The 57671-nt window shown below is 70.9% G+C and carries 45 protein-coding genes, 1 tRNA gene and 4 pseudogenes (1 of these 50 cut by a window edge); 23 read left to right on the top strand and 27 right to left on the bottom strand.

What is annotated here, in order from left to right; genetic code table 11:
• Positions 1–46: 46 nt before the first annotated feature.
• Genes ACW69E_RS03415 through nth form a run of 3 tightly spaced genes read right to left on the bottom strand, consistent with a single transcriptional unit; the run spans position 47 to position 2863 of the window.
• Positions 47–1246 (bottom strand): MarP family serine protease, encoded by a 1200-nt coding sequence (locus tag ACW69E_RS03415; RefSeq protein WP_457496740.1) that lies wholly within the window; start codon positions 1244–1246, stop codon positions 47–49.
• A gap of 13 nt (positions 1247–1259) precedes the next feature.
• A complete protein-coding gene (locus ACW69E_RS03410) occupies positions 1260–2003 on the bottom strand; it encodes an NUDIX hydrolase (protein ID WP_457496653.1) in 744 nt (247 codons plus the stop codon).
• A gap of 11 nt (positions 2004–2014) precedes the next feature.
• On the bottom strand, positions 2015–2863 hold the full coding sequence (gene nth / locus ACW69E_RS03405) for an endonuclease III (protein ID WP_457496652.1): 849 nt from the start codon (positions 2861–2863) through the stop codon (positions 2015–2017).
• Positions 2864–3124: 261 nt separating this feature from the next.
• Here nth and ACW69E_RS03400 point away from each other — a divergent pair, with 261 nt between their 5' ends.
• Positions 3125–3799 (top strand): Crp/Fnr family transcriptional regulator, encoded by a 675-nt coding sequence (locus ACW69E_RS03400; RefSeq protein ID WP_093657459.1) that lies wholly within the window; start codon positions 3125–3127, stop codon positions 3797–3799.
• A 46-nt stretch (positions 3800–3845) separates the two neighbouring features.
• On the opposite strand, the gene ACW69E_RS03395 is transcribed toward ACW69E_RS03400, so the two are convergent.
• The 4 genes from ACW69E_RS03395 to ACW69E_RS03380 all read right to left on the bottom strand — a co-directional run bounded on the left by ACW69E_RS03395 (position 3846) and on the right by ACW69E_RS03380 (position 6402).
• Entirely contained in the window at positions 3846–4676 is an 831-nt protein-coding gene (locus tag ACW69E_RS03395; protein ID WP_457496651.1) for an MBL fold metallo-hydrolase, read from the bottom strand.
• Positions 4673–5617, bottom strand: a complete 945-nt coding sequence (locus ACW69E_RS03390; RefSeq protein ID WP_457496650.1) for an NUDIX hydrolase — start codon at positions 5615–5617, stop codon at positions 4673–4675. The genes ACW69E_RS03395 and ACW69E_RS03390 overlap by 4 nt, the downstream gene beginning before the upstream one ends.
• 153 nt (positions 5618–5770) lie before the next feature.
• On the bottom strand, positions 5771–6247 hold the full coding sequence (locus tag ACW69E_RS03385) for a RidA family protein (RefSeq protein ID WP_457496649.1): 477 nt from the start codon (positions 6245–6247) through the stop codon (positions 5771–5773).
• The gene (locus ACW69E_RS03380) at positions 6244–6402 is read right to left on the bottom strand and encodes a DUF4177 domain-containing protein (RefSeq protein ID WP_010470378.1); all 159 of its coding nucleotides are present in this window, start codon (positions 6400–6402) and stop codon (positions 6244–6246) included. The genes ACW69E_RS03385 and ACW69E_RS03380 overlap by 4 nt, the downstream gene beginning before the upstream one ends.
• 150 nt (positions 6403–6552) lie before the next feature.
• Between ACW69E_RS03380 and ACW69E_RS03375 the strand changes: the two genes are divergently transcribed.
• Positions 6553–7542 (top strand): ArsA-related P-loop ATPase, encoded by a 990-nt coding sequence (locus tag ACW69E_RS03375; RefSeq protein WP_457496648.1) that lies wholly within the window; start codon positions 6553–6555, stop codon positions 7540–7542.
• A 59-nt stretch (positions 7543–7601) separates the two neighbouring features.
• Complete coding sequence (locus ACW69E_RS03370; protein WP_457496739.1) at positions 7602–8945, top strand: ArsA family ATPase; 1344 nt, start codon at positions 7602–7604, stop codon at positions 8943–8945.
• Between the two features lie 117 nt (positions 8946–9062).
• On the opposite strand, the gene ACW69E_RS03365 is transcribed toward ACW69E_RS03370, so the two are convergent.
• Positions 9063–9422 (bottom strand): WhiB family transcriptional regulator, encoded by a 360-nt coding sequence (locus tag ACW69E_RS03365; RefSeq protein ID WP_206351083.1) that lies wholly within the window; start codon positions 9420–9422, stop codon positions 9063–9065.
• A 396-nt stretch (positions 9423–9818) separates the two neighbouring features.
• Here ACW69E_RS03365 and ACW69E_RS03360 point away from each other — a divergent pair, with 396 nt between their 5' ends.
• Positions 9819–12245, top strand: a complete 2427-nt coding sequence (locus tag ACW69E_RS03360; RefSeq protein ID WP_457496647.1) for a transglycosylase domain-containing protein — start codon at positions 9819–9821, stop codon at positions 12243–12245.
• Between the two features lie 138 nt (positions 12246–12383).
• Here ACW69E_RS03360 and ACW69E_RS03355 read toward each other — a convergent pair whose 3' ends face one another.
• On the bottom strand, positions 12384–12848 hold the full coding sequence (locus tag ACW69E_RS03355; RefSeq protein ID WP_093851720.1) for a GatB/YqeY domain-containing protein: 465 nt from the start codon (positions 12846–12848) through the stop codon (positions 12384–12386).
• A gap of 189 nt (positions 12849–13037) precedes the next feature.
• Here ACW69E_RS03355 and ACW69E_RS03350 point away from each other — a divergent pair, with 189 nt between their 5' ends.
• The 6 genes and pseudogenes from ACW69E_RS03350 to ACW69E_RS03325 form a co-directional block, all read left to right on the top strand.
• Positions 13038–13979: a metallophosphoesterase gene (locus tag ACW69E_RS03350; RefSeq protein WP_457496646.1), complete on the top strand. Its 942-nt coding sequence runs from the start codon at positions 13038–13040 to the stop codon at positions 13977–13979.
• A gap of 84 nt (positions 13980–14063) precedes the next feature.
• Positions 14064–14137, top strand: a tRNA-Pro gene (locus tag ACW69E_RS03345).
• A gap of 634 nt (positions 14138–14771) precedes the next feature.
• Positions 14772–15284, top strand: coding sequence for an endonuclease domain-containing protein (locus ACW69E_RS03340; protein ID WP_457496645.1), 513 nt, complete (start codon positions 14772–14774; stop codon positions 15282–15284).
• A gap of 314 nt (positions 15285–15598) precedes the next feature.
• A pseudogene (locus tag ACW69E_RS03335) lies at positions 15599–16407 on the top strand (winged helix-turn-helix domain-containing protein); the annotation flags it as partial.
• 228 nt (positions 16408–16635) lie between these two features.
• Positions 16636–17712, top strand: a complete 1077-nt coding sequence (locus tag ACW69E_RS03330; protein ID WP_457496738.1) for an IS110 family RNA-guided transposase — start codon at positions 16636–16638, stop codon at positions 17710–17712.
• A 17-nt stretch (positions 17713–17729) separates the two neighbouring features.
• A pseudogene (locus tag ACW69E_RS03325) lies at positions 17730–17998 on the top strand (transposase); the annotation flags it as partial.
• A 41-nt stretch (positions 17999–18039) separates the two neighbouring features.
• Here the strand turns inward: ACW69E_RS03325 and ACW69E_RS03320 are convergent.
• The 3 genes and pseudogenes from ACW69E_RS03320 to ACW69E_RS03310 form a co-directional block, all read right to left on the bottom strand.
• Positions 18040–19557, bottom strand: coding sequence for a LacI family DNA-binding transcriptional regulator (locus ACW69E_RS03320; protein WP_457496644.1), 1518 nt, complete (start codon positions 19555–19557; stop codon positions 18040–18042).
• Positions 19558–19603: 46 nt separating this feature from the next.
• On the bottom strand, positions 19604–19930 hold the full coding sequence (locus ACW69E_RS03315) for a DNA-binding protein (protein WP_457496737.1): 327 nt from the start codon (positions 19928–19930) through the stop codon (positions 19604–19606).
• Positions 19931–20030: 100 nt separating this feature from the next.
• Positions 20031–20311: pseudogene (locus ACW69E_RS03310) on the bottom strand (helix-turn-helix domain-containing protein).
• Positions 20312–20823: 512 nt separating this feature from the next.
• Between ACW69E_RS03310 and ACW69E_RS03305 the strand changes: the two are divergent.
• From ACW69E_RS03305 to ACW69E_RS03290, 4 genes are all read left to right on the top strand, one after another.
• The gene (locus ACW69E_RS03305; protein WP_457496643.1) at positions 20824–21756 is read left to right on the top strand and encodes a hypothetical protein; all 933 of its coding nucleotides are present in this window, start codon (positions 20824–20826) and stop codon (positions 21754–21756) included.
• On the top strand, positions 21753–22508 hold the full coding sequence (locus ACW69E_RS03300; protein ID WP_457496642.1) for an ATP-binding protein: 756 nt from the start codon (positions 21753–21755) through the stop codon (positions 22506–22508). The genes ACW69E_RS03305 and ACW69E_RS03300 overlap by 4 nt, the downstream gene beginning before the upstream one ends.
• A gap of 762 nt (positions 22509–23270) precedes the next feature.
• Complete coding sequence (locus ACW69E_RS03295; protein WP_457496641.1) at positions 23271–23762, top strand: plasmid mobilization protein; 492 nt, start codon at positions 23271–23273, stop codon at positions 23760–23762.
• Positions 23759–25486: a relaxase/mobilization nuclease domain-containing protein gene (locus ACW69E_RS03290; protein ID WP_457496640.1), complete on the top strand. Its 1728-nt coding sequence runs from the start codon at positions 23759–23761 to the stop codon at positions 25484–25486. Before ACW69E_RS03295 ends, ACW69E_RS03290 begins: the two co-directional genes overlap by 4 nt.
• Before the next feature lie 83 nt (positions 25487–25569).
• Here ACW69E_RS03290 and ACW69E_RS03285 read toward each other — a convergent pair whose 3' ends face one another.
• Positions 25570–26796, bottom strand: coding sequence for a damage-control phosphatase ARMT1 family protein (locus ACW69E_RS03285; protein WP_457496639.1), 1227 nt, complete (start codon positions 26794–26796; stop codon positions 25570–25572).
• A gap of 128 nt (positions 26797–26924) precedes the next feature.
• Positions 26925–27407 (bottom strand): GNAT family N-acetyltransferase, encoded by a 483-nt coding sequence (locus ACW69E_RS03280; protein ID WP_457496638.1) that lies wholly within the window; start codon positions 27405–27407, stop codon positions 26925–26927.
• Between the two features lie 342 nt (positions 27408–27749).
• Here ACW69E_RS03280 and aspS point away from each other — a divergent pair, with 342 nt between their 5' ends.
• Positions 27750–29060 (top strand): aspartate--tRNA(Asn) ligase, encoded by a 1311-nt coding sequence (gene aspS / locus ACW69E_RS03275; RefSeq protein WP_457496637.1) that lies wholly within the window; start codon positions 27750–27752, stop codon positions 29058–29060.
• 58 nt (positions 29061–29118) lie between these two features.
• On the opposite strand, the gene ACW69E_RS03270 is transcribed toward aspS, so the two are convergent.
• From ACW69E_RS03270 to ACW69E_RS03255, 4 genes are read right to left on the bottom strand one after another with little or no spacing between them, the layout of a single operon-like run.
• A complete protein-coding gene (locus ACW69E_RS03270; RefSeq protein WP_457496636.1) occupies positions 29119–29889 on the bottom strand; it encodes a hypothetical protein in 771 nt (256 codons plus the stop codon).
• 37 nt (positions 29890–29926) lie between these two features.
• Positions 29927–30832 (bottom strand): radical SAM protein, encoded by a 906-nt coding sequence (locus ACW69E_RS03265; protein ID WP_457496635.1) that lies wholly within the window; start codon positions 30830–30832, stop codon positions 29927–29929.
• Positions 30829–32115, bottom strand: a complete 1287-nt coding sequence (locus ACW69E_RS03260) for a radical SAM protein (protein ID WP_457496634.1) — start codon at positions 32113–32115, stop codon at positions 30829–30831. Before ACW69E_RS03260 ends, ACW69E_RS03265 begins: the two co-directional genes overlap by 4 nt.
• Before the next feature lie 20 nt (positions 32116–32135).
• Positions 32136–32495, bottom strand: a complete 360-nt coding sequence (locus ACW69E_RS03255; RefSeq protein ID WP_457496633.1) for a hypothetical protein — start codon at positions 32493–32495, stop codon at positions 32136–32138.
• Positions 32496–32862: 367 nt separating this feature from the next.
• Between ACW69E_RS03255 and ACW69E_RS03250 the strand changes: the two genes are divergently transcribed.
• Positions 32863–34137, top strand: a complete 1275-nt coding sequence (locus tag ACW69E_RS03250) for a transcriptional regulator (protein WP_457496632.1) — start codon at positions 32863–32865, stop codon at positions 34135–34137.
• Here the strand turns inward: ACW69E_RS03250 and ACW69E_RS03245 are convergent.
• Together ACW69E_RS03245 and ACW69E_RS03240 are read right to left on the bottom strand one after the other, a co-directional pair.
• Complete coding sequence (locus tag ACW69E_RS03245; RefSeq protein WP_436731980.1) at positions 34118–34777, bottom strand: HAD-IA family hydrolase; 660 nt, start codon at positions 34775–34777, stop codon at positions 34118–34120. The two genes, ACW69E_RS03250 and ACW69E_RS03245, sit on opposite strands and share 20 nt — an antisense overlap.
• A gap of 585 nt (positions 34778–35362) precedes the next feature.
• Positions 35363–35647 carry a hypothetical protein gene (locus ACW69E_RS03240; RefSeq protein WP_457496631.1) on the bottom strand — a complete coding sequence of 95 codons (285 nt, stop codon included), beginning with the start codon at positions 35645–35647 and terminating at the stop codon, positions 35363–35365.
• A 406-nt stretch (positions 35648–36053) separates the two neighbouring features.
• Between ACW69E_RS03240 and ACW69E_RS03235 the strand changes: the two genes are divergently transcribed.
• From ACW69E_RS03235 to ACW69E_RS03220, 4 genes and pseudogenes are all read left to right on the top strand, one after another.
• On the top strand, positions 36054–37250 hold the full coding sequence (locus ACW69E_RS03235; RefSeq protein WP_457496630.1) for a hypothetical protein: 1197 nt from the start codon (positions 36054–36056) through the stop codon (positions 37248–37250).
• A 17-nt stretch (positions 37251–37267) separates the two neighbouring features.
• Positions 37268–37978, top strand: a complete 711-nt coding sequence (locus tag ACW69E_RS03230; RefSeq protein ID WP_457496629.1) for a creatininase family protein — start codon at positions 37268–37270, stop codon at positions 37976–37978.
• 31 nt (positions 37979–38009) lie between these two features.
• Positions 38010–38246: pseudogene (locus tag ACW69E_RS03225) on the top strand (XRE family transcriptional regulator); the annotation flags it as partial.
• On the top strand, positions 38233–38700 hold the full coding sequence (locus ACW69E_RS03220; protein WP_457496628.1) for an NUDIX hydrolase: 468 nt from the start codon (positions 38233–38235) through the stop codon (positions 38698–38700). The pseudogene ACW69E_RS03225 and the gene ACW69E_RS03220, both read left to right, overlap by 14 nt.
• Here the strand turns inward: ACW69E_RS03220 and ACW69E_RS03215 are convergent.
• The 7 genes from ACW69E_RS03215 to pglX form a co-directional block, all read right to left on the bottom strand.
• Entirely contained in the window at positions 38682–39251 is a 570-nt protein-coding gene (locus ACW69E_RS03215) for an HD domain-containing protein (protein WP_457496627.1), read from the bottom strand. The genes ACW69E_RS03220 and ACW69E_RS03215 overlap by 19 nt on opposite strands.
• Positions 39252–39496: 245 nt before the next feature.
• On the bottom strand, positions 39497–40633 hold the full coding sequence (locus ACW69E_RS03210; protein ID WP_457496626.1) for a hypothetical protein: 1137 nt from the start codon (positions 40631–40633) through the stop codon (positions 39497–39499).
• Between the two features lie 127 nt (positions 40634–40760).
• Positions 40761–42884, bottom strand: coding sequence for a DEAD/DEAH box helicase (locus ACW69E_RS03205; RefSeq protein ID WP_457496625.1), 2124 nt, complete (start codon positions 42882–42884; stop codon positions 40761–40763).
• Positions 42881–44212 (bottom strand): BREX system ATP-binding protein BrxD, encoded by a 1332-nt coding sequence (gene brxD, locus ACW69E_RS03200; RefSeq protein WP_457496624.1) that lies wholly within the window; start codon positions 44210–44212, stop codon positions 42881–42883. The genes ACW69E_RS03205 and brxD overlap by 4 nt, the downstream gene beginning before the upstream one ends.
• The gene (gene pglZ, locus ACW69E_RS03195; RefSeq protein ID WP_457496623.1) at positions 44209–47037 is read right to left on the bottom strand and encodes a BREX-2 system phosphatase PglZ; all 2829 of its coding nucleotides are present in this window, start codon (positions 47035–47037) and stop codon (positions 44209–44211) included. The genes brxD and pglZ overlap by 4 nt, the downstream gene beginning before the upstream one ends.
• Entirely contained in the window at positions 47037–51011 is a 3975-nt protein-coding gene (locus ACW69E_RS03190; protein ID WP_457496622.1) for a PglY protein, read from the bottom strand. Before ACW69E_RS03190 ends, pglZ begins: the two co-directional genes overlap by 1 nt.
• A gap of 360 nt (positions 51012–51371) precedes the next feature.
• The gene (gene pglX, locus ACW69E_RS03185) at positions 51372–55109 is read right to left on the bottom strand and encodes a BREX-2 system adenine-specific DNA-methyltransferase PglX (protein WP_457496621.1); all 3738 of its coding nucleotides are present in this window, start codon (positions 55107–55109) and stop codon (positions 51372–51374) included.
• 163 nt (positions 55110–55272) lie between these two features.
• On the opposite strand from pglX, the gene ACW69E_RS03180 reads away from it, so the two are divergent.
• The 3 genes in view from ACW69E_RS03180 to ACW69E_RS03170 are tightly spaced (each overlapping or abutting the next) and all read left to right on the top strand, a layout consistent with a single transcriptional unit that may run on beyond the window.
• Positions 55273–55782: a hypothetical protein gene (locus ACW69E_RS03180; RefSeq protein ID WP_457496620.1), complete on the top strand. Its 510-nt coding sequence runs from the start codon at positions 55273–55275 to the stop codon at positions 55780–55782.
• The gene (locus ACW69E_RS03175) at positions 55779–57167 is read left to right on the top strand and encodes a KGGVGR-motif variant AAA ATPase (protein WP_457496619.1); all 1389 of its coding nucleotides are present in this window, start codon (positions 55779–55781) and stop codon (positions 57165–57167) included. The genes ACW69E_RS03180 and ACW69E_RS03175 overlap by 4 nt, the downstream gene beginning before the upstream one ends.
• Positions 57164–57671, top strand: partial view of a hypothetical protein gene (locus ACW69E_RS03170; protein ID WP_457496618.1) — the start only. Its footprint extends 947 nt past the window's final position; the window shows 508 of its 1455 coding nt (coding positions 1–508); the start codon lies at positions 57164–57166; its stop codon lies off the right edge, out of view. Before ACW69E_RS03175 ends, ACW69E_RS03170 begins: the two co-directional genes overlap by 4 nt.

Here is a 57671-nt window from a genome sequence, read left to right as displayed (position 1 = left end):
GAACCCGGGGGCCGGACGGCGGAACCGGGGGGCCGGACACCGGTCCTCACATCGCGCACCCCTGGCTGTCCACCGGCCCCCGGGACGCCCGTCCCTGCAGGATGTCCTGGCGGATCTCGTCGTTGGTGAGCGCGTAGCCGGTGCTCTCGTCCTCCAGGGACTTGGCGAAGATGACGCCGTAGACCCTGCCGTCGGGTGTCAGCAGCGGGCCGCCGGAGTTGCCCTGCCGGACCATGGCGTGCAGGGAGTAGACGTCGCGGCGTACCGTGCCCCGGTGGTAGATGTCCGGGCCGGTCGCCTGGATACGGCCGCGTACCCGCGCGGAGCGGACGTCGAACCCGCCGTTCTCCGGGAAGCCCGCGACGATCGCGTCGTCGCCGGTCTCCGCGTCGTCCTCCACGAACCGCAGCGCCGGCGCCTGGAGTGACGGCACGTCGAGTACGGCGATGTCGCGCTCCCAGTCGTAGAGGACGACCGTGGCGTCGTACAGCCTGCCCTCGCCGCCGACCTGCACGGTCGGCTCGTCGACGCCGCCGACCACGTGCGCGTTGGTCATCACCCGGCCGCGGTCGAAGACGAAGCCGGTGCCCTCCAGCACCTTGCCGCAGCTCTGCGCGGTACCCAGAACCTTGACGATGGACCGCTTGGCGCGGGCCACGGCCGGGCTGTCGGCCAGGGCCGGGTCCGGCGGTTCCACCGAGGTGATCGGCTCGTTGGCGAACGGCGAGAAGACCTGCGGGAAGCCGTTGCGCGCGAGCACCGAGGTGAAGTCGGTGAACCAGGTGTCGGCGCTTTCCGGCAGCGCCCGGGAGACCCCGTGCAGCACCGCGGAGCCGCGTACTTCCCGGGCGACGACGGGCACTGCCGTGGAGGCCAGCAGCGAGCCGATCAGCCAGGCGACCAGCAGCATGGCCACGACGTTCACCAGGGCGCCGCCGGAGGCGTCCAGCGCCCGGGCCGGCGACCAGGTGATGTGCCGGCGCAGCCGGTTGCCCAGATGGGTGGTGAACGCCTGGCCGACCGAGGCGCACACGATCACCACCGCCACCGCCGCGATCGCGCCCGCCGTCCCCGGCGACGCGCCGTCGGTGAACTCGTTCCAGAGGAGCGGCAGCAGATGGACCGCGGCGAGCCCGCCCCCGAGGAAACCGGCGACCGACAGCACACCGACCACGAAACCCTGGCGGTAGCCCACGACCGCGAACCAGACGGCGGAGAGCAGCAGCAGTACGTCCAGCACGTTCACGTCGCCCACCGTCTCATGCGTGCCAGTCGAGGGGGACGCTGCGGTCGGTGTCCCACGGCCGCTCCCATCCGGCGAAGTGCAGGATCCGGTCGATGATCCCGGCGGTGAAGCCCCACACCAGCGCGTCGCTGACGAGGAAGCACGGACCGCGGTAGCCGCTGGGGTGCCTGGCCGTGGCGCGGTTCGCCGGATCGGCGAGATCGGCCACGGGCACGGTGAAGACCCGGGCCGTCTCGGCCGGGTCCACCGGCGCCACCGGGCTCGGCTCCCTCCACCACCCCAGTACGGGCGTGACGACGAATCCGCTCACCGGGATGTAGACGCGCGGCAGCCGCCCGAAGACCTGCACCCCGGACGGGTCGAGCCCGGTCTCCTCCTCCGCCTCCCGCAGCGCGGCGCGCAGCGGCCCGTCACCCTCGGGATCGCCGTCCTCCGGGTCGAGGGCGCCGCCGGGGAAGGACGGCTGCCCGGCGTGCGAGCGGAGGCTGGAGGACCGCTCCATCAGCAGCAGCTCCGGCCCGGCCCCCGCTCCACCGCCGGCGCTCCCGCCGCCCTCCCCGAAGAGCACCAGGACCGCGGACTGCCGTCCGCCCCCGTCGCTGGGCGGCAGGAAGCGGCTGAGCTGCCGTGCCCGCACCGTCGACGCCACGTCGGCCACCGGGCGCAGCCAGTCCGGCAGCCCCCGGTCGGTGACGGCCACCGGACCGGCGGCCGGACCGGCGACGAAACCGCGGTGCTTCTCCTGTGCCTCTCTCATCCGCGCTCCGCTCAGGCGCCCGGCGGCGGCGCCGGCTGCCCGGGGTAGTCCGCGGGGGGCTTGAGCCGCTGGCCGGGCAGGCCCCCCATCTCGTACTTCAGCAGCTTCTTCGCCTTCTCCGGGTCCGTCTCGCCCTCACCGTACGAGGGGCACAGATGCGTGATCGGGCAGGCGCCGCAGGCTGGCTTGCGGGAGTGGCAGATACGGCGGCCGTGGAAGACGACCCGGTGCGAGAACATCGTCCACTCGCTCCTGGGGATGATCCCGGCGATCTCGGCCTCGACCTTCTCCGGGTCGGTCTGCTCCGTCAGCCGCCAGCGGCGCACCAGCCGCCCGAAGTGGGTGTCCACCGTCAGACCCGGCCTGCCGAAGGCGTTCCCCAGCACCACGTGTGCCGTCTTACGGCCGACGCCGGGCAGGGAGACCATGTCCTCAAGACTGTCCGGCACCTCGCCGCCGAAACGGTCGCGCAGCGCCGCGGAGAGCCCCAGCAGCGACTTGGCCTTGTTGCGGAAGAAGCCGGTGGGCCGGATCAGCTCCTCCAGCCGTTCGGGGTCGGCCGCGGCCATCTCCTCGGGCGTGGGGTAGGCGGCGAAGAGGGCGGGGGTGGTCTGGTTGACCCGCAGATCGGTGGTCTGGGCGGAGAGGACGGTGGCGACCAGCAGCTGGAAGGGGTTGTCGAAGTCCAGTTCGGGATGGGCGTAGTAGTACACCTCGGCCAGCTCGCGGTTGATGCGCCGGGCACGGCGGACCATGGCCAGCCGCGTCTCCGGCTTGCTCCCCGCCTTCCTCTTCCCTCCCCCGGCCGTTCCCGGCGGCTTCGCCTGCGCTACCCGTTCGGCGGACACCTGTTCGCCCACGGCGGAATCCTGGGATGGGTCGCGGGACACCGTCACCCGTACGCCCCCTTTCCGTCCGGTCTAACCGGCGTGTTGGACACCCGGCCAGCGTACGGGGGAGTGCCGACATCCGCCCCGCTCACCGCCGATCCGGGGCCCAATCGGACCCCTGGCGCACGCGCCGGACGCCGGGTGCGTCAAACTTGTGACTGATCGCACTGTTTCACCGTCCGGCATCATGGGGGCGACAGACCCGTGGGCACGTGGACAAGGAGAGAACTCGTGGACGACGTTCTGCGGCGCGCCCCGCTCTTCGCGGCGCTTGACGACGAGCAGGCTGCCGAGCTGCGTGCCTCCATGACGGAGACGACGCTCGCGCGGGGTGAGGCCCTGTTCCACGAGGGCGACCCCGGGGACCGGCTCTACGTCGTGATCGAGGGCAAGGTCAAGCTCCACCGCACCTCCCCGGACGGCCGGGAGAACATGCTGGCCGTGCTCGGCCCCGGTGAGCTGATCGGCGAGCTGTCCCTGTTCGACCCGGGCCCCCGTACGGCCACGGCCACGGCGCTGACCGAGGTCAAGCTCTTCGGCCTGGGCCACGGCGACCTCCAGCCCTGGCTGAACGCCCGCCCCGAGGTCGCCACCGCGCTGCTGCGCGCCGTCGCCCGGCGACTGCGCCGCACCAACGACTCGATGTCCGACCTGGTCTTCTCCGATGTGCCCGGGCGTGTGGCCAAGGCGCTGCTGGACCTGTCGCGCCGCTTCGGCGTGCAGTCCGAGGAGGGCATCCACGTGGTGCACGACCTCACCCAGGAGGAGCTGGCCCAGCTCGTCGGAGCGTCCCGCGAGACCGTCAACAAGGCACTGGCCGACTTCGCCAGCCGCGGTTGGCTGCGGCTGGAGGCCCGCGCGGTCATCCTGCTGGACGTGGAGCGGCTGGCGAAGCGCTCGCGCTGAGCCCCGGCCCCTCCCCTTCGGAAGAACACCCCGGAGGCACGGCCCGTCACACCAGGCCGTGCTCCTCCAGGTACTCCAGCTGCGCCCGCACCGACAGCTCGGCGGCGGGCCACAGCGAGCGGTCCACGTCCGCGTAGACGTGCGCCACGACTTCCCGCGGCGTCCGGTGGCCCGCCTCCACGGCCGTCTCCACCTGTGCCAGACGGCTCGCCCGGTGCGCCAGGTAGTACTCGACGGCCCCCTGCGCGTCGTCCAGCACCGGCCCGTGCCCCGGCAGCACCGTGTGCACGCCGTCGTCCACGGTCAGCGAGCGCAGCCGCCGCAGGGAGTCCAGGTACTCGCCCAGCCGTCCGTCGGGGTGGGCCACCATCGTCGTGCCGCGCCCCAGGACGGTGTCGCCGGTCAGCACCGCGCCGTCGGCGGGCAGATGGAAGCTGAGCGAGTCCGAGGTGTGCCCGGGCGTGGGCACCACCCTCAGCTCCAGGCCGCCCGTGGTCACCACGTCCCCGGCCGCCAGGCCCTCCTCCCCCAGCCGCAGTGCCGGGTCGAGGGCGCGTACGGCCGTCCCCGTCAGCTCGGCGAAGCGGGCGGCCCCCTCGGCGTGGTCCCAGTGGCCGTGGGTGAGCAGCGTCAGCCCCACCCGCCGGCCCGACCGCTCGACGGTGTCGATCACCTGGCGCAGGTGTCCCTCGTCCAGCGGGCCGGGGTCGACGACGACCGCCAGCGGCGAGTCCGGCTCGGCGACGACCCAGGTGTTGGTGCCGTCCAGCGTCATCGGCGAGGGGTTCGGCGCGAGCACGCACACCGCGCGGGCGGTTCCCGTGCCGTCGATGGCGCCGCCGCGCGGCTGCCCGGGCAGGGCGGAGGCGTCGGTCACGGCGCACCCCCCGCCGTCCGCCGGGCCGCCGGCACGTGCTTGGTGAACTCCTCGTGCCCCGGCCAGCTCAGCACCACCCGCTGCCCGCCGGATCCGTCGTCCTCCAGGCTCGCCCGGGCCAGTACGGGCGTCAGGTCCCGTTCCCCGGAGGCCTCCAGCGCCGCGGCTGCGCCGGCGTACGGCAGGAGCTGCCGCAGGGTGGCGATCGTCGGGGGCATCATCGTCAGCTCGCCCCGGTCGTAGGCGGCGGCCGCGTCCGCCGGGCGGATCCACACCGTGCGGTCGGCCTCGCCGGAGACGTCGCGGGTGCGCTGCCCCTTCGGCAGGGCGGCGACGAAGAACCAGGTGTCGTAGCGCCGCGCCTCGAACTCCGGGGTGATCCAGCGCGCCCAGGCGCCCAGCAGGTCGCTGCGCAGGACAAGCTCGCGGCGGGCGATGAAGTCGGCGAAGGACAGCTCGCGGGCCACCAGGGCGGCGCGGTCCGCCTCCCAGTCCTCGCCGGTGGTGTCGGCGACGACCGTGTCCGGATCCGGGCCGGCCAGCAGGACGCCCGCCTCCTCGAAGGTCTCGCGCACGGCGGCGCACACGACGGCCTGCGCGACCGCCTCCTCCACCCCGAGCCGCCGCGCCCACTCCTCGCGCGCCGGGCCCGCCCAGGCGACCGCGCCCTCGTCGCGGGGGTCCACACCACCGCCGGGATAGGCGTACGCGCCCGCGGCGAAGGCCATGGAGGCGCGCCGACGCAGCATGTGGACGGCCGGACCGCCCTCGGCGTCCCGCAGCAGCATCACGGTCGCCGCCCGGCGCGGGGGCACGGGCGTGAGCCGCCCCTCGGCCAGGGCGCGGATGCGCTCGGGCCACTCGGGCGGGTACCACTGCCCGTCGCGCGGGGGCTCGGGCGGCCGGGCGGGAGACGCGGATGACGGCGGCGTTGACGGCATGGCCGGATCGTACGGCCGCGGGCCGCGATGTTCGAGTGCGGGCCTCGAGCACCGCGAACACCATGAACACCGCGGCCCGCTGCCGACTGCGGCCCGTGCCCGTTCGCACCGGCCCGCACCGGGCGGGCCGGTGCGGGCCTGCCGCCCGGCGGCTCAGCGCGCCAGCTCGACCTGGATCTCGACCTCGACCGGCGCGTCGACCGGCAGTACCGCGACGCCCACCGCGCTGCGCGCGTGCACGCCCTTGTCGCCCAGCACCTCGCCCAGCAGCTCGCTGGCGCCGTTGACCACACCGGGCTGACCGGTGAAGTCCGGGGCGGAGGCGACGAAGCCGACCACCTTGACGACCCGGGCGATCCGGTCCAGGTCGCCGGCGACCGACTTCACGGCCGCCAGGGCGTTCAGCGCGCAGATCCGGGCCAGGTCCCTGGCCTCCTCCGGCGTCACCTCGGCGCCGACCTTGCCGGTCACCGGCAGCGCGCCGTCGACCATCGGCAGCTGGCCGGCGGTGTACACGTAGGAGCCGGAGAGCACCGCCGGGACGTACGACGCCAGCGGCGCCACCACCTCCGGCAGGGTCAGCCCGAGCTCCGCGAGCCTGGACTCGACCGAGCCGCGCGCCTCGCTCACCGCTTCTCCCGCTTCAGGTACGCCACGAGCTGCTCCGGGTTGTTCGGGCCGGGCACCACCTGGACCAGCTCCCAGCCGTCCTCCCCCCAGGTGTCCAGGATCTGCTTGGTGGCGTGCACGAGCAGCGGTACGGTCGCGTATTCCCATTTCGTCATGGGGCCGACCTTAGCCCGTGCCCCGCGGCCCGCCCCGCGCCCTCCCCCGGTGTCCCCCGCCGTCCCGGTCCGCCCCCGCCGGAGCCCGGGCGCACCTCCATGGCCCATCCGCACGCGTACTCCCCCCGTCCGGTGGTTAGGCTCCGAAGGGTGAGCAGGCTGCATGTGGTGACCGGCAAGGGCGGGACCGGAAAGACGACGGTCGCCGCCGCACTCGCGCTCGCCCTCGCCGAGGAGGGCAAACGCACGCTCCTGGTGGAGGTCGAGGGGCGGCAGGGCATCGCCCAGCTCTTCGAGACCGAGGCGCTGCCGTACGAGGAGCGGAAGATCGCCGTCGGGCCGGGCGGCGGCGAGGTGTACGCGCTGGCCGTCGACGCGGAGAAGGCTCTGCTGGACTACCTGCAGATGTTCTACAAGCTCGGCGGCGCGGGGCGCGCCCTGAAGCGGCTCGGCGCGATCGACTTCGCCACCACCATCGCGCCCGGCGTGCGCGACGTCCTGCTCACCGGCAAGGTCTGCGAGGCGGTGCGCCGCCGCACCCGCGGCGGCGGCTTCGTCTACGACGCGGTGGTCATGGACGCGCCACCCACCGGCCGGATAACCCGCTTCCTCGGCGTCAACGACCAGGTGGCCGGGCTGGCCCGGGTCGGCCCGATCCACAACCAGGCCCAGGCCGTGATGCGGGTGCTCAAGTCCTCCGAGACCGCCGTGCACCTGGTGACCCTGCTGGAGGAGATGCCCGTCCAGGAGACCGTGGACGGAGTCGCCGAACTGCGCGCCACCGGGCTTCCGGTCGGCGGCGTGTTCGTCAACATGACGCGGCCGGCGGTACTGGACCGGCCGGCGGTGCGGGCCGCGGAGGAGTCCCGCACCGAGATCGCCAAGGCGCTGTCCCGGGCGGGCCTGGGCGGCGCGCGGCGCGGAGGCAAGGCCGAGCAGCTGATCGGCCCGCTGCTGCGCCAGGCCCACGAGCACGCCGAGCGGCTGGCGCTGGAGGGCGAGTTGCGGTCGGAGATAGCCGGGCTGGAGCTGCCCGCGTACGAACTGGAGCTGCTGGCCGAGGGCGCCGACCTGCCCGGCGTCTACCTGCTCGCCGGCGAGCTGCGCGAACAGCTGCGTGAACAGGGGGTGGCCAGGTGACGGCACGGACGGCCGAAACGGGTGCGGCACAGACGCAGACGCACGGACAGGCACCCGGGCTGGGCACGCTTCCGGTGCTGGACGTCGACGCGCTGATCGACGACCCCGGCACCCGGATCGTGGTCTGCTGCGGCGCGGGCGGCGTGGGCAAGACGACGACGGCCGCGGCCCTGGGCGTACGCGCGGCCGAGCGCGGCCGGAAGGTCGTCGTCCTCACCATCGACCCGGCCCGCCGGCTGGCCCAGTCGATGGGCCTGACCGAGCTGGACAACACCCCGCGCCGGGTCGAGGGCGTCGACGGCGCGCCGGGCGGCGAACTGCACGCGATGATGCTCGACATGAAGCGGACCTTCGACGAGATCGTCGAGGCCCACACCGATCCCGAGCGGGCCCGCGCGATCCTGGAGAACCCCTTCTACCAGTCGTTGTCGGCCGGTTTCGCTGGGACGCAGGAGTACATGGCCATGGAGAAGCTCGGCCAGCTCCGCGCGGGCGACGAGTGGGACCTGATCATCGTGGACACCCCGCCGAGCCGTTCCGCGCTGGACTTCCTGGACGCGCCCAAGCGCCTGGGGTCGTTCCTGGACGGGCGGTTCATCAGGCTGCTGACGGCCCCGGCGAAGGCCGGCGGCCGGGCGGGGCTGAAGTTCGTGAACCTGGGGGTGTCCGGGCTGTCGGTGTTCACCGGACTGCTCAACAAGCTGCTGGGCACGGGGCTGCTGCGCGACATGCAGACGTTCGTGGCGGCGATGGACACGATGTTCGGCGGCTTCCGCACCCGTGCCGACGCCACGTACCGGCTGCTCCAGGCGCCGGGCACGGCGTTCCTGGTGGTGGCGGCCCCGGAGCGCGACGCGCTGCGCGAGGCGGCGTACTTCGTCGAACGGCTGGCGGCGGACCGGATGCCGCTGGCGGGGCTCGTGCTGAACCGGATGCACGGCAGCGAGGCGGCCCACCTCAGCGCGGAGCGGGCACTGGCGGCCGCGGAGAACCTCGAGGAGGACGACATCGTCGATCCCCCCGAGGGGAAGGAAGGCGGCGGGCGGCCCGTTCCGGGCTCCGTCGACGGCTCCGGTACCGCTGCCGATGACGGTGACGGTGCCGATGACGGCGACAGTGGCGATGACGGCGACAGTGGCGGTGCCGACTCCGGCGGCCTCCCCGAGGACTCCCCCTCCTCCCCCGCGACGGCCGAGCGGCTGGCCGCGGGCATGCTGAGGCTGCACGCGGAGCGCATGCACGTCCTGGCACGCGAGCGGCGCACGCGCGACCGCTTCGCCGCGCTGCACCCGGAGGTGCCGGTGGCCGAGGTCGCCGCGCTGCCCGGCGATGTGCACGACCTGGAGGGGCTGCGGGTGATCGGCGGGCGCCTGGCGGAGCAGCCCGGCGTCGAGCCCGCCTAGCCGTACCGCGGGCCCCGTCGGCCCGGCGGTCCGCGCATCGGCGGCGTGCCCACGTAGGCCCGCGTCCTCCGCCTCCGCCGGGCCCTGCCGGGGCCCGGACGGGCCCGGAGAACGGTTTCAGCCCGCGGCGGCGTAGTCGCCGCTGTACCGCCGCGTGTCGTGCTCGCGCATCTCGACCTCCACGGGCAGCAGGCCCGCGCTGCGCTCGTACTCGGTGCGCGCGGTCTCCAGCAGCCGCCGCCAGGAGGTGACCGTCGGGCGGCGGCGCAGCAGCGCTCTCCGCTCCCGCTCGGTCATCCCGCCCCAGACACCGAACTCCACACGGTTGTCCAGGGCGTCGGCCAGACACTCGGTACGCACCGGACATCCGGTGCAGACCGCCTTGGCGCGGTTCTGCGCCGCCCCTTGTACGAACAGTTCATCCGGATCCGCAGTGCGGCAGGCCGCCTGCGCGCTCCAGTCGGTAACCCAGCCCATGCCGGCGCCGTCCTCTCCCGAATCGAGGCTCCCCCACGGCGGCAGACGGCATATTCACCGCTGCCAGGGCAGGACGTTACGGAAGGTGGCCAGGGCGCAACACCCCCGACGGGCCCAATCTTGAATGGCCCGAACGGACTATGCGTGCGTGGCAGATCACCCAACGGAGTGACTGAAGAATACTTTCGACCCATCGCCCGAAAACAGACATTGGGCGCATATCCCAAGAGGTCGAGGCTGGACGTTTCCTGACAGCGGATTGCAATTCGGTCACATCTCAACACTCGATGGAGTGAACCGTGAGTTGACAAGGAACCGAACGACCGTGTCAGACGTGATACAGCGTAGGCGAACACACGCACACCTGTCCGGCGATTGAGAACGTAGGCTGCCCTCATGCCAAACAAGCGCTCGGGTGGCGGGCTGTCCGGGACCCAACAGGCCGCCAAGTTCCTCGGCGTCAGCGTGCTCTCGGGAGCGGTGCTGGCGGGCATCGCGCTGCCCGTGGCCGGCGGCCTCGGGCTGGCCGCCAAGGGCACCGTCGAGAGCTTCGACGAGATCCCCATGGACTTCAAGCGCCCCCCGCTCAGCCAGAAGAACAGGATCCTCGACTCCGAGGGCAACCTGATCGCGACCGACTACTACCGCGACCGCACGGTGGTGCCGCTGAAGAAGATCAGCCCCACCATGCGGAAGGCGCTCATCGCGATCGAGGACTCCCGCTTCTACGAGCACGGTGCGATCGACCTCAAGAGCGTTCTGCGCGCCCTGAACAGGAACGCGCAGCAGGGCGGGGTCGCCGAGGGCGGCTCCACCCTCACCCAGCAGTACGTCAAGAACGTCTTCGTGGAGCAGGCCGGCGACGACCAGGAGAAGGTCGCCGAGGCCACCCAGCAGACCATCGGCCGCAAGATCCAGGAACTGAAGTACGCGATCAAGATCGAGGAGGAGCTCAGCAAGGAGCAGATCCTCGAGAACTACCTCAACATCACGTTCTTCGGCCAGCAGGCATACGGCATCGAGGCCGCGGCCCGGCGCTACTTCTCCAAGAACGCCGCCGACCTGGAGCTCCACGAGGCGGCGCTCCTGGCCGGGCTCGTCCAGTCCCCCACCTACTACGACCCCGTCAACTACCCCGACCGGGCGGTCAAGCGCCGCAACATCGTGCTCAATCGCATGGCCGAGACGGGTGCGGCCGACAAGGCGGACGTCGCGGCGGCCAGGAAGAAGGACCTGGGCCTCAAGGTCAGCAAGCCCAGGAGCGGTTGCATCACATCCGTCGACAAGGCGGGCTTCTTCTGCGACTACGTCCGCAAGATCATCCTGACCGACCCGGTCTTCGGCAAGACCGAGGAGGAGCGCAAGGACCTCTGGAAGCGCGGCGGTCTGACGGTCCGCACCACGCTCTCGCCCAAGGCGCAGAAGGCCGCGGCGAAGGCCGCCACCAGCATGGTCTACGAGGACGACCCGGTGGCCACCGCCGTGGTCCAGGTCGAGCCCGGCACCGGCAGGATCCTCTCGATGGCCCAGAGCCGCCCCTACGGCCTGGACCAGAACAAGAACCAGACCCTGATCAACCTCTCGGTCGACAACGCCATGGGCGGCAGCACCTACGGCTTCCAGGTCGGCTCCACCTTCAAGCCGATCACCGCCGCCGCCGCGCTGGAGAAGGGCATCAGTCCCTCCTTCACCTACAAGAGCGACTGGAAGGCGGTCTTCGACAAGGAGGACTACAAGACCTGCGAGGGCAAGCCCTCCGGATACGACGACTGGCCCGTCCAGAACGAGCTGGAGTCCGAGAAGGGCACCTGGGACATGACCAGCGCGCTCGGGATGTCCATCAACACCTACTTCGCCGAGCTGGAGCGCAAGGCCGGACTCTGCGAGACCCTGACGATGGCCGAGAAGATGGGCATCGAGCGCGGGGACAACAAGCCCCTGGGCGCGAACGCGTCCGTGACCCTGGGCGGTGAGGACATCAGCCCGCTGACCATGGCCGCCGCGTACACCGCCTTCGCCAACCGCGGCACCTACTGCTCGCCGGTCGCCATCGAGAAGGTCACCGACGCCGACGGCAAGAAGCTGCCCGTGCCCAGGACCAAGTGCGAGCGGGCCATGTCCCAGCACACCGCGGACTCCGTCAACAAGATGCTCAAAGGCGTGGTCGAGGACGGAACCGGCGAGAAGGCCGGCCTGTCGGACCGCGACAACGCGGGCAAGACCGGTACCACCAACGACCGCAAGGACGCGTGGTTCGTCGGCTACACCCCCAACCTCTCCACCGCCGTCTGGGTCGGCGACGACGTCGGTGAGCGCAAGGGCATGTACAACATCACCATCGGCGGCGTCCCCTACGACAAGGTCTGCGGCGGTTGTCTGCCCGGCCCCATCTGGAAGACCGCGATGACCGGCGCCCTCCAGGGCGAGCCCGTCGAGTCCTTCAACGACGTCCAGGTGCCGCGGGCCGCCACCGGCGACAAGGAGGACCGGGGCGGCGGGGACGACAACAAGCCCGGCGACCGGCGCCCCCGCAACCGGTTCCCCGACGTCACCCTCCCGCCCGGCCTCATCGGCGGAGGCGGCAACGGGGGCCCCGGCGGGGGCGGAGGCACCAGCACCATGGGCGGCACCACCGACGGCACAACGGTGGGCACCACCGTGGGCGGTGTGACCGGCGGCGAAACCGGCGGTGAGACGGGCGGCGGCGACAGCATCGGTGCCACCTCCACCACCGGGGGCTGGGATGCCGGCGGCGGCAACGGCACCAACGGCAACGGGGGCTGGCAGACCTCCGGCCAGGACGGCGGCTGGACCCCGCGGTAGCCGGCGCGGCTCGCGCGGAGGACAAGCACACGGACACACCGGAGGGGCCCCGCACCGGGGCCCCTCCGCCGTTCCTCCACCTGCCCGCGGACCTGTGGGCCCGTAGGCCTGTGGACCTTCAGGTCCGCGGGCCGGCGGTCAGCCCGCCAGGCGCTTCTTGACGGCGGCGGCCACCCGGCCGCCCTCCGCACGCCCCGCCACCTTCGGGTTCACGATCTTCATCACGGCGCCCATGGCCCTCGGCCCCTCGGCCCCGGCGGCCTTCGCCTCCGCCACGGCCTCGGCCACCAGCGCGTCCAGTTCCTCGTCGGTGAGCTGCTTGGGCAGGTACTCGGCGAGCACCTCGCCCTCCGCGCGCTCCCGCTCGGCCTGCTCGGCGCGCCCGCCCTTGGCGAACGCGTCCGCCGCCTCGCGCCGCTTCTTGGCCTCACGGGTGATGATCTTCTCGACCTCGGCGTCGGACAGTTCACGGGCGCTCTCACCCGCCACCTCCTCCTTCTGGATCGCGGTCAGCGTGAGGCGGAGAGTGGAGGAGCGCAGCTCGTCGCGCGCCCTGATCGCCGCGGTGAGGTCGTCCTGGAGCCGGGTCTTGAGCGTGGTCATGCCGGAAGTGTGCCAGGAGGCGGAGCCCGACGCCCACCGCATTGTGCCGCGCCGGCCCACACCCTTCCTCCCCACCGGCTCACGTGCCGCCTCCGGTCCTCTTCCGCCCCCCACCCCCCGGCCCGGCCCGGGGCCGTTCCCGTCGCCCGTGAGTCCGCACCCCGCCCGTATGTCTGCGACCATGGGCCCATGCCTGCGCGATACCCGCTCTCCCTCAGAATCCCCCTCGGCATCACGGCGGTAGGCGCGGCCTGCCTCGCCTACTCGGCGGGCATCGAGGCCCGTTCGTTCCGGCTCAGGCGCGTCACGGTGCCCGTACTGCCGCGCGGGATGCGGCCGCTGCGCGTGCTCCAGGTCTCCGACATCCACATGGTCGGCGGCCAGCGCAAGAAGCAGCGCTGGCTCCAGTCGCTGGCCGGGCTGCGACCCGACTTCGTGGTCAACACCGGCGACAACCTCTCCGACCCGGAGGCCGTCCCCGAGGTCCTGGACGCGCTCGGCCCGCTGATGGAGTTCCCCGGCGCGTACGTCTTCGGCTCCAACGACTACTACGGCCCCCGGCTGCGCAACCCCGCCCGCTACCTGATGGAGAAGGCCAGCGGTCGGCACGGCCTCAACGGCAACCCCCCGGCCGTCGGCGCCGTCCACAACCCGTGGGAGGGGATGCGCGACGCGTTCGACGCGGCGGGCTGGGTCGGCCTGTCCAACACCCGCGGCCGGATCAAGCTCGACGGCGGCGAGGAGATCGCCCTCACCGGACTGGACGACCCGCACATCAAGCGCGACCGCTACGACGAGGTGGCCGGCGGTCCCGAGCACGACGCGGACCTCCCCCTCGCCGTCGTCCACGCCCCGTACCTGCGTGTCCTGGACGCCTTCGCCGCCGACCGCTACCCGCTGATCCTGGCCGGCCACACCCACGGCGGCCAGCTCCGGGTCCCCTTCCACGGCGCCCTGGTCACCAACTGCGACCTGGACACCGACCGGGCCCGCGGCCTGTCCCACCACGAGGCGGACGGCCACCGCTCCTACCTCCACGTCTCGGCGGGCTGCGGCGCCAACCGCTACACCCCCTTCCGGTTCGCCTGCCCCCCGGAGGCCACTCTCCTCACCCTGATCGAGCGCCCCTGACCACACCCGCCGCACCTCCGCCGCAGCCCGGAAACCGGATTTCTCCTGAGCGCGGGCGTGGGCTAAAGTAGTCCTCGTTGCACACGGGGTGTGGCGCAGCTTGGCAGCGCGCTTCGTTCGGGACGAAGAGGTCGTGGGTTCAAATCCCGCCACCCCGACAGCCGAAACACCAGGTCAGGCCCGGTGCTGAGAGATCAGCACCGGGCCTGGTTTGCTTTGTCGCCCCGTTTTGGGAGCCGTTTGGGAGCCAACTTCGGGGAGCGGCTCCCCAGGGGCTCCCAGCGGGATGAGTGACCGGCAGCTCACACCCCTCACTCGCGTCGGGTGCAGAACCGGCTCCGTCACATCGGGCAGCCCCGGGTTCGCTCTCACCGACCGCGCGCTCAAGGAGCGGCGCCTGATCACCATGCCCAGCAAAATGGGAAGTGTCAGGCGGAGATCACTGACGCGGACGCCCCCACCCGGAACACGGTCATCATCCGGACCAGCCGGAACCGGCGGCTCTGCGGAAGCAGCGCGGAACGGCTTCCTCAGGCCACCCGCAGCCAAAGGCAGGAGAGCGCCAGCGGCCGCCATCCTCCGTATTGAGGACTCAGCGCACCAACCCGCGATCTGCCTGCCAAGGAGGCAATCGGGCAATGTCCGCCCGATGAACGTCGGCCCCAGGGTCTCGATCTGTTCGGCAGTGATCCGCTCACATAGAGTTCACCCTCCGCGTTTCCCGTGCGCGGTGAGTGAAGCCTTCGCGATCGGGAGTGAACTGGTGTCAGTGGCTCCCGCTACTGTCAGGGCATGTCTTACGGGATTCCGCTCACCGACGAGTCATTGATGGCCTGTGAGGCGTGCGATGCCCCCTACAGGTTTGGCGTCCGCGGACGGGTTAGGGGCCATTGCCTGAGCTGTAGCGTCGTAGCGCGTCAGGCGCGGCGGTACAACCTGAAGGCGAGCGACATGCACGCCATCCTGGAACTCCAACACCATGTATGTGCACTGTGTGGGCAGGGGCCCCGAGGAGACGAAGAGACTTCGTACTGGCACGTCGACCACGACCATCAGTGCTGTCAGCCATGGGACTTCATTTGCGGAGGGTGTGTCCGTGGCCTCCTGTGCGCCGGATGCAACATGCGCGGCGTTGCCTGGTATGAGGCCCTTCCGATCGACCGGCAAGATTGGGAGCGCATGAACGACTACTTGGCGAATCCTCCGGCTCGGCGCCTCCGCCTTGCCGGGGACCTGCGGTTCCGCGATCTTGCTGCGGTACGTTCCGGTAGGCGCCGTCAGCCCGGGCCCAGTTCCTTCCTCTAGTCTGCCATGGCGAGGACATCTACTGGCTCCTCCTCGGGCTCGGACTTATCCAGTTCGATGCGCACTCACGCCGTCCGCCTATGCGACGAGGAGCCGCTCGAACGCGCCAAAGGTCATGAACCATTGTCACTGCCTCGTACGGGAGTCAAGCTTTCGCTATCTGATCCCAGACAATCGAAGCAGCGGTTACACGACGCAAGTACTGTGCCCCACACGTGAATCACGTGGGGCGGGTGTCGCGCATCACTTACTGAGGTTGAACTCGTGGTGTCGTAGGGGCTGACGGCTCGTCGCTCGTGCGGTATCACCGGGGCATGCGGTATACACAAGGGGGCGGGCTGACCGCCAAACGGCAGCAGTTCCGCGAGGAGTTACGGCTCAAGGCAGCCGAGAGGTTCGCTCGGGGCGAGGCGAGCTCGATGATCGCCAAGGACCTACGGGTCAGCGTTCGTTCGGTGCAGCGATGGCGGCAGATGTGGGACGAGGGCGGTCCGCGGGCGCTGCGGTCGCAGGGGCCGACGTCACTGCCGAGGCTGAGCGAGAAGCAGTTCGCCCAACTGGAGGCGGAGCTGGTCAAGAGGCCGGCCGCGCACGGCTGGGAAGACCAGCGCTGGACCCTGAGCCGGGTGAAGACGGTGATCGGCCGGCGCTTCCACCTGACCTACACGATCCAAGGTGTGCGCAAGCTCCTGGTCCGTAATGGCTGGTCATGTCAGGTGCCGGCCCGACGTGCGATCGAGCGGGACAACGAGTCGGTGGCCGGGTGGATCAAGGAGGTGTGGCCCCGCGCGGAAGACTCGCGGCGGTGAGTGGAGCCTGGCTCGTCTTCGAGGACGAGGCCGGATTCTCCATGACGCCGCCGCAGGCGAAAACCTGGTCACAGCGCGGTCGAACCCCGGTGGTGCGGGTCCGCGGCCGCTCCCGCAGACGCATCTCCATCGCGGCGCTGACCTGCTACAAACCCGGCCACCGCTCAAAACTGATCTACCGGCCGCGCCGGGACGACGGTCGCCACGACGGACGTAAGAGCTTCTCCTGGACCGACTACCGGGACCTGCTGATCGCCGCCCACCAGCAGCTCGGCGGTCCCATCGTCCTCATCCGGGACAACTGTGAGACTCATGGGGTACCGCCCGGGATCGGGGTCTGACCCGTGGGACAACTGGCTTTGATTGCCTTGTTGAGGATCTGTCGACCTCGGTTCCGGTCGGTGCCTGCTGCCGCCGGACCGGCAGGCGTGTCCCGATAGGGGCCTTGCCGCACAAGGCACCATCACAGTTCTGACCGCCCACCGGTCCGGCGTCGGCCATCAACCCCATGCCGATCGAGGAGCCGCGTGACCGTCACCAGCATGCCCCGGACGACTCTGCCCGCACAGCCGGAAGATCCACCGGCAGAGGACGTGATCCTCGGGGTTGACACCCACAAGGACGTCCACGTCGCCGCCGTGGTCACCGTGCTCGGCGCGCTCCTGACCCATCAGGAGTTCCCGGCCACCGCCGCCGGATACCGCTGGCTCCTGGCCTGGGCATGCACCTTCGGTGCCCTGCGCCGAGCAGGCGTGGAGTGCACCGGATCCTACGGAGCGGCCCTGGCACGGTTCCTGCGCCACGAGAATGTCCAGGTCATCGAGGTCAACCAGCCCGATCGCAGCCTGCGCCGCAGGCGGGGCAAGACCGACGCCGTCGATGCGGAGGCCGCCGCCCACGCGGTGCTGTCCGGACGTGCCGCCGTCACGCCCAAGACGGGCGAGGGGCCGGCAGCCGACATGCGCGTTCTCCGCCTGGCGAAGGAGTCGGCCGTCAAGGCTCGCACCCAGGCGAAGAACCAGCTCAAGGCGGTCCTGCTCGGCGTCGATCCCGAGCTGCGCGAGTCCTTGTCCGACCTCGGCAACCCGGCGCTGATCGATCGGTGCGCGGACCTGCCCGAAAACGGCGGCGCGGCGTTCTCCACACTCCGGTTGCTGGCCCGGCGCATCCAGCAGCTGACCGCCGAGGTGAAGGAACTCACCCGCCGGGTCAACCAAGCCATCCGCGCCCACCAGCCGCAGCTCCTGGACCTCGTCGGCGTCGGGCCCGATAGTGCCGCCGCCCTGCTGATCGCCGCTGGGGACAACCCTGAGCGGCTGACCAGCGAGGCCTCCTTCGCTGCTCTGTGCGGCGTCAGTCCAGTCGAGCAGTCCTCCGGAAAGACTCAGCGCCGACGGCTGAACCGCGGAGGCAACCGCCAAGCCAACGCGGCCCTCTACCGCATCGTCGTGACACGCATCCGCCGTGACGCACGCACCCGCACCTACCTCGAACGACGCACGAAGCAGGGCATGTCGAAACGCGAGATCATCCGTTGCCTCAAACGCTACGTCGCCCGCGAAATCTATCGCCAGATCCGGTCGGCGACGGCCTCCACGGCCCCGTCTACTGCCGCTTGACGCAACATAGGGGCATCCTCAGCGTGCACAAGGCCGCCGGGCTGCGCGAGTTCGCCGAGAAGCACGAGTGGCTGACCCTCTTCCACCTGCCGCCCTATGCCCCGACCTCAACCCGGCCGCGGCGATCTGGTCCCTGCTGCGGCGCGGCTGGCTGTCCAACACCGCCTTCACCACCCCCGAACACCTCGTCCGGCGCATCCGGCGGGGCCTGCGGCACATTCAGTACCGCAGCGACCTCATCGACGGCTGCCTCGCCGAGACCGGCCTGACCATCAGGCCCGCCTGAGCAACCCCACGACATCACGAGTTCAACCTCAGTAGGCGTCGTCAGACTGCGGACTCCTCCTGCGGGTGCAGGAGATCGTTAAGGACGCGCACTGGGGACGCGGGATGAATCGCCAGCCGGGCGTCGAGTGCCATCTCCCACTGCTCGGTCAACCCCAGCACGAGGCGCTTGCGCATGCCTGAAGTGACGTGGGCGTAGCGCGCCGAGACGGAGCCGTCGATGTGGCCCATGCGTTCATCCATGAGGACCTTCTCGGTGCCGAGGTCCTCCATCACGGTCCGGTGGGTGTGGCGCAGGCCGTGGGGTGTGAGGCCCTTGGCGATCGGGAGCCAGCAGGCGTCGGCCCGCCCGCCGGCGCCGCGGCCGCGTGCCGGGATGCCGGGCCAGGGCTCGCCGAGCAGGGGGACGGGCCGGGCCTCCTGGGGTGCCTTCTTCGGGTACCAGCCCGAGGCTGCCGGGGTGAACAGCCAGGTGGCGAAGCCGTTGCGGCGCCAGTGGGCTGCGTTCTCCGTCGGCGCGCCGCCGTGTATGAAGCCGAGTTCGGTGATGGCCGTCTCCACGCGGGCGCGGGTGTCCTCGCGGACGCGCTCGGGGTGGTTGAGGACGTTGGAGACCGTTCCCGTGGAGACGCCGGCGCGGCGGGCGACGTCCGCCAGCTTGGCGCCCTGATGCCCGCCGGTGCGTGCCGTGCCCTGGCCGCGGAAGACGTACCGCTTGCTGTGGCAGGGGCACGGGGCCGGTTTGGTGCGGGCGATGTGGTCGGCGATCAGGGCGGACAGGAAGTCGGGGACGTCGATGGTGCGGTAGCTGTCGTCCTTGGGCGGGCAGCGGATCAGCGTCCCGGAGTCCAGCTCGTACAGCTGGTGTTCGACGCGGACGGCGCCGGGGCGGGTGAACTCGGTCTCCAGGCCGACGATCTCGCCCCACCGCATTCCGGTGTACGCCATGAGGACCACGGCGACGAACTCGTCGTCGCGGCCGGAGAGCAGCGCGGCTCTCTCGGCGATCAGCAAGGCGCCGAGCGGATCGGTGATGGTCTTCTCGGGGCCGCGGTCGCGGGAGCGGCCGGCGCGCTTGCCGCGTCCGCGGCGTCTGGCCGCCGGGTTGGAGGTGATCAGGCCCTCGTCGATCGCGTCCTCGAGGATCAGGTGGAGCGTGGAGCGCCAAGTCTTGACGCTGGAGGCCGCGTAGAGGGCCTTCTCCTTCTTCTCCCACAGATCGACGTCCGAGCGGAGGATGCCGGCGAGCGCCTTGTCCTCGAACGCGGGGAGCAGGTGCTCCTCGATGTGGCGCTTGTAGTTCTGCATGGTCGAGGCGGCCAGGTCCTGGGCGGCGTACCAGCGGTTCGCGTACTCGCCGAAGGTCTCCTGGCCGAGCGCCGGGTCGCGCCAGTCGCCGCGCCGGTACCTGTTCTCGGCCTCGCTCGCGGCACGCTGGGCCTCGCCCTTGGTGGCGAACCTGACCGCCTTGCCCCGCTCGTCGACGACCGTGAGGTGCTTGCCGGGCGCGGTCTTGTACCGGCCGCGCCAGTAGTTTCCGCGCTTCTCCGCGAAACCCAACTTCCGATGGCTCCTTCGCTTCTGTCTGCTGCGTGTCGGGATGCGTTTACGCGGTGGCGTCGTACTGGGCCCGGCGCGGTGGCCGGGCCCGCAGGTGGTTCACCGAAGTGGCGGGGTGGCGGCGCGGCCGTATGGATCCGTCCCGCGAGGCAGCCGGGGAGGACGGAGCGGCCACGTTCCCGGCCGGCTGGGCGGGCCGTGCCGGTATCTCCTCGTGAAGGCGGATGATCTCGGCGAGGTGGCCGGCGGTGAAGCGGTAGGCACGGCCGACGCGAGTGTGCGGGATGAGGCTCCGCCGGGCCCGGTCCTTGACCCACCAGGCAGAGCAGCCGAGTGCTTCGGCGATCTTCTCAGGTCGGTAGAGGCGCGGCAGAGGGGCGTCGCCCGGGTTGTGCGGGAGGTGTGCGGTCGCGGGCGTGGGCGAAGGTCGGTGCAAGGGCGGCGGGTCCTGACTCGGTGGTGGGCGTGCTCGGTCAGCGGTACCGGACGGGCCTCGTCACGGGGCGGTCGGGCCCCGCAGCAGCACGAGGGGCGAGACGAGGAGGGCTTCGGCGATCGCGGCGAGGTCGTCGACGTCGCAGCGGCGCTGGGCACGTTCGATGCGGGACAGCATCGTGTTGGACATCGGACGGCCGAGGGCGGTCACCCGGCCGGCCAGCTGACGCTGCGCGAGGCCGCGCTCGGTGCGGAGGATTTCGATAGTCCGGGCGGCCCGTATTCCTACGGGGCCGATTTCCAGTGATCGCGCTGCCATATCTCCATTACTAGCCTGCATTCGCCGGTTTGGTTAACCGGCGATCGTGGTCTATGTTGCGCCTCGCTCGGAACACATGCGGAGGGTTATCCGCAGCCGGGAGGCCCGGGGCCGCGACACTGAACGGCACTCGGAAGAGGCTCTGACGTGGGGTGTTGTGTTGTAGCTTCCTCGGCGGGAGCCCGTCAACGGCTTGGCGATGTGACCCTTCCGGCTCGGCGCCTGAGGCAACTATTTGGTCAGCCGCCGATCGTGCCCTACCGTTTTCGCACCGCCCTTCACGGCTCGCTTTGCGGCGGCTTTTCTGCCGTCAGAGATTCGGCTGTATCGGGCTGGACTTGCATGTCCTGGGTGTGGCTATGTTGACGACACCCCCGGAAAACGCGACCGGCCATCAGCGCACCCCGCGCCAGTGGCCGACCACTCCCCCCTGCCCTTCACGCCCGAACCGCCGCAACCGACGGTGAGCCGTGGACGCCCGCCCACCGCCCGCCGAGTGAGGACCGCTCCTCTTGGCACGCATCCGCACCATCAAGCCCGAAGCATTCGTCTCCGAGTCCCTGGCCGCCGTCACTCTGACCGCCGAGCGGACCTTCTTCGGCCTGCTCACCCAGGCCGACGACCAGGGCCGCCACCGCGACCACGCCGCGATCATCGCCGGACAGCTGTGGGTCCTACGCCCGGAGCACACGCCCGCCGAGGTCGAGAAGGACCTCGCCCAGCTCGCGGACGCCGGCCTGATCTGCCGCTACAAGGGCCCGGACGACAAGCGCTACCTGCACATCGTCACCTGGTACCAGCACCAGAAGATCAACCGGCCCAGCAAGAGCCGCCTCCCCGGCTGCCCGCACCACGGCGCTCCGTCCGGCACCGCGGGGAGCACCACCGCGCCTGCCGCACGGACCGGTGTCACGGAGCCCGCACCAACGCCTCACGGAACCCTCCATGAAGGCTCCCGTGAGATGCGCGAGCCCTCACCGAATCCCGGACCTGCTGACGAAACCGCAGGTGAGGGCGGTTTCACGGAACCCTCCGTGAAGAAGCACGGAGACCTCCCGGCAGCGGCAGTGACACCTCACCGTCCGGATCTAGGACCTAGGATCATGGATCTAGGAACTACTCCGTCGGGGGGCGCGAGCGCCCACGCACCCGACACCGTCTCGGCCCGGCAGCTCATCGGCGAGTACGTCACCGCCTGCGCCCACCGCCCCCCGAAGGACGTCCTGGGACACCTCGGCCGGGAGGTCGGCAAGCTGCTGGCCGAGGGCATCGACCCCGCCCACATCCGGTCCGGGCTGGAACGCCACCGCGCCAAGGGCCTGCACCCCAGCACACTTCCCAGCCTCGTCCACGAGGCGATGAATGCCGCCCGGACCGCCTCCGCCGCCCACCGCCCGTGGACGAACCCGGCCGACGTCGAGGCGGCCTACGGAGGCGAGCTGTGACCACCGCCCACACCCGCGCGCCGCAGCGCGTCGGCCCGCTGGCCGACCGGCTCAACGCGCTCCTCACCGCCCGCGGCATCGACCCAGATGCGCCTCTGGACGAACCGGCCGACGAGCCGGTCACCGCGCTGGAGCTGGCCGACGCCCGCATACCCGCCCGCTACCGCCGCGCCCTGGCCGACCACCCGCACATCACCGCCTGGGCCGACACCATCGCCCGCACCGGCCGCCCCGGGCCGGGCGGCGCCCCGGGCATCGCCGAGGGCCCGTCCCTGCTGATCGCCGGACCCACCGGCACCGGCAAGACCCACCAGGCGTACGGCGCCGTCCGCACTCTCCTGGCCGCCGGGGTCCGCCTGCGCTGGGAAGCCGTCACAGCCGCCGACCTCTACGCCCGCCTGCGCCCCCGTTCCGGCCACGACGGCGAACGCGACCTGCAAGCCCTGGCCCGCTGCCCACTGCTGCTCCTGGACGACCTCGGCGCCGCCAAAGCCAGCGAGTGGACCGAGGAACTCACCTACCGGCTGATCAACCACCGGTACGAGCACCTGCGCCCCACCCTGATCACCACCAACCTCCCCATCACCGAGCTGCGCACCGCGCTCGGCGACCGCGTCGCCTCCCGCCTCGCCGAGATGACTGACCGCGTCATCCTCACCGGCTCCGACCGACGCCGGACACCCGCGCACGCCCCGGTGCCGACCGCTGTGGCCGCCCCTCCGCCGACCCCGGTCCCAGGACGCACCCGCTGAACAACCCCACACCCGAACGGAACGGCGGCGGACCGGCCCGCCGCTGAAGAAGACGACCAGACCCTCGCAGTCCCCGTCGAACAGAGCCGGGGACCGGAACGCGGGCCGCACTGGGAACCGGGGACTGGGGACCGGGGACTGGGGACCGCAGCCCCCTCGGGGACTGTGGGACCGAGGACCGTCCCGAAGATCGGGGACCGCGCACACCCACCGGGACCGCGGACCAGCATCACCGCAGGTCCGCCGCCCATGGCCCCTCTGCGCAGCTCCGTTCCCCGGGACCACCGCCTGCCTGCCGACCACGGGACGGTCCCCGCAAACCGACAGCAGATCCCGTTCGGGGACCGTCCCCGCCCGCAGGCACAGGCGGCGGGGACCGAGCCGGGAACGGGACCATCCCGGGGACCGAAAACCGCGAACCGCCCCGGGGACCGAGGACCGCAGGACAAGGCCAGCGAAGACGGGACCCAGATACGGTCCCGCCAAGCCGCTGCACGGCTCCCAGTGAATACGCCGGACAAGGACCGTCCGCGAGCAGGACGGCAACGGCATCACGAGCCCGCCACGCCCTGAACCTCTGATCGCCTTCGTCCGGCGCCCGCCGCCCACAGCCACCACGGAGACACCGCGATGCACCACCCACATGCCAACCGCGCCCATCGATCGCAGCAGGAGGCGACCGCCCCAGCCACCGGCCGAGCAAGTTGGAGGTCCGGACACTCCCCCGCAGGGGGAGCGCCCGAACCCGGCCCCGCCCCGGGGGTGGCGGGGCCCGCCCAGCACCAGGGGGCGCCGGACGGGAGGGCTGCGACCGAGGGCGGACCGCAGCCGGGCAAGGCCAGCCGCAAGGGCAGGGCAAGGAAGGGGAAGGCGCGTCCACGTGACAAGAAGCAGCGCCCCGCGCACAGCGTCCGCCTCAACGACCAGGAACTCGCCATCATCCAGGCCGGCGCCGACCACGTCGGCATGAGCGTGGCCGGGTTCCTGGCCCACTCCGCCCTGGCCGCCGCCCGCGACCAATCCCGCACCGCAGCGGCCATCGCCACCGAGCGGGACATCCTGACGGCCCTGTTCGGTGTGCGCCGTCAGCTCGGCTGGGCGGGCAGCAACGTCAACCAGATAGCCCGCGCCCTCAACTCCGGTGCCGACGCACCGCACTTCGCCGCCGCCCTCGCCGACCTGCAACGCGTCGCACAGGCCGTCCAACGGGCAGCCGACAGGGTCGCCAACGGGCAGGAGAGCGAGGCGGCTTGATCCCCCGAATCCACCGGCAGGGCAGCAACACCCTCGGGCTCCTGCACTACCTATACGGCAAGGGCACCCACGAGGAGCACATCGACCCGCACCTGGTCGCCTCCTTCGACGGCATGGCCCCCGACCCCGGCCGCGACCCCTCGGTCACGAAGAGAGACCTCCAGCACCTCCTCGACCAACCCCTGTCGCTGCTCGACGCTGGCCGGCGCCCGGCCAAGCACGTCTGGCACTGCTCGGTGCGCGCCGCGCCCGACGACCCGATCCTGTCCGACGAGCAGTGGAGCGACATCGCCCGCCGCATGGTCGCTGCCACCGGCATCGACCCCGGCGACGGGGCCGGCTGCCGCTGGGCCGCCGTCCGCCACGCCGACGACCACATCCACCTCATCGCCACTCTCGTCCGCGAGGACGGCCGCCGCCCCGACCACCACCGCTCCGGCAAACGCGCCCAGGCCGAGGCCCGCCTCATCGAAGCCGACTACGGCCTGCGCCGCATCGCCCCCGGCGACGGCACCGCCGCCCGGCGCCCCACCAGCGCCGAACGCCACAAAGCCCAACGCCGCGGCCGCCGCCGCACCGCGCGGGAGGAGTTGCGCGAGACCGTCCGCCAGGCCGTGGTCGGCGCCACCGACGAGGCGGAGTTCTTCGGCCGGCTCGCCGCCGCCGGGCTCCTCGTCCGCACCCGCGTCCTGCCCTCCGGCGATCTCGGCGGCTACACCGTCGCCCTGCCCGGCGACCACAATCAGCACCACGAGCCCGTCTTCTACGCCGGTTCCACCCTCGCCCCCGACCTGTCCCTGCCCCGCATCCGCGCCCGCTTCGACGCGACCGGTCCTGCATCCGCGCCGGACCACACCGACCAGCCGGGCCCCTCCCCGCAACATCCCGCACCGTCCACCGCACGGCGCGCAGCCACCCACGCGGCGTGGGCCGCACTGCTCGTCCTTGACCAAGGCGACGACGGTGCGGCTGCCGCACAGATCGCCGCCACCGGCGAGATCCTCGACGCTCTGGCCACGACCTCCGCCCTCTACACCCGGCAGCAGCTACGCGAAGCGGCCTGGACGTTCGAGCGGGCCTCCCGCTCCCACACGCGAGCAGAATTCCGCCACGCCCAGACCCTGCGACGAGCGGCCCGGGAGCTGGTCCGCAGCGGCCCAGCGCTCGGCCGAGGCGAGGACGGCGCCACCACGGCCATGCTGATCGACACCCTGTTCTTCCTGGTCACCGCCGCCGCTCACTGGCACGTCCAGCGCCACCACGCCCAGCAGGCCGAAGCCGCCCACCGGGCCGCCACCTGCCTGCGCGCCGCCTACACGGCGGCCGCCGAAGAGCCGATGGCCCGTCTCCGGGAGCAGGGCCAGCGCCTGGCCCGGCCCGTACGCGACTGGTCCGCCGCCCTCCTGCACGCCGCCGCACCGCAGCTCGCCGAGCAGATACTGCGCGAGCCGGGCTGGCTCGCCCTGGCCGCCACCCTCACCCACGCCCACCAGGCCGGACACGCCCCCCGAACCCTGCTGACCGAAGCCATCACCCACCGGGAACTGCACACCGCCGAATCCCTCAGCAACGTCCTCACCTGGCGCCTCCGCCACCTCGCCGGCCTACCGGCCGACGCCGCGACGGCCACGTACCCCAAGGCCCCGGCCGCCTCTGCCCAGCAGGCCCGCCCAGCGCGGAGCGGGCCACCCGCCCACCCCAAGACCCCGGGACGCGGCAGATAAGCCCTGGCCCACCGGGGTGGCCGGCCGGTCAACGACCGAGCGGCCGGGCAGTCAGTGCCCGGCCGCTCGGCGTGTGCGCTGGTCTACCGGCGAACCTGGATCAGCGCGTGGGTGCCGCTGGTGCGCCAGTCCGCACCAGACTCTTCGAGGGCATCCAGCGTCTTCCGCTCCAGCCCCACGATGACGTCGGACTTCAGGGTGCGCAGCGCCGCGACCGCACCGGGGAAGTACGCCGTCAGGTCGGCGAACGGTGCCGTGGCGTCCCACATCCGGTCGTCCACGAGCCGACGGTAGTTGAGGTCGCCCTTCAAGATGGTCAGCGTGACGGCCGCGAACTCCTCCCGCAGGTCCACCGGCATCTGCGCGTACGGCAGCGGCGCACAGAAGAACGGGTGGGTGCGCACCTCCAGGTGTCCTGCCGCCATGGCCTCCCACAGCCGCCCGCCGATCCTGCCGGCTTCACCGGGCGCCTGGGCAAGGCGGCGGAGGCAGTCGACGACGTCCGCCGTCATCGCGTCGGAGACGTAGTACGGGTAGGGCTTGACGTGGAGCACGACCCGTTCGGCGTGCCGGTGCGCCAGGAGGTGGTCGATGAGGACCAGGTCCGGGACCAGTTCCCGCCCGGCGTTGTCCGCCACCACGGCGACCGTGGAACCGGCTCCGGCGGGCAGGAGCCGCCAGAGCACGGCGCTGTCGTCAGCCACCAGCCCACCGGTGGCGTCACCGGGGGCCGACTCCCCCTGCGTGACGCGGAAGCCGAGGTCGGCGCGGTTGCCCCAGAGCGAGGCGTGGAGCAGCGCCGTGGCCCGCTCATCGGCCGGCGCGTCGGCGAGCGCATCCAGGGCCCGCAGTTCCCCGTCCACCGCCGCCTCGCGCAGTTCGGCCTGTTTGAAGGGGGCGAAGGGATCGACTCCCTGCCACGGGCCGGTACCGAAGTACTCGACGGCGCCCAGCAGCCTGCGGTAGAAGTAGCTCTCCGCCCACAGGAACGGGGCGTCGAACCACGACCGCCCGAAGTGCTCCCGCCCCCAGGCCGACCACTGTCCCCGGTCGTGCTCCGAAGGGGCGAGAGGTTCGATGACACCGCCGGTGATCTCCTCCAGCAGGGCGTCGAGGGCCTCGTGCTGCCGGCGGCCGTACGGGAAGGCGTCCCGCACCTGCTGGACCAGCACCGGATGCCGCCTGGCCAGCACCCCCCACGCGAACGAGCCCGGCTCGTTGCTCAAAATGGCCGGGGCGCCGGGTCCGGCGGCCAGGCCGCGGCTGCGGCCGGCCGACCCGTCCGAAGCGCCAGGGGTCTTCTCTGCCATGGTGTCCAAGCCCTCCGCTTGTCGCTCACGAGTCATTGATCTCCAGGGCCACAACGCCCGCAGCGCCACGTCGTCGCAAGTTGGGCGCCAGTCGAGCGAGGTGTTCCGGTCGTGTTCGTGCCGTTCTCTCATTCGGCCGGCCGGGACATCCGTGGCTCATCGGTCGTGAACCCGAGCGACGCGTACAACGGCTCGCCCTCCGAGCTGGCGGTCAGGCTGATGCGCTTGCAGCCGCGTACGGTCATCCAGTCCATGAGCGCTGTCACCACCGCCCGCGCGTAGCCGCGCCTGCGGAACGCCGGATCGGTGGCGACGGTGCTGATGTCGCCGTTGAACGGCTTGCTGCTGTCGGGGCCCGGGAGCCGGGGAAGAAGGAATCCCAGCGCACAGGCCGCCACACGGCCTGGAGCGGCGTCCACCACGAAAGCGGCGGCCGTGTCCCGGTCGTCGAGCATCGCGGCGAGCGCCTCTCGGCATTCCTCGATCCATGGGCCGTCCGGCAGTTCTCTCGGCCTGGTCCAGGGCTCCTCGGGGCAGGTCAGCGAAAGTTGGCGCATCCGCGCCAGTTCCCTGGCGTCGGCGGCCACCGCCCGTCGCACGAGCACGCTCACTACGGCTCCTCCCGTTGACACGTACGTTCTTGATTGCGGCGATGTTCTTGGGGTCCGTATCCTGCTGGGCAACGCGTTGAAGGAGACGAGTAGCCGCAGGATCACGCGAGCAGAGAGAGCCGCCGGGAGCTGGGAAGGCGGCCTCGCGCCCCGCGGTGAAGACCCTCCCGAGCGCGGGGAGGAACGACCTCGCCCGGAGGTCCAATGCCCCGCCGGCCGGCCCCCGTCACCGGGCCCGAACGAGGCCGCCACCAGGTGGCGGCGAAAGTGCGGTGGCACCGCGAGTTGCCCTTCTCGCCCGCACTCCCAAGGGATCATGACGACGTCCTTCGGAGGACCGCAATGATCCACAGCCGCGTACACGTCTCCGACCTGCGAGAACACGTCGGCCGTACCGTTTCCGTCTGCGGGTGGGTGAACACGCTCCGCCTGCAGCGCAAGATGCAGTTCGTCATCGTGCGGGACAACACCGGCATGGTGCAGGTGACCCACAAGCGCGACGGCGGGCCGCTGGAGGCCCGGCTCGAAGCCCTCACCCCCGAGTCCGCCGTCCGTGTCACCGGCCGTGTCGTCGACGCCGCCCAGGTCAAGCTCAGCGGCCTGGAGATCGTCCCGGAAGAGGTCGAGGTCCTGAACCCGGCCGCCGCACCGCTTCCGATCGACGAGCACACCGGTCTGGAGCAACGCCTGGACTGGCGCTTCCTGGACGTGCGCCGCCGGCCCGCCACCCAGTTGCTGTTCGCCGTGCAGACCACCCTGGAACAGGGGATGCGCGAGTATGCCTACGAGCAGGGTGCCACCGAGATGCACACCCCCAAGCTCATGGGCACCGCCTCGGAGTCCGGCGCGGAGGTCTTCAAGCTCGGCTACTTCGGCCGCAGCGCCTACCTGGCGCAGTCTCCGCAGTTCTACAAGCAGATGGCCATCGCGGCCGGGATCGACAAGGTCTTCGAGATCGGGCCGGTCTTCCGCGCGGAGCCGTCGTTCACCTCCCGGCACGCGACCGAGTTCACCGGCGTCGACGTGGAGCTGGCCTGGATCGACGGCGTCGAGGACGTGATGGCGTTCGAGGAGCGGATGCTCGCGCACGCGATCGCCAGGGTTGCCGACGCGCACGGTGAGGCGATCGCCGAACACCTCGGCGTCGAGGTCACCGTCCCCACGACACCCTTCCCCCGCATCACCATGGCCGAGGCCCACGAGATCCTCCGCAAGGGCGGCTGGGACCCGGAGGGGGTCAAGGAGGACCTGGACCCGGAGGGCGAGCGGAGCATCTCGGCCCACATCAAGGAGGCCACCGGGCACGAGTTCGTGTTCATCACGCACTACCCGGTCGGCATCCGGCCCTTCTACCACATGCGGCCCGCCGACGACCCGAGCGTGACCCTGAGCTTCGACCTGCTGTGGAAGGGACTGGAGGTCACCACCGGAGCGCAGCGTGAGCACCGGTACGACGTGCTGCTGGAGCAGGCCGCGGAGAAGGGCATGAGCCCCGAGCCGTTGCGGGACTACCTGAACGCGTTCCGGTACGGGTGCCCGCCGCACGGCGGACTCGGCATGGGCCTCGGCCGAGTGCTGATGGTCATGCTCGGCCTGGACTCGATCCGCGAGGCCACCTTCCTCTTCCGCGGACCGAACCGGCTCACGCCGTAACCGGCCGCGCACCGCGTCCCCCGGCACGGGGCACTCGCCCGTGCCGGGGGACGCGGTCTCAGTAGCGGACGTTGCGCAGGTCGTGCGTCCACGCCTCACCCGGGTTCTTGTCCCAGTAGGCCCGCAGTGCCAGCTCCCGCTCGGAGAAGCGGCCCTGGTGGCACAGGCCGCCGTGGGAGAGGGTGACGCTCATGGCGAGCGCCGACTCGGTGGTGACCCAGTGGGGTGTCAGCGCGTGGCTCCACAGCTGGTCGCCGGGCCGCATGGTGACGGACTGGCGGTCGTCCGGATCGTGTGCGGGCGGGTCCTCGCCGGTGGTCTCGCCGATGACCGCCGCGTCGGCCGTCAGGTGCTTGTCGGGGTCGAGGTAGCTGTGGAAGGTCTTGGTGCCGTGCACCTGCCAGACCAGGCCGTGCGAGTTGTCGTTGTGGTAGGTCGAGGACGCGCCCTCGGTGGACAGGAAGAGGATGGGCGCCAGACGCTGCCAGGTGAATCCCCGGGCGGACAGATGCGTGCGCCAGGGGATCATGACCTCCTCCTGGAAGCCGTCCAGGAGGTCGTCGTAGAAGCGGCTGAGGTTGAAGTGCACCAGCCGGAACGTCCAGGTGGCGATCTCCTCGATCGGCGCGGTGCGGAATGCGGCGGTGCGGTCCATGCGCACCTGCCAGTCGTCGTCCCCGAGGACGGTGAACCGGACCTGCTCGTCCCTGCGGATGTGGTCGAGGATGTCGACGGCGGGCAGGAAGGTGTGGTCGAAGGGCACCTCCAGTGGAAAGTTCGGCGGTTGCCGCCAGCGGCGGGGAAAGTCGTCGGGTGTCGTGATCGCCATAGAGCGGTCCATGGAATCGGGGTGCGTCGGGTCGCCCTCACGCCGCGGCGCACGACGCGCTGCGGTCGTCGGACGCGGCGGAGGGGCGGCGGCAGATGGCGGCGCAGTCCGGGGTCACGCGGTCCTGCGCCGGAGCGGTCAGGAACTGTCCGATCGCGGCCCGGGGAGCGTGCGCGCTGACCGACGCCTGGCCGTAGGGGCAGCGCCGGATGCGGCCGTCGGCGGAGACGTACGCGGTCGCCGAGCGGCACTGCCACCGCTCGCCCCCGCCTGCGGGGAGTTGCAGTCCCCGCAGTTCACCGAGGTAGGCCCGGTAGCGGTCGGACAGGTCGAAGTGGCGGCCCAGCAGCTCGGCGTCGAGCTGCTGCCGTGCCAGGTAGTCCTGGACCGATCCGCCCTCACGGCGCAGAGTGCGCTCGTCGAGGACGACGGGACTGAACTGGACCTCCACCCCGGCCCCGGAGACGAGGCCGGCCAGCTCCCGGCACTCCTCGTCGTTCAGGTCCCAGCAGGTGACGTGCAGGATCTTCGTCCCGGTGCCGAGGGCGCGCAGTGTGTCGATCCCCGAGGCCGCGGTACGGGTGGTGCGTCCCAGCGCCATCGCGCCCCGCGAGTCGGCGGAGACGGTCACGTTGGCCAGCAGACGCGCCACCCGGGAGAGGGCGGCGACCTCGGCCGCGGTGCGGGCCGAGGTCACCATCGACACCGCCATGCCGAACTGGTGGGCCAGCCGTACCAGCTGCCGGAGCCGCGGGTGGTGGGTCGGTTCCCCACCGCTCAGGCACACCCCTTCCACGCCCGCCTCCCTCAGCCGCGACAGGGTGCGGGTGTAGGTCGCGGTGTCCAGGAAGCCGTGGGCGCGGTCGGCACGGAAGCAGAACCCGCAGGCGACCTTGCAGTGCCCGGCCGTGGAGATCAGTGCCGTACGGACCTGGGTGCTCATTGCACCCCCGTGTCGTCCCACACGGCGATCTCCACGGTGCTCGTGTAGAAGGCGCACATCTCGGGGTCCGGGGTGTCGCCCCCGACGAGGGCCTGCTCGTTGCGGGACGGGCCGCCGCAGACGGCGAGCGCCGGGCAGTCACCGCACTCGGGTACCGGTGCGACTTCCTTCGCCACGCCGGCCAGGAGGCCGGGGTCGGCCCGCAGCTCGTCGAGCGTGTGCAGGAACGACGGCTCGGTGAAGTTGATGTCGCACAGGCTGACCCGGTTGCCGGGCAGGAGGGCGGCGTTCAGACTGCGGTCGCCCTGCATGTGGTCGAACAGCATCGGCCGGCGGGTGTCGAGGGCCTGGAAGGCGCGGTCCAGGACGGAGAACAGCATCCCGCCCCGTCCCAGCGCGGCCAGGCGCGCCTCGTACAGCTCCTTGGCCAGATCGGCGCCTTTGACCTGCCAGCGGCCCGCCGTCGGGATGGGCGTGTTGACGTAGACGAACTTCAGCCCGAGGTCGTCGACGATCCACCGGACGGTCTCGGCGAGGCGTCCGATGTTCGCGGCCGTCGGGGTGAGGTTGCAGCCCACGTGAAGCCCCTCGGCCTCGACGAGCCGGGCGACGTTGCGGCGGATCCGGTCGTCCGCGGGCCGCCCGCCGAGCAGGAGGCGGTTCGCGGAGTTGATGCCCGGAGGGCCGTCGATGGAGATGCCGACCCCGTACTCGTACGCGACGAGGTGGTCGAGGACCTCGTCGGTCAGACGGGCGCCGTTGGTGACGACCGTGCGCCGCATCCTGGCCACGCCGTAGCGGTCGGCGAGGTCGTCGGCGAGCCGGTCGCCGTACCGCATCAGGTCGAAGCGGATGGTCGGCTCGCCGCCGAACCACTGGACGGACACCTCCTCCTGCCCGGCGTTCTGCTCGAACAGGAACTCCAGCCCGTCCGAGAGCTCGTCCTCCGTCATGTCCGGCTTGCCGGTGTTGGTGTCGACGAAGCAGTAGGTGCAGGCCATGTTGCAGCGGTCGGTGAGGACCACGCGCAGGCCGCTGATGCGGCGGGGTACGGCGTCCAGGCCGAGGTGTCGGAGACGGTCGTGGAGTGCCTCGCGCCGGTCGGCCGCGGGACCGCCGGGTGTGAAGCCGAGCCCGGCAAGGGCTTGGTGGGTCGCGGTCGGGGGGACCCCGGCGAGGTCGCGGACCTCGCCGGAGTCGATGAACACACTGTCCAGCCCGACCGGGTCGAGGAGAACCACTTCCCCGGCCCGCTCGTACCGGAAGTACTTCCCCCACAGCATCCGAGGGACGGCCATGGTGGTCAGGCCGCCGTTTCCTCTTCGGCGATCCCGAGCTCGCCCATGACCGCGCGGACCCTCTCCTCGGCGGCGGCTTGGAGCTTCGCGGAGGTGGCCGGGGAGCCGCCGTCGGCGAGGACGATCACGCCGGGCAGCGTCGGGTTCGGCGCGATGACCGTGATGCCGGCCGGTTCGGTGCCGATGACCATGATCGCGTTCTTCAGCTCGACCCAGTCGGTCTGCTCCTTGAGCGCCTCGATGATGCGGTTCTGCTTCTCCTGGAAGGATGCACGCTCACCCATCCACACGCCCGCCTTGGACTTGGAGTCCACGACGTCCGCGTAGATGAGGTGGTCCTTCTTCTCTCGTCTGGCCTGAGGCACGGCTGTTCCTCTCTCTGCGCCGGATGGTGCTGGAACATCCCCTTGCGCCCACCGGAGCCCGCCGGGCGCCGCCCCGCCCGGGGAGTGTGGGCGGGGCGGCACCTGGCGGTCCTGCGGCGTCCGGGGTCGATGACGCCGGCTTTCCTCGCCAGTCCCGCAGCGCTGCGGTGCGCGGTGCCGCGTGACGGGACCTGACTTCGCAGCGACGAGGTGACATCATGCTGTCTCGCGAAGTCCTGTTCGAGGACTCTGACAGGTCATCAGCAGGGCTTGCAGAGGACTTAGTCGGCGCTCGGTGGACGATTTTCCGCCGCCGCAGCGGCACTACCCGTCACTCTCTGGCAGGAGCTCGCCCCGGAGGAGATCCATGTCCCGTCCCGCAGGCAACACCAGGCTCAAGGCCGCTCGCCTGGCTGCCGGATACAACTCCCAGCAGGCTCTGGCCGACGCCATCACCGAGGCGGCGCGGAAGCTCGGCATCAGAGGTCTGGCTGTCGGCGTCCGGCAGGTCCGGCGCTGGGAGTCGGCCACACCGCCCTGGCCGCAGCCCGACGTGCACCGAGTCCTGACTCACCTCCTGGGGCAGAGCATGGAGGACCTCGGATTCGTCCCTCCTTGGGGAAGCTCGCGGTCCCGGCCCGGCACAGCGAGCGACAACACCCCCCGCGCGCCCCTGTCCGGAACACGTCTGGCCGCCGTGCCCGCTCGGGCCGAAGCCGCGACACAACCGGCGACCATCGGTGGGGACTTCGCGGCCGTCACACGCTCGCACCGGCACTTCTACTGGTCCGTGGCGCCTGCCGTACTGCACCCCGCGGTCCTGGAGCACGCCCGTCTCGGCTGCGCCCTTCTCCCGGAAACGGCGAACCCGGCCCGCCGGGCCCTCGCCGCCTCCCTGGCGGAGTCCTACCTGCTGGCCGGCCGTATCGAGTTCTTCGACCTGCGGCAACCGGAGCGGGCCTCGGAGACCCTCCTCCTGGCTCTGCAGGCGGCAGGCGAAGCGAACGATCCCCTGCTCGGAGCGGCCATCCTCGCGCACATGGCCTTCATCCCGGGCTGGGCGGACGACCGGGAGGCAGCGATGGAGCGCATGCTGGCCGCCCGTACCTACGCCCGCCGCGGAGAGGCGTCCGCCGAGCTCTGGGCATGGCTGGACGCCGTCGAGGCGGAGTGCGAGACCCGTTGCGGAGACCCCCACGCGGCGCTGCGGTTGATCCGTCGTGCCGAGGACACCCTTGCCGCGGGAAGCGAGCACGCCACTCCCGAGTGGCTGGACTGGTTCAGTCCTGTCCGCCTGTCCGCGTTCAAAGGGAACACGCAGTTGAAGGCCGGCCACATACCGCAGGCGCGCAAGACACTCCACGAGGTGCTCGACGCCCTGCCGCCCGAGTCGGACAAGCAGCGCACCGTCGTCCTCGGTGACCTCGCCGCGGTCGAGGCCGCCGACGGAAGGCCGCGGGAGGCGTGCGGATACGCCGTCCAGGCCCTTGACCAGTTGGCGGTCACCTGGTACGCGACCGGCATGGACCGCGTCCGCGAGGTCCGCCGCACGCTCGCCCCCTGGCAGGACGAGCAGTGCGTGCGGGACCTCGACGACCGCCTCTACGACTGGGGTACGACGGTCAGCGCGCTTCAGCGTTGAACTTGGCGATCTTCTCCGGCAGCTCCGCGAGCGAGTCGATGCGCATCGTCGTGATCGCGTCCGCGTCCGGATCGCGCTGCTGGATCGTGCCCCAGGGGCCACGCCGGATCAGGGCCGTCAGCAGGCCCGCCCGCACGGCCGGGCGGATGTCGTTGTCGAGCCGGTCACCGACGTAGAGGATCTCGCCCGGCGCGGCGGGCGTGGCCTCGATGACGTGCTCGAAGAACTTCACGTCCGGCTTGGAGGCACCCCAGTCGTCACTGGTGGCGATCATGTCGGCCGGAAGGTCCAGCCCCCGCAGCAGGCCGCCGGCCCTGACGGTCTGGTTCCCCGCGATGCCCACCCACAGTCCGGCCTCGCGCAGAGCCGCCAGCGTGGGGCGGACGTCCGGGTACAGGTCGCCTTCACCGAACCACTCCGGCTGCCCGGCGGCCGCGCGCTTCTCCCGCTCCTCGGTCAGGTCGAAACCGGGCCGGAACTCCTGGAACGTCTCCCGGTAGTCCCTCCCCTGCGCGATGACCGCCCCGAACATCGCCGCGAAGGTGTGCCGCGGCACCCCCAGCCAGTCAGCCCACGTCCCGTACTCCCGGGTCTCGTCAACAAGGCACTCGCCGACATCGAACACCACCGCACGAATCATGCACCGCAGGGTAGACGGTCCGGCGCGGCGGCGAAGCAGCCCTTTCGGACTGTGATCGGGCCGGGCGTGACCCTTTCGGCAGGCATGGTGCTTGTGTCCGGAGTCGCCATCGGTGTGGGGGCCTCGCACAGCGGTCGGCGCTCCGCGGAGCCAAGGTTGGAGCAACCGCCGAGACACAGAAGGGCTTTGGCCGCTACGCCCGCCGATGTCGGCCCACGGGCCGGTAACCGGTGCCCGGCCACCGCAGCACCCATTGGGGAGAGGGAGGCGCCGGACCGCGGTCGTGGGGGTGGCGAGGCCCCACACGCGGTATGCCGGCGGCCGGTCCGGCCCCGGTCTCGGGAGACCGCACGGGATCGGGCCCGGACCCTCCGGCGGCGGAATGCCGCCCACCGCCCTGCTGTCGCATCACCAGGCTCCAGTGCAGCTGCTCCAGGTGGAACACGCACGCCCGGCACGCTCGGATCTCGACATCGATGCCGCGCGCGCTGATCGTGCCGATCGGTGCGACCTCCGTGCCGGTGCGGTCGCAGCGGAAGCACGTCCCGGACGCCCACGCGAACCGCTCCCACAGCGCGAGCGGCTTCACGGCCGCTCCTCGGTGTCGACGGGACGGAGGTCGGCGATGCGTGGCGTCCACTCCCGGCCACCGCCCACTGGGCGCAGCCACGCCCGGGTGGGCGCCGCTGAGGAGGGGTAGGGCCAGTTCTGCACCTCGCCCCTCTGCCCGGTGCGGGTGTCCAGGACAAGGGCCCCGGTGGTCAGCCAGTCGGGCAGCGGAGCTGGATCGGACGCATCGGCTCCCGCGCCGCGTCGGCCGGTGGTCGGCGTGGTGGGCACCCGGCGGGGGTGCATGGCGCTGTTCGTCATCGGACCTCCAGCGATCCTCGGCCGTAGGTGGTGGCCCGCCCCGCGCGTGGGAGAGGGACGGGCCACCTGGACCGCCCGGCGGCGAGGGGAGTCATACGGCATCGCCCCGGACGGTGCTCTGAAGTGGCGCATCGCGGGTTCTCCGGATGCCGCCATCGACCCGAGGCACTCGGCTGAGGGATGGCATCACACCGCCTCCCGGCCCCGAGTCCCTTGGGCTGCGCGGTGAGGCTGCACAAGATTCGAGTCCCTGGCCGCCTCGCACGACGGCAAGTAAGCCCTGATGGGGGCCGCTTCGCAGTGGACAGGGTTAACAGACGCCCTCGTTAACCGTTAACTCCCCACACGCGAAGCGGTCTTGCCATCATCATGCGGTGACCGGGCAACCACGGGCTGCGAGGGTGCGATGAAGGCCAGGACGAAGCTGCAGGAAGCCAGACACGCACGTGGGTGGACTCAGGCGGACCTGATCGACGCGCTCACGGCCGCGGCGGAGCGGCTCGGGGTGGAGTCGCCGACACGTGCCAGTCTGAAGACTCTGGTCTCGATGTACGAGAACGGACGGCGACCGGTCGGGCGTGATCACTGGCCGCTGTTCCGCGAGGCGTACCAGGCAACCGACGCCGAGCTCGGCCTCCCCTCCCACGTGGAGGAAACAGGGCCACGGGACCCATCGTCCGCGCCTTCGCCGCGGAGCAAGCTGCCCGCCCCGGTCAGCACGGAGATGCTCGGCTACCTGGCGTCCGTCCTTCGGCAGCATGCCCAAGCCGAACCGCTGGTGGGCCCTCGGTTCTTGGTCGCGCCGGTGCGGAGCCAGATGCCCCTGATCGAGCAGATGTGCCAGGAGTCCCACGGTCTGCTGCGCGCGGACGTGCTGCGGGTCGGCGCCCGGTACGCCGAGTTCCTCGGATGGCTGTACCAGGACACCGGCCGCACAGACGAAGCCGTGCGCTGGACCAGGACGGCGATGGACTACGCACAGGAACTGGGCGATCCGATGCTCATCGCGTACGTCCTCCAGCGGCGCGGCAACATCGCCACCGAGGCCGGCCACGCCGGGCACGGTGCAGGTCTCGCCACCGCCGCACTACGGCATGCCACCAGTCTCTCCCCCCGCGTGCATGCGGTCGTCCTACGGCAGCTCGCCAACAGCAAGGCACGCCTCGGAGAGCGGAGCGAGACCGCTCTCGCCATCGAACACGCCATGGCGGCAACCGACGAGGGAGACGATTCCGACCCCCTGGCCGGATACTGCTCGCCGGCGTACATCGAGATGGAAGGAGCCGACTGCGCCCTACACCTCGACCGGCCGGACGAGGCCGTGCCGACCTTCCACAAGAGCCTGAGCCACTGGCCCGCCGTGCAGGAGCGGGACCGAGGACTGTGCCTCGCCCGTCTCGCCACAGCGAACGCCGCCCTGGAGGACGTGGAAGGCGCCTACGAGGCGGCACGGCAAGCCCTGGACATAGCAGAGCGGACGGGATCGGCACGCATCCGAGCCGAGCTGTCCCGCCTGCGGCAGCGCCTTGCGCCATGGCGGAAGCTGGTGGAGATTTCAGAACTGAACGCGGCGCTGGACAGGATGGACGGCGCCGACCTCTAGCGAGCCGGAGGAGCCCCGTGAACCTGCTGCCGACAGCCACGAGCACCGACGTCCAGGAGCAGCGGCCCCGGGTCGCCGTGCTCCCGGTCGGCTCCTTCGAGCAGCACGGGCCCCACCTCCCCCTGATCACCGACACCGCCATCGCGGCCATCTACGGGCGGTGCATCGCGGATGCTTACCCGGTCCATCTGCTGCCGCCCATCACGATGGGGTGCAGCCACGAGCACGGCTCCTGGCCGGGTACGGTCAGCATCAGCGCCAGGACCCTCTATGCAGTGATCGACGACATCAGAGCCTCCTTGGACCGATCCGGCATCCAGAAGCTGGTCATCGTCAACGGCCACGGAGGCAACTACATCCTGTCGAACATCGTCCAGGAGGCGAACGTCGACGGGCCGCGCATGAGCCTCTTCCCCCTGAGCGGCGACGTGGACCGCGCCCGCAGCGACGCAGGTCTCGTCTCGGACAAGCACGGCGACATGCACGCGGGGGAGTACGAGACCTCCATCCTGCTGCACGCCGCCCCCGAACTGGTGCGCCCCGGCTACGAGAAGGCCGACCACGACGGCGGCGAACGCCGCTTCCTGCTCACCTTGGGCATGACCGAGTACACCGCATCGGGCGTCATCGGCTACCCCTCCCACGCCACGGCCGAGAAGGGCGAAGCCCTCCTCGACAGCCTGACGAAGAGCTTCGCCGACCACCTCGCCGCCCTGGGCGAACACTGACCGGGCGGTGAGCCCACCACCACACAGGCACGAGGTACGGCTACACGCCACCACGTTCTACACGTCGACGTTCCACTACGACGACCACCTGCCCGCCGATCCGCACATCTGGGGTCAGCCGGCCAGCGCCAACCCCCTGCTCCACCTCAGAAGAGTCGACACCGCCGGGTGGTTCGACAACTACGCTCAGAGCTTCGACGCCGTCTGGGCCGGTGCCCGGCCCTGGACACCCGACCAGGAGGGGATGGCCGCCCATGGGCAGGACTGAGTACTACCACGACCCCGACGCCCCCAAGGCGAACACCCTCATCCCCGCCAGCAACCTGCTCGTCGTCGACGAGGACGGCGCCATCCTGCTCCAGCGCCGCCGCGACACCGGCCAGTGGGCCCTGCCCGGCGGCGCCCAGGACATCGGCGAGACGGCCGCCCAGTGCGCGGTGCGCGAGTGCCTGGAGGAGACCGGCATCATCGCCGAGATCACCGGCTTCCTCGGCGTCTACACCAACCCTCACCACATCGTCGCCTACACCGACGGCGAGATCCGCCAGCAGTACGAGACCACCTACATCGGTCGCCCCGTCGGGGGTGAGCCCACGGTCAACGACGAGGCCGACGGCGTCCGCTTCGTTCCCCCGGCCGACCTCGACCGGTACGACATCCACCCCAGCATGCGCCAGCAGATCGGCGACTACCTCGCCGGCACCTACCCCCGCCTGGACTGAGCCGCCAGCGCCTCCTCCACCCGGCCCACCGCGGCGAAGATTCCCGACGCCGCCCGGCGGATGAACCGCCCCACCACGCTGTCGTCCCCGTAGCGGCCCCGGATCTCGGCCACCCGCTCCTCGGCGGTGGTCCGCTCCCCGTCGGGCGTCGTCGTCATGTCGCAGTAGACCAGCGCGTCCACCAGCAACTGGTCCTCCAGCAACGGGAACTCCGCCTCCAGCACATCCCGCATCCCGCGCTCCTCGGCCTCCAGCAGAGCGAACGAGTGGTTCGCCACCAACCGCACCAACCGCTCGTCCGCACCATGCTCATCACGCAGGAACCGAGCCCCGTCCAGCGGATGGAACCCCGTCACGGCCAGCCGCGGCGCGTACCCCACGTCATGCAGCGTGGCAGCGGCCACCAGGAGCTCGGCCTCCTTCCCCAGGATCCGCGCCAGCCCAGCCGCACGAGCCCCAACCCCCTGGGAGTGCACCCACCGCCGCGGAAGCACGGCAGCGAGTTCCGCCTCTCCTACCCTCATGGCCCAGTCCGCCGTCGAAGCATCCATGGCGCATTCATGCCCGAGTAGCACTGCGACCAGTCCGACGGGCTGTCTTCATTGCGGCCCACCCGGTCGTATACCCCGGCAGCGGCCCTGCGGTCATGCGCACCGCGTAACAGCGAGGCTCAATAGTATACCTGGACAGACATGTCATGACGCGCCCCTATCGCGGAACCAAACCTCCACCGATCCTGAAGCGATTCGCCGGCTCCTTGCTGCCGATGCCTGTCACCGAGCCACCCAAACAGAGGCTACCTGCCATCCATGAGTCCTTGAATTGCTGCCAGGACTCCCTCGAGTGCGCCGGGCTCGGCGGCCAGGGCGGACAGCGAGACCGACGGCCAGCCCTTGTATCCCTTCTCCCGCTGCATCTCCAACTTCTTCTCCAAATCGGGAACGGCGGGCAAAGAATCCGCAAACGCTACTGCACGGTCGAGGCCGAGGTGATGGGTGATTGATCCAAAGCTGAAGGCTAGTTCGCCCTTCACTGGGTTGTCGTACAGAGACAGCGTCCAGATCGGCACCTGTCGGCCAGTGACCGGATAGTAGACAGACATGCTCGGATACTTAGCCGTTCCGCCCTCCAGCCGTCCTCTGGCTGCTGCGTGATCGAGCAGAGCGGTCGCGATCCGCCTCGTTTCCGGGGCGAGCCGAGCCCGGATCACTGCGTCCATGTCGGCACGCGTGGTCCGCTGCGAAGTGCGGTGCCTAGAAGAGGGCTTCGCTGCTGTGGCGACCTCTCCATGGATGCGTGGGACGAGGACGCGGAGGTCACTGTCGCCTCGGTACTGGGTCAGCTCGACCGCGTACACGTCGGTCTGCCGCATCTGCCTGTTCAAGAACTCGACGATCGCCCTCAGCTCCGGTGGAATCCGGTCCGCCACGAACAGCAGCCGCATCTGCCCGGTGGCCAGTCGCTCCTCGACCATCGACCAGAACTCTTCCGGGGAGCGGTCGCCGAGAAGTTCCCCGTACGCCTCTCCCAGCGATCGGCCATCCGAGATGCATGTCTCTTCAAACGAGCGCTGAAGCAGCGCTCCAGGCCAGTAACGAGCGCCGTTCGCCGCGTAATCGAGCATCTGGCCTACCACCTCGCGCCGGATGCGCGTATCGCTCGTCCGCTTAACCTCCACCAGCGTCGGCACTCCGTCGGCGTCGACAAAGAGGTGATCCAACCAGTACGCAGGACAGCTTTCCGCGCTTGTCGAAACACCCATCTCCCGCGCCACCAGTACCAGCCGCAACGGCCGCCCGTCTGCCAGGGAGCCGAAATCCAGCACCCGCGGATGACGTGCGAGAAGCTCCTGGAACTCCGCCTCGGTCTCGAACGCGGCCGGCTCCAGTGCCTGCAGAGCATTTCCCAGGACGAATACTGGCTGATCAGCCACTCGCTACCCCCAACCTGTAATCCGCGACCGTGCTCAGTGATCGTTCCGCATCGACTGATACCGGAAGCCAGTAACAACACTGACCCAGCTCGCGCTGGACCGGTTGCCTACCTGAACAGCTAGTGCCCTATTCACCTATGTAGACGAAACGCACGGGTTCAACGAGAACAATTGCGGCGGGCTCCAAGTCGGCCAGCCGGGCCGACAGCGTCGCCTCTGCCAGCCGCGGCGGCAGTGCATCCCCGAATTTCAACCCCCGCACCGCCCGTTCATCGACAGCCGGAAGGCAGAGCCGGTCCGGCGCCTCGCTCAGGGCTTCCTTCCACACTGGCGGCGTGAGGTCTTCGCGCAGACGGACCCAGTGATCGTTGATGCGCTGGGCTGGCACCGCGATCCCCTCCAACGTGGCGGCCAGCGTCGCATTCGCCCGGTGGCCTGCCCAGGTCCACCAGCGAAGTTGCCCCGATTCGTCGCGCACGATCAACGTGCCGCCCGGGTGAACCTTCTCCAGGAAGACCTCACGTGCCTCCTTGAGTGTTGTGGTGGCGCGTTGGGTCAAGGTGACGGGCGGATCCGTGCCGAGCAGCACCTCGCGCACGGCGCGGGTGACCTCGAAGGAGGTGCCCTGACCGAAGCCCGTGCCGCTCCACTTGGCCTTTCCGCCGCCGTCGACCGGCTCGACGAAGCAGCGTTTGCGGCGCCAGTCGATGTAGGTGACCTGCCAGCTGCGGCCGGCGAGGAGGAGTCTGCGGGGGCCGGCAACCCGCTCGGTGAGCAGGGCGGGGTCGGTGCGGCCGATCTCAGTGCGGCCCTGCAGGACGGTGAACTGCGGGGGCGCGGTGAAGACGGCGGTGAGGTTCATGAAGTGGCGGTGGCCGAAACGTCGTTCGGCTTCGGGGCCGATGAACAGCATGCCGCCGTCCTGGTCCAGGTATCCCTCCTCGACCAGATGGCGGACGATCGGCTCGGCCGACCCTCCGAACGGTCCCAGGCCGTTCCACCACTCCTGCCAGAGCCGGTCTCCGACGCGGTGTTCCTGAAGGCAGAGGGCGAGCAGCTGCTGGGCGACGATGTGCCGGGGCTCGGGCGGCGCCGTCACCGGTTCCACCCAGCCTCGCGACCACTGGAGCAGCAACCCCGCAGCGGCCAGAAGTCCGCCCTGTTCAAGGGTGAGGAAGAGGCAGTTGCGGGTCGTTCTGGGGCGGCGCCCGGTACGGCCGAGGCGTTGCAGGAAGGAGGCGACCGAGGTGGGGGCGTCGATCTGGATGACCCGGTCCAGGTCACCGACGTCGATCCCCAGTTCCAGGGTGCTCGTGGCGATGATGACGCAGTCGCGCGCCTCCGCGAACGCGGTTTCCGCACGTCTGCGTTCGTCGAGGGAGAGGGAGGCGTGCGAAAGGAACGTAGTCACGCCCTTGGCCCGCAGCTTGGCGCCCAGTTCCTCGACCAGGCGCCGTGACTCGCAGAAAACGAGCCGCTTCTCGCCACGGTGGAGGGCACTGATGACCGTGGCCGCATTGTCGAGCGAACCGACGTAGTCGAGCTGGATGTCACCTGGTGGTACGGAAGCCGGCGTCGGCTGTGCCTCGGCCAGGTGGGGCGCGACCACGTGGCCTGGGCGCCGCCCTGCTCCCGACCCCTGGAGCCAGGTGAGCAGGGCATCGGGGTTGCCGACGGTCGCGGAGAGACCGACGCGCTGAAGGGAGCGGCCCACCACTTTCTGCAGGCGCTCCAGTACGGCGAGCAGGTGCCATCCGCGGTCGTCGCCGGCAAAGGCGTGGACCTCGTCGACGACCACGGCCCGCAGCCCGGAGAAGAAGGACGCGTGGTCGACGTTGACGCTGACCAGCATGGCTTCCAGCGACTCGGGGGTGGTCAGCAGCACGTCGGGCCGGGCCGCGAGGATGCGGCGCCGGGCGCCGGCCGGTGTGTCGCCGTGCCACAAGGCCGCGGTCCGGCCGAGCCAGGCGGTGTAGGTCTCCACGCGCGGAAGCAGGTTGTTCAGCAGTGCCTTGAGGGGACATACGTACAGCACCGACGTGCCGGACCAGTCCTGGGCGTGCATCCGGGACAGGAGGGGGAAGCAGGCAGCTTCGGTCTTGCCACCGGCCGTCGGGGCCAGCAACAGTGCGTCGTCTCCTGCCGTCAACGGGGCGACAGCGAACTTCTGAAGCGGGCGCAGGTCTTTCCAGCCCAGGGTGTTGACGATGTGGTGGACCAACGCCGGTTCCAGGCCGTCGGCGGCGGTCACGGCAGTTCCAGCTCGATGTCGTCCGCCTGGTCGGCGGTGGCGTTGCGTTCGGTGTCCGTCAACTCACCTGCGCAGAGGGTGAGCTGGTAGTGCTTGCGCGGGTCGAAGTCTTCGAACTCATCGACGCGGTCGAGAACGTCGGCGACGAGCTTGCGCAGGAAGACGCGGGGGGCGATGCCGACGTTGCCGCCCAGACCTCCGGTGACGGCGGTAGCGAGTTCGCCCACGTAGGCGTCGTCGACCCGCGCAGTGACACGCTCCGGATGGCGGGCCGCTCCCCGGTAGAGGTCCCGCACCTTGCGGCCGAGTTCTCCCAGGCTCGGGAGGTCGAAGCCGGGCAGGCGAAGCTGGACGGCGCGGGGCGAGTCGAAGCGGGCGTCTGTGGTGAAGTCGGTGGCGAGCCGCTGGGCCAGGGGCGGCAGCCGCTGGACGCCCTGCTGGCCGTCGTAGAACGCGGGGGTTCCGGTGATGACGAGGAAGAGACCGGGGAAGCGCCCGGCGTCGATCTCGTCGAGGAGCTGGCGCAGTGCGTTGAGGCCCTTCTCCCGGACGTCGCCGCGAACCCGTTGCAAGGTCTCCGTCTCGTCGAGTACGAGGAGCAGCCCCGGGTGGCCGCAGTCGCGCAGCACGGTCAGCAGTCCCTGGAGGAAGCCGAGCGCGGCGAAGTGGTCCAGATCTCCGCGCACTCCCGCGGCCCGACGGGCGGAGGCGGCCACGGACTTCTGGCCACCGAGCCAGGCGATCAGGGCTTCCGCCGTCGCGCCGTCCCCGGCGGTAACGGCACGGCGGTAGCCGCGCAGGGCGGAGGCGAACGCGGGCGTGGTGCGGGCAACGTCGGCGAGCCGGCGTTCCATCAGCGTGTCCACGGCCGCGGTGAGCGCTTCCTCGTCGTCCTCGTCGATCTCCGAGCCGTCGAGGACCTCCTCCTCCAGGGTGTAGAACCACGAGTCGACGACCGCCCGCAGTGCGCTGGGCTGGTGGGTGGCGGTGGTCAGACGCTCGGTGAGCCGGCGGTAGACGGTCTCCAGCCGGTGCAGCGGTGTCTCGGTCTCGGAGATCTGCACTTCCGCGGTGGCGAGTCCCGCACGTTTGGCCCGCTCGGCCAGCCAGCGGGCGAAGAATGTCTTGCCGGAGCCGTAGTCACCGCGGACGGCGTGGAAGGCGGCACCGCCGCGGGTGACGGTGGCCAGGTCATCGTCCAGCGCGGCTTCGAACCGGTCCAGTCCGACCGCGAACAGGTCGAGACCGGACTGCGGGACCGTGCCGCGCCGCAGGGCGTCGATGACCTCGCGGCGCCGGACCGCGCTCACGGAGGCGGGGTTGGTCACGCCTGCTCCTCCCCCCGACTCGCTGCCTCGTCCGTCTGCTCGTCCGCTTCGTCGCCCTTCGGCTTCGGCAGGAACTGCTCGCGCAGGAGCGGCACGTCAAGCTTGACCGCGTGCCCGCCGTCGATGAATCCGAGGACGGGATACCCCTCGACGTTCAGCAGCCGCTGCACCGTGGCGACGAAACCCTCGATGTTGCGGCGGACCCGCCCGGTCGCGGAGATCGCCGCGGCGAGAGCGGCCGGGGACATCGTCCCGCCCGCTGTGACGAGTGCGTCGATGACCGCGGCCACCACCTTCGCCTCGGGGGCTTTGCGGACGTACTCCTTCTGGGCCGCGTACACCTCGCTGCTCACCACCGTGGTCCCCAGCGACTGCGCCACCGGCGGTGCGGCTTCCGTCCGGGCGGACAGCCGCGCCTCGGAGGTCGGCGCGCTCTCGGAGGGCGCCGTGGACCGCGCGGGCGAGGGCACCGCCGGCTGTTCGGCGGGTACGGCGGCGGGGGCCGGCTCGTCACGGGTGACGTGCGTCCGCCACCAGCCCGGCGTGGACAGTTCTCGCGGCAGCGGCACCCAGTCCTTCGGGGTCTCCTCCCACGCCGGGAGCAGGACGAGCACCGGGACGGTCACCTCGGCCAGGGAGGCCCCGCCGTGGTATCCGGCGCGCCGCCCGGTGTAGCGGATGTCCTCGCGCCACGGCAGGATCACCGCTCCCCCGCCCTCGCGCACCCTCGGGCCGTGGACGGCGATCTCCCCCTCCCCCACGGCATCGCCGGTGCGCCAGCGGGCGGACTCCGCGCCGTCGGCGGCGGCCGTCGGGCCGTCGGTGCGGCTGCCGCGCTCCAGGACGTGCCCGTGGTCGGCGACGAGGACGACCGGGCGGCCGTAGCTGCGGGCGGCGGCGAGCAGTTCACGCAGGTACGTGACGTCGGCCAGGGACCAGGTGGTGCCGCGGCCGTGCCGGCCGTTGTCCAGTGCCTCGTCAATGGTGTTGAGGACCACGCCCACCACGGCGTCGGAGGCGAGCGTGGTCATGAGGTCATGGGAGAGCGCGTGGCCCGCCTCGCCGCCGATGGCGGCCTTGTGGAAGAGGGCCGCCGCCTTGCGCCGCCGTTTCCAGAAGGCGGTGAACCCGCTCGTCTCGGCCGACTGGCCACCGCCCGCCGCTTCACCCGCCAGCAGGGAGACACGGCTGACGCGGGTGAGGGAGGGCAGCATCGAGACGGCAGCGAGCCGCGCCGGGATCTCGCCTGCCTCGGGGCGCGGCACGATCTCTCGCCAGCCGTCGCGTTCCGCCTCCTCGCCGAGCTGGGCAGCGACCGCGCTGCTCATGCCGTCGAGGACGAGGACGAGCGGAGCGGCCTGGGCGGTCAGCGGGCATACGACGGTGTCCAGCACGTTCTCGACGACAAGGCAGCCGTCGGGGTGCTGGGCGGTGGCGTGCGCGGCCCAGGCGGCGAGCCTCCGGGCGAACTCCTGATCGAGGCGCTGCCTGCGCTCACGTGCCTGCTCGTACAGGGCACGGAGGTCCCGTCCGGTCTCCAGGTCGCCGTCGGGGTCGCCCGCCCACAGCACGGTGAGCGCCCGGTCCACCCAGCCCCAGTCGGAGACGTGCGCCCGCACGGCGGCGGCCACGCCGGTGACGGCGGGTTCGGGGCCGCTGAGCCAGCGCGCCACCCGTACGGCCGTTTCGGCGACCTGGACGTGGTCCGGGCGGAGGCCGGCCAGGGTGTGGCCGAGCAGGTCGGCCAGCGCGGCTTCGCCGGCGGCCGGGGAACGGCGGGCTTCCGCGACGGTCCGGCGCAGTTGCGCGGTGAAACTGGAGGGGAGAAAGCGGCTCGCGGTGAGTCCCGGGGTGAGGCCCGCCTTGTCGGCCAGCTCGTCGGCCCGGTCCAGTACGGCGACGACGCGCAGGCGGGCTTCATGGCTGGTCCGGGCGTCGGCGATCCAGCGGGTGAGGGTTCCCTCCACGGCATCCGTGAACACGGCGAGTTCCGACCGCCGGGGCATGACCTGCCCGAACAGTCCGCCGAGGGCGAGCACCGTGTCGGGCTGGGCGGCGGGATCCCGCAGTGCGGCGCCGAGCAGTCCGAGCGGCAGGGCGTCGTGGCCGAGTCCGGCCTCGGCGAGGGACAGCAGGACGGGGACGGCCGGTCCGGCGACCTCCGTGAGCCACTTCTTCAGTTCGGCGCGTTCAGTGGCGCCCAGTTCGGCGAAACGCCGGGGACCGGCGGGCGTGCGCGACCAGGCGAGCAGGGTGTCGGCGTCGAGAGTGACCTGCCCGTCCTGGCCCGAGGAGCCGTGCACCGCGCGCAGGCCGAGCCGTTCGGCGGTCAGGGCGCGCAGGGCCGCGTCCCGGGTCAGCACTCCACTGACGCGCGGCCAGCCGTCTTCCGCGGGCTCCGCTTCGACGAGGGCTTCCAGGAGCCACCGCTCGCGGTACATCCGCGGGTCGAGGGCGGTGGCGCCGAAGCGCTGGAGGACGACCTCGGCGTTCTCGACGGTGAGGGTCTTGCGCCGTACGGCCCTGCCGCGGACGTCCCAGCCGAGCTGCTCGTCGTCGACGCCCGTGGTCACCACGAGCACGTCGGAGGGTGTGGCCGCGCTCCGGTGCTCGTGCAGGGCGGCGACGACGCCGAGGACGGAAGCTTCGTCCCGTACCTGGACCCGCCGCGCCTCGCCGTCCAGGGTGACGGTGAACCGGGGCGGGGCGCCGGGCGCGTACTGGCCGTGGACGAGCACGAGGCTGCGCTCGCCCAGGTCCTTGGTGTTCGCGGCGAGCAGGGCCTCGACGGTGCGACGGCCCACCCGGGGCAGGGCCGGGGCCATCAGCCGGCGGTCCCTTCGCCCGGTTCCGCCGCGGTACCGGCGGAGCCGTCGGGACCGGCCCCGGTGTCGGTGACCGGCTGCCAGGTGACCTGGATGCGGGTGCCGGGGTGGGCGGCGAGGTAGGCGCGGATCTCCGCGTCGATCTCGGCGACCGTGGTGGCCAGCGACGCCTCCAGCTGGGTGGGTTCGATGAGGTGAACGGCGGGCCGGCGACCGGCCTGCGCCGGGACGACGGCCTCCGCGCCGCCCCCGCCGCGGGAGGAGTCGTCCGGCGTGGCGGGCTGCTCCGACACAGGGGTCGAGGGGACGGGGGGCTTGCCGTGGGTGGTGAGGCTGACGTCCTCGGCGGTCGGTTCCGGCGTGACCGGCGCCACGGGCGGAGTGACCGGCTGCGCCGGCTGGGCGAGGCGGGTGGCCTCGCGCATCAGGGCCATGACGGTGTCCGGGAGCCGGTCCAGCACGGGCACCAGCGAGACGGTCTGCTCGTGTTCGCGGGCGCTGCGCTGCACCTCGTCCAGGAACAGGGCCGCCCGCTCGCCGAGGCTGTCCTGGCGTACGGCGAGGGTGCGGCGCACGTCCTCCAGCAGGGACCACTGGGTGGCGCGCAGCGCGGCGGCGACCTCCGGGGCTTGCCGCAGGGCGCCCGCGATCTCTTCGTCGGTCACGTCGTACGCGGCGGCGGCCAGCTCCCGCACGCACACGGCCGGTTCGGTGGTGCGCAGCAGCCGGGCGACGAGGTCGGCGGCGGCCTTGGTGGACTTCAGGCGGGGCGCGTCGGCGCCGGTCAGCCCGAGGTGGTGGGCGTGCTCCGTCAGCAGGGTGCGCACCTCGCCGAGGGCCACGCGGTGTTCCTCCGCGACGGCGCGCACGCCTTCGGCGAGCCGGGCGACGTTGCGGGCGAACAGGACCCGCGAGACGGTCCTGCCGAAGATCGTCCCGGCGCGGCCGATCGCGGTGTGGAACTCGTCCTCGGTGGGCAGTTCCACGGCCCTCAGCCCGTAGCCGGGGCCGATCCGCTCCAGCTCCGGTGCCTTGGGCAGCGGCGAGGTCTGGTAGACCCAGGTGCGGTCGTCGAGCAGGGCGTACGTGGCGATGATCAGATTGCTGACGTGGCGGTCGAGGCCGGTGTAGCCGAGCTCCTCGATCCAGTCGCGGATGTCCTCGACGGACAGGTCCGGGCCGGTGTCGGGGGTCTCGGCGGCCTTCTTGTTGATGCGCAGGCGCCAGTCGGTGGTGACGTTGAGCGGCCCGTCGTGCACCTCGCCGAGTTGGAGGGCGTGCACGATCCGGCGGACGACGGACAGGTGCCGGCTGTCGACCACGACGCGCCGGGAGCCGTCCTCCATCGCCCTCGTGATCCATTCGAGGGTGGTCTTCAGCTCGCTGGTGGTGACGGCCTTACGGGTGAGCCGCGGGTCGAAGTCGGGGTGCTTGGGGTGGCGCGCGCTGAGGAGCCCGTCGGCGAGTAGGAAGAGGTTCTCCTCGAAGCCGACGGCCGGTTCGGGTCGGGTGCGGGTGAAGCCGGGCTGGAGCGAGATCAGGTGGCGGCCCTCGGGGACCTCGGCGCCCGTGGTGCCGGGATCGGCCTTGTTGATGCCGTACAGCTGCAGCAGGGCGTCGGTGAGCTGGGTGGTCAGGCTGTCGCGGGACGCCTTGAGCTGGTTGCGGATCTGGATGCGTTCCTCGGCGGGGCGGGTCGCCGTGTGGTCGTCGAGCCGGTCGCGCTCCAGCAAGTAGCTGATCTTCAGGAGGCGTCCGAGGTTGCGGGCCTTCTGCTCGGACAGGAAGTGCGGCAGCCAGACAATCGTCGGCGCCGTCTTCCCGGCACGCTTCATCCGCTCTACCCGCTGCACGTCGTCCATCGGCGAGTGGGTGTGGCCGTCGAAGGGGTAGTCGAAGACGAACCGGATGTTGCCCTCGGTCTGCGGAGCGAACTCGGCGTCGGGCAGGTGCGGGTCACGGACGTTACCGAAAACGAACTCGACGGTGCGCTTGGTGCCGCGCCAGACGACGGTCCGCTCGCAGACGAACGCCTGGGTGTCGGGGATGTCCAGCGCCGCCCACAGCTGATCCTTGATCCACTGGCGGCGGTAGCCATCCTGGTCGGCGACGCCCTGCACCTCCTCCAGTAGCGGCTCGACGTCCAGGTCGGACAGGTGCAGGTGGAAGACGGGGTCGGCGGGGTCGCCCTCGCTGCGCAGCTCGCCGTCGAAGCCCTCGGCCTGGAGCTCCTGCAGGCGCTTGACGGCGACAGCGCCCGCGTCGCCCACCCGGGTCCTGATGGTGCCGTGGTTCAGCGCGGCGAGCCGGCCGCCGGTGAGCCGGGTCAGGGCGGGCACGTTGGGGGCGAGAGAGGCCAGCAGCAGCGTCTTGACGAGCCGGTCGTCGGTCCGGAACCGCTTGTCGTCCTCGGAGCCGTACTTGGTCAGCAGGTGCTCGCGGACGCGGGCGTGGAAGCGGTGCGCGATCTCCGACTCCTTGCGGAGCTTCGCGGTGAACGCCTCACCGGTCCGCGTGGCGATGACGTCCCACAGGTCGCCGATCGGGACGAGCTGGCCGAGCCGCAGGTCGTCGCGGTGGCGCCGCAGCAGCTCCTGTACGAGCTTGAGACCGGTCCGCTCGCGCTGGAGCGCGCCGGACAGGTCGACCAGCACGTTGAGCAGCGCCGGGGACAGCGGGTACAAGGTGCGGAAGTCGTCCCAGCTCGCCTCGGTGCGTCCCTGCGCGTCGAGCAGGACCTGCCGCACCTCGTCCCGCGACGACTCGACGACCTTGAACGCGTCGTCGCGGGCCTGCTCCATGCCCGGACGAGGGGCGAGCACCCGGTGCTTGATGATCTCTACGAGGTTGCTGTCCTCCAGCTCGACGACGTCCAGCCGGCCGGCGAGGTAGTCGACCTGCTGCTCCAGGTTCTGCACGTCGGCGCCGGCCACGTCTGAGCCGATGAGCTGGGACAGGTCGCGCTGACGGGAGATGAAGGACACGATCGGCACGGGCCGGCCGCTGTCAGCGGACTCGATCAGCTTGACCAGCCGCTGCACCTGGTCGCGGACGAAGTCCTGGTCCCCCATGTGCGCCTGGAGCCACAGGATCAGCTCGTCAAGGAAGAGGACGACGCCGTCGTAGCCCAGCGACTGGGCATGGCGGGAGATGACCTTCAGGCCGTTCTCCAGCGGGATGAAGGACTGCGCGTCGCCGCGGGCTGCCTGGGTGTACGCGGCCATGGGCCCGGTCAGCAGCGCCGACACCAGCCGTTCCCGCTCCTCACTGCCGGGCGGCGCGGCGAAGGCTCGGTCCAGCTCGGCGGTGCTCCAGCCGCCCGTGCCGGGCAGTTCGGCTTCCCCGTCGATGCCCGGCAGGTCGTCCTCGTCATCCGCACCGGACACCCCGGCCCCGCCCGGGGCGGTGGCCGCCGCCCCGGCACCGAGCCACTGCCGGAACTTGTCGTCGTCGCCGAGGAACGTACGCTGCCGGTCCGCGTCGGCGAGCAGCGCGTCCGACCGGTAGACGGCGGGGGTCGCCGCCTCCGGGTGCAGGTCCCGCACGGTGTGGACGTAGCCGCCGAGCAGCGCCGAGTCGAGATCGGTCGACCCGACCAGGTGGTACGGGATCATCAGGAACCGGCTGCCGCCCAGCCAGTCCCGGTGCTCGACGACGACCTTTGTCAGTCCCCTCTTGTTCAAAGCCCCCTCGTGGCCGTTGAGCACGGCGTGCAGCACGGTGAGGAAGTGGCTCTTACCGGCACCGAACGAGCCGTGCAGGTACGCGGCGTGCGAGTCGCCCGTTCGGACCGCCTTCGCGACGAGGCCCAGCGCCTTGCGGAACGCCTTCTGCAACTGCTCGGTGACGACGTACTCCGCCACCCGCTCGTCGGCCTCGTGGAAGCCCTGGGAGAGGTCGACCTTGAAATCGCCCGCATGGACGTCCTCCTTGATGTCGATGACATCGCGGAGGAAAAGCTCGGTGGTCGACATCAGGCGATCATTCCCTCACTGTGCTGGCGGCCGGCCCGGACAGCGCCCCCCTCAGGCGTTGGCGCGACGCCCATCTTGCCAGGTGAGTCCGACGGTGGGAGAGGAGATTGTGACACCTTCGGGGTGGGGCATCACGGTGGGTGATCGTCTGGGGGCGGGTGGCCGGGGTGCGCTCACGTGGCGTGTCCGGCGGGGTCCCTGTCGTGAGGTCCAGCTCCGCCCAGACCGTCTTGCCCGGCCCCGTACGACCGGTCACGCCCCGCTTGGTCGGCATTCACCACGTATGCCTCCGGCACCGCCCGCTGAGTCGCTGGCCGGCAGCGCGGAGGAGAGCACAGCGGCTCTCCCCCCTTGCCTGCGCTACGCGTCGTCCAGCTCCGGCTGCTCGGTCGTCTCTCGACGCGGTACGGCCTTCCGTCCGCGTGTCTTCCGTACCGGACGCCAGTCCTTCATCTGCGCCTCGCTCACGCCGTGCGTACGCAGCAGTTTCCGGTACTCCGACTCCAGGTCCTCGGCCGGTGAGCCTTCCCACTCGTCGTCGTCCTCGCTGTGCCACTGGTGCACCCACGGCATGACCTCATGCAGTCCAGCGAGGAGGGGGACGAGCCGGTCGACACCCCAGGCGTCACCCTTGACACGCCTGTCGATCAGATCCGTGAGGGCCAGTGCCTGGTCCTTGTGGTCCCAGCCGGCCCAGCCGAGCAACAGGGTGGAGTCGCTGTCCGGGCCCGCCTCCGGATAAGAGATGAACCGTTCCTTGGGGACGTCGAGCTTGCCGCGATGGGTCCAGTAGGACGGACTGAGGAAGTCGGAGGACTTGTACTTGGTCGGCGGGTCGATGTCGAGCCGCGTGCCCGTACGGTCCTCCTCGCGCTGCTTCTCCCAGACCTTCTCCCACTCGCGGCGGGTACGCAGGCCGGAGTCCTTGTAGCGCATCGCGGCGAGGTAGGGCACGTGCTCGTCGGCGATGATCTCGTTGAGGGCCTGCGCCAGGGGAAGGTCCGGTTTCTTCAGGTGGTCGGCGGCGTAGAGCGCGGCCACCGAGGTGAAGTCGGGGTCGGAACCGAGCCGGTCGGCAAGGTTGTTGATGGTCAGCGTCCGAGGGCGGCGCATCCCCTCACGCAACTCGAACCACAGGTCCTCGTCCTCGCAGCGGTCCAGCAGCCAGTTCCGCAGCGCGGCGCGTTCCTTCTTCTCCCACGGCTCGGTAGCCCAGCGCCGCTTGCACTCCGGGCGCTCGATGAGGGCGATGTCCTTGCGGCTGGTGATCAGGTCGATACGGGCCTGGACGATCTCGCGATACCAGTCGGGCCAGTGGGCGGGGATCTCGGTGGTAGGGGTCGAACCGTGGCGCGTGAACCAGGCGGTCTCCGCCTCCCCGGCCTCGACCTTCCGCGCGAGGACGATTTCGAAGGCGCGCTCGCCGAGCTTGACCTCGGGGATGGCCTCGGGGTCCGGTGACAGGGTCACGGTCCGGGCGACCTCACGGTCGGTGAGCAGCCCGTAGAGACCGTAGACCTGCCAGTCCAACTCCTCTTGCAGGGCGATCATGCGACAGCGTGCCTTGGCGTGCGCGGCTTCCGCGTCATCCAGCGCTCGCCGCGTGGGTACGACAGTCGCGGCCACGGCCGAAGGCTCAAACTCGGCGAGTTTCTGCGCTTGGGTGTCGAGGAGGCAGCCAAGATGGCGCGGGAGCTTGGCTGGGAGGGGGAATTCTTGCAGTTTGGTGCCGGTGAACTCGAACCGGTGCTCCCACAACTCGTCCGAAATTCCGCCGCCGATACCACCATTTCCCTTGGACTGACTGACCTGCTTCAGCCAAAAACAAGCCGCCGAAGAATTGAGCACCGCCAACAGCTCCAGGTGCTCGTCCTCCCCGGCACCCTGGGGCAGCTTGATCACGGGAGCGGAACGGTTGAACACCTTCCCACCCCGGTCCAGCACAAAGTGGTTGTGCGTCGCCACAAACGCGAACGCAATGGACAGCAGGCTCCGAAAACGGCGTGGGAAAAACATGCTGTGGTCGTACCAACGCAGCCCTCTTTGCTCCGGCGTCTCACCGAAGTCGATGCGCTGCCGCAGCACGGTTCGATTGGGCCAGAGAAACTCGTGCTCGCGCTGATCCAGGTCTCGCGGCTCCCCGTCCGACGAGTATGGGAAGAAGGTCCTCGTCGGCGCTGTCAGGACATAGTCCCGTAGCCCATCACCCAGCACGACAGGCACGCACCCGTCCGCCAGCCCTCGGGTATGCGTAGCCGTGTATGGCAGGTAGAACGCGTCGTCCAACCCCGTATGCGTGGTTCGGCCACTTTCCAGCAGTACATCCGACAACCTGCGACGAATCCGGTCGAAATGCACGAACAGCTCCGCTGCCCCACCGCCACTCACCGACCATGGATGCGTGGAGAAGGCAGCCGCCGCCGCATCCTCCACCGAAACCCACTCCGACTCGCTCCCCGGCTTGCCCACCTGCTCGACAATTGCCCGCCACACGGCGCCCTGCGATGCGTCCTCGGGCTGTGCAGGCTCACCTCGCACGCCCAGCACCGCCCGCAGTGTGCGATCCGGACTCGGAACCCGGTTGCGCCCCGCCAGAATCACCGTGGGTGTGCCGTGCCCCGGAATGAAGGCGCCCGAGGTGTCGATCACGTGGGACAGCTCGACCCGGTTGCGGAAGACAACCTCGATCAGCTTCTTGCCGAACTCCCGCTTCATGAAAGAGTTCGCGGTGATCTGACCCACGAACCCACCACCACCCAGCCGTCCGCCGGGCCCCTTCACCGCAAGCTCGAACATCCGCTGCGCGAACGGCACCGATAGCGCATAGGTCCCCGCACACGCGTCGTACGCCGCCCGGTAATTCTCGTTCTCCTGCTTGTCTTTCACCGTGATGTACGGCGGGTTCCCCACCACCACGTGATACGACCCCCGCCCCAGCAGGTCCATCCTCTTCGCGTACTCCCACACATCCTCCGTGGCGTACGCATACGTCTCCCCCTCCTCTTGACCCACCACCGACTCCGCGAACAGTGTGTCCAGGTCGGTCTGGATGCCCGCCGCGTCCCGGCCGTGCAGAAGCGAGTCACCCACGGCCACGTTGATGGGGAACGGCGGCGCGTCCGCCAGCCTCCGCGTACCCGCCGCGCGCATAGCGGCGACCAGGAGCCGGAAACGGGCGATGCTCGCGGCGAAGGGGTTCTTGTCGCAGCCGTGGACGGACTCCAACGTCCGACGCACCAGCGTCCAGTCGTCCGTGCCGGGTTCCGCCTGGCGCCACTTGTCCAGCAGGCGGTGGAAGATGCCGAGCAGGAAGTGGCCGGAGCCACATGCTGGGTCGATGGTGCGCAGGCCGCGGCGCTCCCTGCCGTCGGGGCCGGTCCACACGGGGTTGAGGCCGAAGCCCTGCCCGTCGTCGGCGACCGCCGGTTCCAGGGTCAGGTCGAGGATGAACTCCTCGACGAATTGCGGGGTTTGCAGCAGCGCGTACGTCTTCCGGGCGTGCTCGCTGAGGTCCTGGTAGAGGTCGCCGAGGAAGCGGGTGTCCCACTCGGGGTCGGTGAAGTCATAGCGGATCTCGCCATCCGCGTCCCAGCGGCGCCAGAACATCAGCAGTTCCGTCGCCGTCTCGTAGCCGGGGGTCAGCCCCCACAGCGGGTTGTGCCGCTCGTCGAAGAGACCAGCAGCCGTCTCGTTGGCGCTCGCCAGGTGGCGGAACGCCTCGATGATCCAGTCGCGGTTGTTGTGGTGCGGATAGGTGCGGAAGTGGCCCTCATGCCGGGCCTCCGCCTCGGCGAGGCGTTCGCCGGGGCCGGCGAGGTACGGCTCGTCGATCAGGCCGTTGTCCTCGCAGAAGCGGACGAAGACACAGCCCAGCACCCACGCCACGGCGGCCTGGGTGACGCGCTCGTCACGCCAGGCCGGGTAGGAGAGGGCGGTGCGCCGCGCCTCCTTCGCCTCGCGCCACTCGCGGTCCAGGCGGGTGCGGAACTCCTCCTCGGACTCGCTGCGGGCCCGCAGGTCGTCCTCCAGTGCGACGACCAGCTTCTTCAGATCCTTGAGCAGGGTCGCCTTGTCCGTGCCCGTAGTCGTCACCGTCACTCTTCGCTTCCTTCTCCCTGCACCGCGTCAGCGCCCCACCGCGTCAGCCGCGGACCGGATCTCCCATCCTGCCGCACCCGCGCCCCCGTACGGCGGCCCAGGGTCGTCGCGATCTGGAAAAAGCCGCCGCGAGCCTCTTGATCGGCTCGTTAGAGTGATCGTCGTGACGGCCTCGACACCCTCCGCGACACAGCCACCCGCGTTCGCAGTGGCCAGCAGGAACCACTATCGCGCGGCCAGGCTGGCCGCCGAGAAGAACCTGCGGATATCCGCCGATCATCTCGCCGGCCTGGCGGCGGAGTGCGCTGTCAAGGCGATCCTCATCGACTTCCTGGGGTCCCGGCTCAACGCGCGGAACATGCCGGAGAATCCGGAGGTGGAGGCTCTGTACCGTGTCGGCAACACGATGAGGTGGAAGAAGCAGCACGGGCACCTCCCCGAGCTGTGGGAACACCTCACCGCCGTCGCCCACCGCCGCCGGGGAGGCGGATCGGGCGCGCTGTTCACGCAGCTCATCTGGAAGAACCCGTTCGCCGACTGGGACGTCGCGGACCGCTACTGCGACGGCACCGCGATCACCGACGCGGACGTCGTCCAGCACCTCAGGGCCGCGTACGACCTCATCGCCGCCCATGAACAGGCCGGCATCCTGGGCACGAGGACCCACGCATGAGCCGTTCCCGCGCGCGTTTCGACACCGCCTGGCAAGCCGCCCTCGACCACGCCCGGCGGGCGGCGGCGCAGTTCGGCATGGACGTCGTCGTCACCCGGGACGTGCTCGGCCGGGCCTGTCTGCTCATCGATGACCGGGGGCGCGCCCTCGCTCACGACGACCCGGACGTCGTCGCCCTCCGGGACGCGTTCGTGGCCGCCACGCGCCCCTTCACGGGCCTCGAACCCCTCCTCTTCGGCGAAAGGCTCTTCGCACCGGAGCTGTACTTCGACGCCGAGGACCGCGCACCGGTCAGCCCACGGCAAGGCTCCACTGGCAGCGTCCACGTGCTGGAGCGGACCGTCATCGGCACCGACTGGGCCCGGAGCGTCCGCACCCCTGCCGACGGGGCCCTCGGGCGCCGGGACCGAAGGGTGGCGCTGTACGGCTTCAAGGGCGGGGTGGGGCGCACCACCGCCACCGCCGTCCTCGCCCGGCACCTGGCCGGAACGGGCCGCTGCGTGCTCGTGGTGGACCTCGACCTGGAGTCCCCGGGCGTCTCCAACCTGCTGGAGGACCCCGCCGGCCTCCCCCGCCACGGCATCGTCGACCACCTGATAGAAGGCGGCGTCGGCAACGCCGACGGGCTGGAACTGGTGGCACGCAGCTCCGCACTGCCCGTCGACGGCAACGGCGAGGTGTGGCTCGCCCCCGCGGGCGGTCGGCCTCTGGAGCGGGGCGGCGAACCGTACGACTACCTCGCCAAACTGAACCGCATCTACAGCGACCTCGCCGGGCTCAACCCCGGTGACGGCGACCGGCCGTTCGCCGCGCGGCTGGAGGAGGCCATCGCCGCCTGCGAGGACCAGGTGACCCAGCTGTCGCGGCGCCCGGACGTCGTCCTGCTGGACAGCAGGGCCGGCATGCACGACATCGCGGCGGTCACGCTGACCCATCTCAGCGGGCTGGCGCTGCTGTTCGCCGTGGACAACCCCTCCACCTGGGAGGGTTACGAGATGCTGTTCACGCAGTGGCAGCAGCGGCCCGCCCTGGCGCGGGAGCTGAGGGAGCGGCTGCGGATCGTGGCGGCCATGTTCCACTCCGCCGGGGACGCGAAGCGGCTGCCCGCCCTGCGGGACCGCGCCCAGCAGTTGTTCGCCGACACCCTCTACGACCAGCTCGACACGGACGACGAGGACGACGAGCTGTACCACCCTCCCGTGGAGGACGACGACGCGCCGCACGCACCCATCCCGATCCTCTTCGGCAACGACCTGGTGGGGCTGGACCCCCTGCGCAGCCGGGACTGGCCCGAGCTGCCGTTCGTCGAGGCCGCGTACCGGACGTTCACGACTACGGTGGAGCGTCTGCTGCCGCTACCGCACCCCGCCCCGGAGTCCTCATGACCGCCCCGCCGACCACCGACGAGTACCGCACCCTGATCTCCAGGGCCCTCGGTGCCGCACTTGACGCGGACACGGACGGCCCGGACCGGCAACGCCTGTTCACCCCGTCCAGCCACCGCCTCGCGCTCGACCCCGACGTGACCGTGGTCCGGGGCGCCCGCGGCACCGGCAAGACGTACTGGGCGAAGGCGCTGATCGATCCGGAGCTGAGGGAGGTGGCCGCGCGGTCGTACATGATGCCGCGGCTGCGGCGGGTCCGGGTCACCACCGCGTTCAGGACAGGCGGCAACAGTGAGACCCCTTACCCGGGCAAGCGGAAAATCGCCAGGCTGTTGCGGGACGTGATCGATCCCGAGAGCTATGACAACTTCTGGCGCGCGGTCGTTATGATGGCGCTCGAGGTGCCGCAGATCGCGAGCATTCCCGACTGGCCCGACCGTATCCGCTGGGCCGCGGCCAACGAGGACGCGTACGACGACGCGCTCGGCAAGGCCGACCGGGAGG

Source organism: Streptomyces sp. SS8, assembly GCF_054072955.1.
Note: the sequence above shows the minus strand (reverse complement) of the source record. Positions and strands in the feature narration are given on the sequence as shown.

What these genes read in the sequence shown, in the direction of transcription:
- ACW69E_RS03410 (WP_457496653.1), bottom strand. Translation starts at nt 2,003, where the DNA reads ATGAGAGAGGCACAGGAGAAGCACCGCGGTTTCGTCGCCGGTCCGGCC.
- ACW69E_RS03390 (WP_457496650.1), bottom strand. Translation starts at nt 5,617, where the DNA reads ATGCCGTCAACGCCGCCGTCATCCGCGTCTCCCGCCCGGCCGCCCGAG.
- ACW69E_RS03380 (WP_010470378.1), bottom strand. Translation starts at nt 6,402, where the DNA reads ATGACGAAATGGGAATACGCGACCGTACCGCTGCTCGTGCACGCCACC.
- ACW69E_RS03365 (WP_206351083.1), bottom strand. Translation starts at nt 9,422, where the DNA reads ATGGGCTGGGTTACCGACTGGAGCGCGCAGGCGGCCTGCCGCACTGCG.
- ACW69E_RS03360 (WP_457496647.1), top strand. Translation starts at nt 9,819, where the DNA reads ATGCCAAACAAGCGCTCGGGTGGCGGGCTGTCCGGGACCCAACAGGCC.
- ACW69E_RS03355 (WP_093851720.1), bottom strand. Translation starts at nt 12,848, where the DNA reads ATGACCACGCTCAAGACCCGGCTCCAGGACGACCTCACCGCGGCGATC.
- ACW69E_RS03350 (WP_457496646.1), top strand. Translation starts at nt 13,038, where the DNA reads ATGCCTGCGCGATACCCGCTCTCCCTCAGAATCCCCCTCGGCATCACG.
- ACW69E_RS03340 (WP_457496645.1), top strand. Translation starts at nt 14,772, where the DNA reads ATGTCTTACGGGATTCCGCTCACCGACGAGTCATTGATGGCCTGTGAG.
- ACW69E_RS03330 (WP_457496738.1), top strand. Translation starts at nt 16,636, where the DNA reads ATGCCCCGGACGACTCTGCCCGCACAGCCGGAAGATCCACCGGCAGAG.
- ACW69E_RS03285 (WP_457496639.1), bottom strand. Translation starts at nt 26,796, where the DNA reads ATGGCAGAGAAGACCCCTGGCGCTTCGGACGGGTCGGCCGGCCGCAGC.
- aspS (WP_457496637.1), top strand. Translation starts at nt 27,750, where the DNA reads ATGATCCACAGCCGCGTACACGTCTCCGACCTGCGAGAACACGTCGGC.
- ACW69E_RS03270 (WP_457496636.1), bottom strand. Translation starts at nt 29,889, where the DNA reads ATGGCGATCACGACACCCGACGACTTTCCCCGCCGCTGGCGGCAACCG.
- ACW69E_RS03265 (WP_457496635.1), bottom strand. Translation starts at nt 30,832, where the DNA reads ATGAGCACCCAGGTCCGTACGGCACTGATCTCCACGGCCGGGCACTGC.
- ACW69E_RS03260 (WP_457496634.1), bottom strand. Translation starts at nt 32,115, where the DNA reads ATGCTGTGGGGGAAGTACTTCCGGTACGAGCGGGCCGGGGAAGTGGTT.
- ACW69E_RS03250 (WP_457496632.1), top strand. Translation starts at nt 32,863, where the DNA reads ATGTCCCGTCCCGCAGGCAACACCAGGCTCAAGGCCGCTCGCCTGGCT.
- ACW69E_RS03245 (WP_436731980.1), bottom strand. Translation starts at nt 34,777, where the DNA reads ATGATTCGTGCGGTGGTGTTCGATGTCGGCGAGTGCCTTGTTGACGAG.
- ACW69E_RS03240 (WP_457496631.1), bottom strand. Translation starts at nt 35,647, where the DNA reads ATGACGAACAGCGCCATGCACCCCCGCCGGGTGCCCACCACGCCGACC.
- ACW69E_RS03235 (WP_457496630.1), top strand. Translation starts at nt 36,054, where the DNA reads ATGAAGGCCAGGACGAAGCTGCAGGAAGCCAGACACGCACGTGGGTGG.
- ACW69E_RS03220 (WP_457496628.1), top strand. Translation starts at nt 38,233, where the DNA reads ATGGGCAGGACTGAGTACTACCACGACCCCGACGCCCCCAAGGCGAAC.
- ACW69E_RS03215 (WP_457496627.1), bottom strand. Translation starts at nt 39,251, where the DNA reads ATGGATGCTTCGACGGCGGACTGGGCCATGAGGGTAGGAGAGGCGGAA.
- pglZ (WP_457496623.1), bottom strand. Translation starts at nt 47,037, where the DNA reads ATGGCCCCGGCCCTGCCCCGGGTGGGCCGTCGCACCGTCGAGGCCCTG.
- ACW69E_RS03190 (WP_457496622.1), bottom strand. Translation starts at nt 51,011, where the DNA reads ATGTCGACCACCGAGCTTTTCCTCCGCGATGTCATCGACATCAAGGAG.
- ACW69E_RS03175 (WP_457496619.1), top strand. Translation starts at nt 55,779, where the DNA reads ATGAGCCGTTCCCGCGCGCGTTTCGACACCGCCTGGCAAGCCGCCCTC.